Source organism: Euzebyales bacterium (genome assembly GCA_035461305.1).
Taxonomy (GTDB): domain Bacteria; phylum Actinomycetota; class Nitriliruptoria; order Euzebyales; family JAHELV01; genus JAHELV01.
Genome location: DATHVN010000157.1, coordinates 1 through 57,425, shown reverse-complemented (window position 1 = coordinate 57,425; position 57,425 = coordinate 1). Strand labels below are relative to the sequence as shown.

Below are 57,425 nucleotides of genomic sequence, written 5' to 3'. Positions count from 1 at the left end.
GTCGGACAGCAGCACGAAGCCGGCACGGTCGTAGAACGCGTTGGCCACGATCATCTCGGGCCAGGTCTCGAGTGGCACGTCGAAGGCGTAGGGGTGCTTGAACTCGTGGGGCTGACGCCCGTAGACGAGCTCGTCGACGTCGACGCCAAGGTCGCGCAGCATGCGGTAGGCGATGTGGGCATGCCCGACCTCGTCCTGGATGATCGAGACGATCGACATGTAGCTGGACGCGTTCGGGGCGGCGGAGGCCGCGCCCAGGTACGAGGGGGCGCTGATGAGCTCGGTGTCCGCGGAGACGATCAGCGTCCGCTCGAGCGCCTTGAGGTAGTCCTCCGACGCGTGCTCGACGCCCTCGACCAGGCGTCCGGCGGCGATGCGCTCCCGCATCTCGTCGTTGGACAGGCTGCCTCTGCTCATCGGTCGGGCTCCCCACACGGCGACTGAGAACGAGACTAACCGACCGGTCAGTCAGTGTCAACGGGAGGCCCCAGGGCGCGCTCCTCAGGGTTCCGGTCCCGCTCGGCACGGTGGGTCCAGCGGGTCGATATCCTTGGGGACGTGCGAAGAGTGCTGTTGCTCCTGGTCGTCGGGGCGTTCGTGGCCGGCTGCGGGGGGTCGGCGACGGTCGACACGACCGTCGACGGGTCCAGCACCGGCAGCGCAGGCTCCGCCGGCACGGTGCGGTCGGAACCTGTCGGCACGGACGGACCGTCGGCGGGTCCCGCCGCGCCGTTCGGCACCGTGACGCTCGTGGACGGCACGAGCCTCGACGGTGCCGAGTATGCCGGGGACGACCTCGCGCTCTGGTTCTGGGCGCCCTGGTGAACGACGTGCAATCGGGAGGCTCCCGAGGTTGCACAGGTGGTGCAACAGTACGACCACAGGGTCGAGATCATCGGCGTCGCGAGCCGGGACCAGCCCCCGGCCATGCAGGACTTCGTGGCGCGCCACGGCCTGGAGGACATGGTCACCATCGCTGACGTCGACGGCGAGGTCTGGCGGCAGTTCGGTGTGGTCGCCCAGCCCGCATGGTTCTTCATCGACGCCGAGGCGGGCACCGGTGAACGGGTCCTGGGCGCGGTCCCGCGTGCCGATCTCGAGGCGCGGCTCGAAGCTCTCTCCAGATGAGCGCGCCGCTCGCCGCACCGTCAGCGTGCCAGGCGGTCCATGAGGTCCAGCAGGTCCGCAGGCATGTGGTGCACGGTGCTCCAGGCCTCCTCGAGCGGCATGCGCACAAGCTCCATGTGGATCTCGCCGACCATCACCCGGTCCTCGCCGTCGAGCAACGCCGAGACGGCGGCGTCACCCAGCCGGGCGGCGAGGATGCGGTCACGCATCGACGGGGGGCCGCCGCGTTGCACGTGTCCGAGCGTCGTCACGCGGTGGCTCAGCGTGGAGAGCCCCTCGCCGCACCGTTGTGCGACCTCGAAGGCGCCGCCCGCGTCGTCACCCTCGGCGACGACCACGAGGCAGTACTGCTTGCCCATCGCGAACGCCTGATGGATGCGGTCCTGCAGCTCGTCGATGTCGGTCGGGCGCTCGGGCACCAGCACCTCGGTCGCGCCGCCGGCGATCGCCGAGCACAGTGCGATCCACCCGCTGGCCCGGCCCATGACCTCGATGAAGAACGCCCGCTGATGACTGGCCGCGGTGTCGCGGAGGCGGTCGATTGCCTCGAGCGCGGTGTTGACCGCGGTGTCGAAGCCGAGCGTGAAGTCGGACCCCGACAGGTCGTTGTCGATCGTGCCCGGCACGCCGACGACGGCGATCCCGCTCTCGCGCGACAACGCATCCGCGCCGCGGAACGAGCCGTCGCCGCCGATGATGATCAGCCCCTCGATCTGGTGGGCCTCGAGCTGCCGGATGGCTTTGCGCCGTCCCTCGACGGTCAGGAACCGCTCCGACCGTGCCGAGCCGAGCATCGTGCCACCGAGGTGCAGGATGCCGGACACGCTGCGGGCGCTCAGGAACGTCATGCGTCCGTCGATGAGGCCCTCGAACCCCCGGTGGACGCCGTAGACCTCGACGCCGCGGGCGTCCGCTGACCGGACGACTGCACGGATCGCCGCATTCATGCCCGGCGCGTCTCCGCCGCTCGTGAGGACCGCCATCCGCTGCACGTTGCGTCCGTTCTGCTCATGCGTGTGCTCGTGCGACGCCCCGGGAGCGCGTCCTACCGAGTCATCGTTGCGACCCGGCGGTGCGCCCAAACGCCCGCACCAGCAGGGTCGGTCAGAGCTGTTCGATGTGCACGGCGAGGCCGGCCATGTCGACCAGGACCGTCGCGCCGACCGCGGTTGCCGCCTCCTCATCGACGCCCTGGCCACCGAAGATCACAGCCGTCTCGGGGTTGGCCTCCTGGCAGGCGCGCATCAGCTCGTGGTACTCCTCGATCGGGATGGACTGGGTGATGGAGAAGCAGATCAGGTCGGCGGGGACAACCTTCAGGAAGATCGCCAGGTCGCTCGCTGGCACGCCCGAGCCGAGGTGATGGACGGTGAACCCCGCGCCACGCAGGAAGTCGGCCACCATCGCAGAGGCCAGCGCGTGCCGCTCGTCGGGCGGGGTCAGGGTCACCGCGGTCCCGCGTGGGGCACCGCTGCGCCGGAACATGTCGCTGAGCTGCGCCACGATCGAGACGCAGATCTGGCTGGCACGGTGCTCCTCGGCGACCGTGATCTCGCCGTGCTCCCACGCCGTGCCGACGCGGTGCAGTGCCGGTGTGATGAGGCGGACGTAGGCGTTGCCCGCGGTGGCGCCGTCCGAGATCACCTTCTGCACGTCCGCGTGGGCGCTTCGGTCATCGCCCGCCAGCAGGTGCGCGACCAGGCGGTCGACGTGGCGGTCCCAATCGGTCTGGTTGGTGGACACGATGCTCATGGCGACGTCGAGCCGCCGCTCGGTGAGGAAGCGCTCGACGTCGGCCAGACGGACGCGAAGTCGTCCTCCGGTCTTGTACGCGGGCAGCTCACCTTTGCGCACCCACCGGTACGCGGTCATGTAGTGCACGTTGAGCCGCTCAGCGGCCTGATGCAGCGTGAGGAGCTCAGGTACGTGGCGCGCCATCCGCTGGCGGCCTCCCTTCCGCTGACGCCCATTCAACCGTGCGTCCACCAGTCCGTAAAGCCAGCCCATCCCAGCGTCGCGGGTTCGTGCATGGTCCCGATCCAACGATTCAACCCTGGTCGTCGCTAATGTTTGCTAAAGATCTCGGGCTGCGACATACTTCCCGATGTCTGCGCAAGCGGACCCGCCGCAGGTGATGCCAACGAACGACCCCTCCGCCGCATCACCTGCGGCTCTCTCGTTCTCCAGGGCGGTCGAGGCCCTCCCCTACGGCCCGCGTGACGACCGTGGCGCGCGAGCGCGTAGGTCCCGGCTCCCCGCAGATGTGGTGCTCGGGCGGCCGGCGGTCGGTGCCATCTGGGGCGCGGACCGGTCCGAGGCAACCGTCGTCCGCGGCGACGACGGCGAGCGGGAGGACGTCAGCGAGCCGTCGGGCGGCGACAGCGTCGTCGTAGGTCGGGACCTCGTTGACGAGGATGGCGATGTGGTGGTCGTGCCCGCCGCGACTGGGCACGGTGGCCGCGAGCGCACGCACGTCGTGCAGCGTTCCCGTCTTGGCGTGCACCCGACCGGGCCTGTGTGCCGGTCAGGCGGCCGGCCACCGTCCCGGTCCGGCCCGCGACGGGCAGCAGCCGCAGCCACCGACGGCGCAACGGTCCGTCGGCCATGGCCGCGAGCACCTCCACCAGCGCCTTCGCGGACAGGCGGTTGCGGCGGGACAGGCCCGAGCCGTCCGCCAGGCGCAGGCCACGCCAGGCGACGCCGACGTCCGCCAGGGCCGCCCGCGCGGCGTCCGCGCTGCCGCCCCAGGTGGGGTCGCCGATCGCCGCACCGAGCATGCGGAAGATGCCATCCGCCAGGTGGTTGTCGCTAAACCGCAGGGTGTGCGCGAGCAGCTCCGACAGTGGGGGGCTGGCGATGCGGGCGACCTCGACGGCACCCCGCGGCAGCCGCCCGACGGCCGGCGCACCGGTGATGCGGACGCCGCGTCGGTCGAGCAGGCGGTCGAGCTCGTGTGCGGTCCTCCGCGCCGGATCGGCGGCTGTGCGCCGTGCAGCTGCCCGTCGCGACGGAACAACCGCAGGCCCGCATCGACGGTCAGGCCCGACACGCGTGTGGCGTTCAGGCTCGTCAGATAGCTGTTCCGCCAGCCGCCGGCCAGCGGCTCGTCGGCCAGGACCGACGCGTCGGCGAGCACCCGGCCGGTGACCCGCGCCACCCCGCCACGTTCCGTGCGCACGGCCAGGCGGCGCAACGGTGTGGCGGGTCGGGTCATGCTCACCCGGCTACCGTAGGTCAGGATGGACAAGCCGGATCGCCGCCGCCGACGATGACGAGGTCGCCGTCGACGACGCCGGACGCGTCGGGTGCGCGGGTCGCGTAGACGCAGGTCACGAACCTGTGGTCCGCGCCGAGGATGCGCAGCCCGGCAGCCGCGGTCACGAGCTTGGGCGTCGAGGCGGGCAGCATCGGCCTGCGCGCCCGTCACTCCGCCAACATCGCCCCGTCACCGGCGGTGACCGCCAGCGCGACGGAACCCCGGGGGCGGGTCTGGGGGAGCGCTGCAGGCGCGCCAGCAGGTTGTCCAGACCCGGATGCGTGGGTGCCCGGGCCGTGGCGCGGGGACGGGTCACCGGCGGGGGCGGCAGGTCCAGCGGCACCGGACGCGCGCTGGCCACCGCGGCCGGCTGGAGGACCGCACCCAGCAACGCTGCGAGCGCGAGGACGGCCAGCCACCACCGGACGATCACGGCGTGCGGAACCCTGCAACCAGCTCCACCCGGCCGGTGTGGGTGAACTGGTCGACTCCGACCAGCTTCTCCAGGCTCATGCCGTGGTCGGTCAGGGCCCGGGCGTCGCGTGCGAACGTCGCCGGATCGCACGACACGTAGGTCACGCGATGCGGCGCGAGTCCGGCGATCCAGTCGGTCACCACCCGCCCGGCGCCGGTCCGCGGTGGATCGAGCACCACCGCGTCGATCGGGACGTCGACGGCTGGCGGTGCCGCCACGTCGGCGCGGTGGCCGTCGACCGGCAGGCCGGCGGCGTTGATCCGGGCGTCGGCGCAGGCGCCGACGTCCGACTCGATCGCCGTGACGCGGACGCCTTCGGACGCCAACGCGACCGAGAACAGCCCGACGCCCGCGTAGCAGTCCACGACGTGGCTGCCCGCGGCGACGGGCGTGAGCTCGCGGACGAGACCGACCAGCACCTCGGCCGCCGCGGTGCTGGCCTGGAAGAAGCTGGACGCACTCACCACGAACGTGTGGCCGGCCACGTCCTGGCGGACCCGGGCGCGGTCGTCCGGCCGTGCTCTGCGGTCCCGGCGCGGCAGCGTTGCCGGCAGGTGTGACGGCACCCGCGTGTCACGCCCGGTCGTCGTGACCGCCAGCGCGGTGTCCCCGGCGGTGCCAGCCTGCAGCCTGACCTCCGACACCCCGTACCACCCCTGCGCCATCTCGCGCAGCGCGGATCGTGCCGCGGGGACGAGCAGCGGGCAGTCGTCCACGGCGATCGGGTCGTGGCTGCGGGCCCGGCGAAAGCCCAGCCGCCCGTCGTCGGTCACCGCGAACCGGGCGCGGTTGCGGTAGCCGAGGCCGTCCGGGCTGTGGGGGGTGATGACCTCGACGGTCCCATCGGGCGGCTCGAGGCCGCCGATGCGTCGCAGTTGGTCGGCGATCACGGTTCCCAGAAGCTCCGCCTGGCGCGGCACCGCGATGTGCTGCGTGCTGCACCCGCCGCACTTGTCGGGACCGAAGAGCGGGCACGGCGGCGCCACCCGGTCCGGCGACGGGTCGAGCACCTCGACGACCGTCCCCCGCGCCCACCGCCGTCGCTGCTCGGTGATCCGGACGGTGACCCGCTCGCCAGGGACGCCGTAGTCGACGAAGCAGGCCCGTCCGTCGGGAAGTCGCCCGACAGCGGCGCCGCCGTGGGCGAAGCCGTCGAGCACCACCTCGACCGCGGTGTCCGAGCGGGCGTCCGTGCTCACAGCTCCGCCCGCACGGCCCGCAGCAGCGTCCACTCGTCGCCGGCAGTCGCGACCACCTCCAGCCCGACGTGCTCGAGCGCCGTGCGGACCTCGTGGGACCGCTCATTGCCGACCCCGCTGGCGACCAGGGTGCCGTCGGACGCCAGGACCTCGCGCAGCGCCGGCGCCAACCTGGCCAGCGTGGCGCTGTCGAGGTTGGCGACCACGACGTCGAACGTGCGGCCGGCCACCACGCCGACGCTGCCGTGGGCGACCGTCACCCGCGCTCCGTTGCGCGCGGCGTTGCCGGTCGCAGCCTCGACCGCGAGCGGGTCGGTGTCGACCGCGGTGACGGTGGCGCCCGCCAGCGCCGCCGCGATGGCCAGCACCCCGCTGCCGGTCCCGAGGTCGAGCACGGTCCTGCCCTCCAGCGGGATCGCGTCGAGTGCCTCCAGGCAGACGGCGGTCGTCTCGTGATGGCCGGTGCCGAACGCCTGGCCCGGGTCGAGCACGAGCTCGTCCGCCGCACCGGTCGCCAGCCAGGACGGCGTGAGGGTCCACCTCCCTGCCCGCACGGGTGCCAGCCCTGCACGCCAGCACTCTTGCCAGTCACGGGCGGCGAGGTGCTCCCACCGGCCGGCCACTGCCAGGTCCTCGAGGCGCTCGGTGAAGTACACGGCCGCCCGGCCGTCGACCTCCGCCGCGCCGACCATCCCCGCGTCCGACAGCTCGGCCCAGTGTCGTTCGACCTCGTCGAGGTCGGCGTCGAGGTGCAGGACCCAGTGACCGCTCGTCACCTCTGGTCTGCCGGGCGCTCGCTGCGCTCGGCGACCTCGAACGTCCACAGCTCGCCACCGGAGGCGGCCGGCCCGTCGGCACGCTGCTGTGCGTGCCCCCTGCCGAACGCCTGCGACTCGGTCCACGCCGTGAAGGCCTCCTGCGAGTCCCACCGCGTGTAGACGAGGTACCGGTCCTCGCCCTCGACCGGCCGGAGCAGCTCGAACGCCTGGAAGCCCGGCGTGCGGTCGACCTCGCCGGCCCTGCGTGCGAAGCGCTGCTCGAGCACCTCGCGCCGCTCGGCGGGGACGGTCAGTACGTTGATCGCGACGAATGCCATGGTCGGCTCCTGCGTGGGTGGGAGGCCCTGCCGGGCCTGGCCTGTACGATCGTGCCACGTCGGGGTGAGCACGGCCCGCGACGGGTGCGCAGGATGACGCCGCCCCGCGTGGGCGGGGCCTTCCGTGCATGGCTGCTGAAGGGGCTGGGCAGGAAGCGACGCGATGGCTGCCTCCGACACGCTGCTCGCACAGGCGACCCGGTGCCTGGTCGCCTACCGGGTCTCCGACGGCCCGTCGATGACACCGATGGCCTGCTGGTCTGACGGCGGCGGGTTGTGGATGACGACCTCACGCCGGGCGGCCAAGGTCGCCGCGTTGCGTCGCGACCCGCGGTGCGCCCTGTGGATCGAGTCCGGCGACCCGGCCCTGCCTGGCGTCGCGGTCGACGGTACCGGGCGCATCTACGACCTGTCCGATCCGATCGGGCTCGCGCTGCACGCGCCGACGATCTCGGCGGCACTGGCCGCGATGGCGGTCACCCATCGCGCGGCACTCGTCGGCTACGTTTCTGACGTGCCGCAGCTGCCGGGGCGGTGGATGCCGCAGAGCCGCGTGCTCATCCGCGTCCGCGTCGACCGGGCACGCAGCCGGCTGGCTCCCCAGCGTCGCACCGGAGTCGGGCCGCTTCTGCCGTCCGAGCTGCCCGCCGGGGTCCGACGCGCCGTCACCGGTACGCGTCGGGTCACCCTCGCGATGCAGCGTGGTGACGCCCTGACCGTCCAGCCGGCCGTCTGGAACGCCGGCTTCGCCCTCGACCTCGGCGTCGGTGCGGTCCCCGACGAGCAGACGCCAGCGTGCATCGTGGTCGACGCCCACCACGAGCCACGCCCGTCGGCGAAGGTCGGCGTGCTGCTGCGCGGCCACGTCGACGGCGGGCTGATCTTCCACCCGCGGCGCGCCGTGTGGTGGGAGGGCTTCGAGTCGTCCGCGGGGCCCGTCCAGCCCCCCACCAGCGCCAGCGGCATCACCCTGCCTGACTGATCGTCCGTGCTCTAGGCTTGCGGCAGGGTCATCGGTCGGCTGTCGGCCGCTGGTGTCGCGTGGCGTCTCCACGCCGTGATTCCCGCGGTCGCCGCGGGCGGCGTGTACGAGGAGAGGTGATGGTCACACAGATCGCACTCGTCGACGGTGTGGCCGCGCCGTTGGACCAGGCGGCGCTGCCGATCACCGACGCGGGCGTCGCACGGGGTGACGGCGGGTTCGAGACCATCGGCGTGTGGGATGGCCGGCCATTCCGGGTCGCCGACCATCTGCAGCGGCTCGACCGCACGCTCGCCGCGATCGGGCTGCCCCCCGCACCGGTGGACCCCATCCGCGGCGACCTGGCTCAGGTGCTCCAGGACCAGACGGGCGACGGCGCGCTGCGGATCTTCGTGACAGGCAGCGGCACGCGCATCGTGGCGCTCGCCGACCCGCCCGCCCGTGCGACGCTGGACCACCTGGTGTGCCAGCCGGCTCCGTGGATCCGCCCGCTGGGGACGTACGGGCCGGCGGCGGCCAAGACGATGTCCTATGGCCCCAACATGGCGGCCTCCCGGGCGGCACAACGAGCCGGTGGCGACGACGCGCTGCTGATATCACTCGAGGGCCTGGTGCTGGAGGGCCCGACATTCACCGTCATGTGGATGCGCGACGGTGAGCTGGTCGCGCCCGCGCTCGACCTGGGCCTGGTCGACTCGATCAGCCGACGCAGCATCCTCGAGGTGGCGGTCGCGGCCGGTGTGACCTGCCGCACCGGGGACTACACGCGCGACGATGTGCTGGCCGCCGACGAGGTGCTCACCTGCTCAGCGGTCCGCCCCGTGCACGCGCTGACGCGCCTCGACGACCACGACCTGCCACGACAGGCGCCGGTCACGACGCGCCTCGCGGCCGCACTGGACCGCTGGCGTCGCGGCACCACGGCGGCCCCATGACCCGAGACATCACGGCCGACATCGCCGCGAGCGTCGTCCGTGTCGAGGTGGCGGTTGGTGACGTGGTCACGGCCGACCAGGCGCTGGTGGTACTGGAATCGATGAAGATGGAGATCCCCGTGCTGGCGGCCGCCGCGGGACGCGTTGCCGTCGTGGGCGTCGCGGTCGGCGACACCGTCCTCGAAGGAGACCTGCTGGTGACGATCGAGTCGCAGCGGGACGATCAAGGAGCTGTGTGATGACATCCGCCTCACTGCCGCTGGGCCACCGCAGGGTGCTCGCCGACCTCATGCCGGGTGACCTGGTGCGGGACGTCGCACTGGTCGTCGCGGTCGCTGCGCTCACCGCGCTCGCCGCACAGGTACGCATCCCGATCGAGCCGCTCTCCCCGGTGCCGATCACCGGCTCGACGTTCGCCGTCCTGCTCGGTGCCGCAGGGCTGGGACCGCTGCGCGGCAGCCTCGCGCAGGCGCTGTACGTCGCCGTCGGCATCGCGGGCCTGCCCGTGTTCACCGGCTGGGAGTCGGGCTGGGCCTACTTCACCGGCGCGACGGGCGGGTACCTGGTCGGCTTCATCGCCGCCAGTGCGGTCGTCGGGGCACTCGCGCGCCGCGGCCTGGACCGCAGGGTGCCAGGTGCGGCCGTGGCGTTCGCGGTCGGGTCGCTCGTGATCTACCTGTTCGGGGTGCCGTGGCTGATGCATGTCACCGGCATGCCGCTGCGCGAGGCGCTCATCGCCGGCGCCGGTGTGTTCGTCGTGGGCGATCTGATCAAGGCCGCGGCGGCCGCCGCACTGCTGCCCGCCGCATGGCGGTTCGCGCGCGACGACGGGTGACCACCGCACCGTGCTGACCCGGCGTGCGCGATGGACGTCGTTCGCCGTCGCCGAGCCCGCTGAGCGGGCGGCCGCGTTCCTGATCGACGTCGGCGGCTTCTGGGTGGCGTGGGTCGCCGGCATTGATCCTGCTCATCGAGACCGGGGAGCTGGGCGCCACGCCACGGTTGACCGCGCCGCGCGCGCTGGTGTGGACCGGCGTCGTCGTGGTGGGGTGGTGGGGCCTATGACGCGCTCAGCATCAACCGCTGGGGGAGTACGGCCGGACGTCGGATCCTCGCCATCGAGGTGCGCGACACCGCCGGCGGCTTCCCGACCCGCCGGGCGGCGGTGCTGCGGACATGCGTGCGCACCGCCGGCATCGTGCTGTTCGGGATCGGCATGATCACGCTGTGGCGCGACCCCGACCGCGGAGCGCTGCACGACCGCGTGGCGGGGCACCGCGGTGGTGCACAGCGACGAGCTCGAGCACCGCGGTGGAGTCTGCCAGCGTCGCCCTGCTGCTCGACACGTCGGCCCGGCCGCGCACCGGCACGGATCAGCCCGGCACGCGGGCGCGCAGATAGCCGATCGTCCGCCAGGCGCTGGCGACGACCGGCACTGCCAGGAACGCGCCGAGGATGCCGAACAGGGCACCGCCCGCGATCAGCGAGCCCACCACGGCGAGCGGATGGAGCTGGGTCGCGCGGCCCAGGATCAGGGGTTGCAGCAGGTTGCCTTCGAGCTGTTGCACACCCAGGACGACGCCGAGCACGATCAGCGCCGTAACAGGCCCCTGCGTCGCCAACGAGACGATGACGGCGACCGAGCCGCTGACGAACGCACCGACGAGCGGGAACAGTCCGCCGAACAGCACGAGGACGCCGATCGGCAGCGCGAGCGGCACACGCAGGATCAACAGCCCGATCGTGATGCCGATGGCGTCGATCAACGCCACCAGCAGCTGACCGCGGAAGTAGGACCCGATGGTCGTCCACACCTGGACGCCGATCGCTGAGGCGTCGTCGCGCAACGAGTGCGGGAACTGGCGTCGCAGCCAGGCCGCGAGCAGCGGGCCGTCCTTGAGGTAGAAGAACAGTGCGATGACGAAGAGGATCAGACCGGTGAGGAACCGCCCGGCCTGCCCCGCCACCGATGTGACGGCACCCGAGCTGAACATGTCAGCCGACTGGATCCGCTCGCGCGCCTGTTCGATCAGGTCGTTGAGATCGATCGGCGCGAGCCCGAACGGCCCACGCGCGAGGAACATGCGCAGGTCCTCGATGCCCTGGTTGAACTGGGCGCTGAGGTCGTCGATCTGACCCGACACCACCGGCACCAGGACGGTGAACGTGGCGCTGATCACGAGCAGCGTGCCGACGACCAACAGAGCCGCGACCAGCGCGTCGCGCAAGCCGCGGGTCTTCAGCCGGACGGCAAGCGGGTTCAGGACGGCGGCCGGGAACAGCGCGAGCACGAGCGGGGCGGTCACGATAGACAGCTGGCCGATCACGAGCATGACGAGCACTACCACGGCCACGATGCCGACCACCGCCCACGCGTAGGCGCCGAGGCGGATCGTCGGGCGTTGGGTCAGGGGTCGCGGCACGCTGTCGGGCCGTGCCCGGGCCGTGGTCTCGACGTCGTCGGCCGGCAGCGTGCCCTGGTCGACTGCGGCGTCTTGTCGTCGGAACTGCACCGGTTCGTCCCTCTCGGCGTCGGGGCGGCCCGCGCGCTGCGCGTGTCGGCAGGCTTCGGGGGTGGCTGCCGGGTGGCCGCTGCACCGTACCCTTCCGCGGGCCGTCGCGACGCCTACGTACCGCGGCGCCGCGGTGGCTCAGCCGGCCGGCGCTGCCAGGTGGGCGCCGAGCAACCCCACGAGCGGCGCGACATCCATGGCGCTCGCCTGCTCGCGGCAGGAGTGCATCGACAGCGTCGGGTTGCCGACGTCGACCGTCTGGATCCCCAGCCGTGTCGCTGTCAGCGGGCCGATCGTCGAGCCGCACGGCAGGTCCGCGCGGACGACGAAGTGCTGGAGGGTCACGCGGACGTCACGGGCCCGTGCGGTCAGCCAGCCGATCGATCCCGCGTCGGAGGCGTAGGACTGGTTGGCGTTGAGCTTGAGCACCGGGCCACCGCCAAGGCGGGGCCGGTGCTGCGCCTCGTGCCGGTCCGCGTGGTTCGGGTGCACGGCGTGCGCCATGTCCGCCGACACCAGCAGCGACCGCGCCAGCGCTCTCGCACGCGCCTGCGGGTCGTCGCCGTCGACGAGCGTCACGATCCGGGTGACCGTGTCCTCGAGGAAGGACCCCCGCGCGCCCTCGGCGGTGCCGCTGCCGACCTCCTCGTGGTCGTTGGCGACCACGACCTGGGTGGCGTCGGCGTCCTCGGCGATGCACAGGGCGTGCAGCGCCGCGTGGCACGACGCGAGGTTGTCCAGCCGCGGGGCGTGGATCGCCGTGCCGTCGATGCCACCGAGCGCGGGCGGCTGGGTGTCGGCCGTCACCAGATCGTGGCCGACCACCATGGCGGCGTCGACGCCAGCCGCCTCGGCCACGATACTGCGCACTGCCGGCGCGTCGGACGCGCCCAGCACGGGCACCAGGTCACGCTGTGGGTCGAGCTTGAGGCCCGTCTCGCGCAGTTCGCGGAACAGGTGGATCGCCAGGGAGGGGATTCGCAGCACGGGCCGCTCGAGGTGGACCAACCGGGTGGTGAGGGCGCCGCCGTCGAGCACGGCGAGGCGCCCCGCGAGGGTGAGGTCCCGGTCGAGCCAGGTGTGGGCCAGCAGCCCGCCGTACGGCTCGACACCGACCTGGGCGTAACCGTGCCGCCGGACGTCCTCGGTGGGCCGGACCTTCAGCGTCGGGCTGTCGGTGTGGGTGCCGACCAGGCGCAGCCCGGCGTCCGCGCAGGGCTGCCGGCCCACGCGCACGGCGATGATGCTGCCGCCGTCACGGACGACATAGCGGCGGTCGCCGGCTGCCAGCGACCACAGGTCCTCCTCGCGGAGCTGCTGGAACCCGGCCGCCTCGAGGCGGCGGGCCATCTCGGCGACGGCGTGGTACGGCGAGGGGCCCGCCGCGACGAAGCGCAGCAGATCCTGGGCGAGGTCCATGGACGGCGAGGATAGAGCGTCGTGCCGATCCTGCCGGGGACAGTCCACCGCCGGCTGGCCGTCGGCCGGCCGGATCAGTAGAGTCAAGGACCATTCGCGAGATGGCTCGATGGTGGCGCGTCCAGCGGTCGGTCCGTGCACGACGTACGCGTCGCAGTACCGTTGGGTGATCGTGCGCGACGGCGTCTTCAGCGGCGGGCGTAACTTGTCATCACAGGATCAGCAGTCACGAGGGTTCGAAGGGGTGTGGCCGAAGGCCGGCCTCGCCGTGGCGATCGTCGCCGTGGGCATGGGGATCGGGGTGGCGCTCGCCACGTTCGTGCCACGCAACGAGCCCGCGCCCGCCGCCGGTCCGAGCGAGATGGCCGAGGAGTGTGGTGCGGACGCGGAAACCCTCGACGTGGCGGCCGACGAGGCGGTCGTGCGGATCGTGCAGGAGCTCGCGGACCGCTACACCGCCGACCTGCACGCCTCGGGACGTGACTGCATCCGCATCGAGGTCCGGCCGGTCACGGCCTCTGCGGTCGTCGGACGGCTGGTGAACGGCTGGCGGGAGGACACGCACGGGCCGCGCCCCGATGTGTGGATCCCGCAGTCCACGCTGTGGGTCGAGTTGCTCCGCGCGCAGCTCGACGAGAAGAGCACGGAGATGCTGTCGGAGGACCCGACGGTGCTTGCGCGGTCCCCGACGGTCATGGCGATGCCGCTGCCGATGGCCCAGAAGCTCGGCTGGCCCGAACGCCGCCTGTCATGGGATGAGTTCTTCAGGCTCGCCGACGCCGAGGACACCTGGGACGACGCCGGCGAGCCCGGCTGGGGGCAGTTCCGCCTCGAGCTGACCGACCCGCGGTACACGACCACGGGGTTGCAGGCGCTGCTGGCCCTCGACACGGCAACCGGCGACGGCGCAGTGGAGGCCGGAACGCCGCTGAGCCTGTTCCGGGTGCAGCGGGCGCTGGCCAACATTGACACGAGCTCGGTGGAGACGCTCGAGCGCTACGCGCAGGCCGATGCGCCGCTGCGGGCGCTGTCGGCGACCCCGCTCGAGGAGCGGGAGGTCTGGCGGTTCAACGAGACGGGTGCTCCGTCGCCCGGGGCGTCGCCGGGGCCCACCGAGACGTCGCCCGAGGCCGGCGACCGGCCGGAGCTGGTGGCGATGTATCCCGAGGGCAGCAACGACGTCGCCATGGAGTCCGACTACCCGTACGTGCTGCTGGACACGTCGTGGGTGAGCAGCGACGTCCTGCAGTTCGCCGACGAGTTCAAGGACTATCTGCTGAGCGACGCGGGCGTCCAGATGTTCACCGACGCGGGGTTCCGCACGCGCGAGAACCAGCCCGGGAAGGTCCTCCGCAACGAGGAGTGCATGCAGGCCATGGACCAGGTGGGCGCCGAGCCACCGGGCGAGCTGCCGAAGGTCGGGGCGTTCCGCAAGCTCCGCTCGTCGTGGCTGACGGTCCCACGCATCAGCAGGACGCTGTTCCTCCTCGACGTCTCCGGATCGATGCAGGAGCTCGTGCCGTTGACAGGCCAGACCCGGCTCCAGGCGACCGTCGATGCGGCCAAGGAGAGCCTGGACATCATCCCCAACGGCAGCGAGGTCGGTCTGTGGGAGTTCTCGACCGAGCTGGAGGGCGGCAGCGCCGGTGGTGACTACCGCGAGCTCGCCGAGCTCGCGCCGCTGTCGCGGGTGCGCGACGGGCGATCCCACAAGGACGATCTGACCGCGCAGCTCGACGCCATCGACTCCGAGAAGGACACGGCACTCAACGACTCCCTGCTCGCCGCGTACCAGCGCCTGCGCAACAACTACGTCGCTGGCCGCCGCCACCTCATCGTTCTGCTGACCGACGGACGCAACGATGACGCCGACAGCATCAGCCACGAGCGGCTGCTCTCCAGCCTCGCTCGGCTGCACCGTGCGCAGGAGCCGATCCAGGTCGTGTCGATCGCCTATGGCGTGCAGCCCGACCTCGACAAGCTCGCGGAGGTCAGCGAGCTCGTTGGCGGGCGCGTGGTGTCGTCGCCTGAGCTGAAGAACCTCGAGCGCCTGTTCATCGAGGCACTCGCCCGCTAACCTCCCCCGGTGCTCGGCGCCGCCCCTGTCGGAACCCGTCGGTGATGGGGTCGGTCCTCGCGCGTGGTGGGTCGGTCGAAGGGTCCAGGCACACGCCCCGCGTGCGAGGACGACAGCCCGAAGATCCGCTAGTCGAGCTCGGCGAACGCGGCGTCGAGCAGCAGCTCCTCCTCCTGCTTGTGGATCTGTGAGCTGCCGGCCGCGGGGCTCGCGCTCTCGGCGCGGCTGCGGTGGCGCAACGTGCGCTCGCTGCCGAGCAGGCGGTGCAGGCGCGCGTGGACGAACGGCCACGGCCCCATGTTCTCGGGCTCGTCCTGGACCCACAGGACCTCGGTGGCGTCCTCGTAGCGCGCCAGCACCTCGCCGAGCTGCTCGCCCGGCCAGGGGTACAGCTGCTCGACGCGCACAACGGCGGCCGGTGCCTGCATCGAGGCGCGTTTGGCACGCAGCTGGTGGGCGAGCTTGCCCGAGCAGAGCACCACGCGGCGGACGTTCTCGGGCGCGTCGGCGTCGTCGAGGACCTCCTGGAAGCTGCCCTCGAGGAAGTCCTTGGTGGGACTGGTGGCGGGCTTGGCCCGCAGCATGCCCTTGGGCGTGAAGACGATCAGCGGGCGGCGGACGTCTCTGTGCATCTGCCGGCGCAGCAGGTGGAAGAACTGCGCGGCGGTGCTGGGCTGGGTGACCTGGATGTTGTCCTCGGCCGCGCTCAGCAGGAACCGCTCGATCCGCGCAGAGGAGTGCTCGGGCCCCTGACCCTCGTACCCATGGGGAAGCAGCATGACGAGGCCGCTGGCCTGTCCCCACTTGTCCTGCGCGGCGGTGACGAACTGGTCGATGATGACCTGCGCGCCGTTGACGAAGTCGCCGAACTGCGCCTCCCAGACGACCAGCGCGTCCTTGCGCGCGGCCGAGTAGCCGTACTCGAAGCCGAGGGCGGCGAACTCGTTGAGCGGCGAGTCGTAGATCTTGAACATGGCCTGGTCGTCGGACAGGTTGGCCAGCGGCACGTGCTCGGCACCGGTCTCGTGGTCGATGAGGACCGCGTGGCGCTGGCTGAACGTTCCACGTCGCGAGTCCTGGCCCGCCATGCGGACCGGCGTGCCCTCCAGCAGCAGCGAGCCGAAGGCCAGTGCCTCGGCCATCGCCCAGTCGACGGCGTCGCGGTCCAGCCGGTCCCGGCGCTTCTCGAGCTGCCTGCCCAGCTTGGGGTGCACGGTGAAGCCGTCCGGCCACGATGTGATCGCGCCCACGATCTGTTCGAGCCGTTCCCGGCTGACGCCGGTGTCGATGTGCGGAAGGACGCCGTCGACCTCGGCCTCCAGTGAGACCTCACGCAGCGGCGGCGCCGACTCCCGCGTCTCCTCGAGCGCGGTGTCGAGCTGGGCCCGGAAGTCGACGAGCGCCTCCTCGGCCTCGTCGAGCGTCAGGTCGCCCCTGGTCACCAGCTCCTCGGTGTACAGCTTGCGCACGCTGCGACGGTTCTCGATGGCCGCGTACATGATCGGCTGGGTGTAGCCGGGCTCGTCGCCCTCGTTGTGGCCGTGCCGGCGGTAGCAGACCATGTCGACGACGACGTCCTTGCCGTACGCCTGCCGGAAGTCCAACGCCAGACGGATGACCCGCACGCACGCCTCCGGGTCGTCGCCGTTGACGTGGAAGATCGGTGCCTGGACGGTCTTGGCGACGTCGGTCGCGTACTGGCTTGAACGGCTCTGGTGCGGGGCCGTCGTGAAGCCCAGCTGGTTGTTGACGATGATGTGGACGGTGCCGCCGACGCGGTACCCACGGAGCTGGCTCATCGACATCGTCTCGGAGACGACGCCCTGCCCCGCGAAGGCCGCATCGCCGTGGATCAGCACCGGCAGCACCGGGTACCGGTCGTCGCGCCGCTCGAGCTGGTCGAGGTTGGCCCGCACCATCCCCACGACCACCGGGTCCACCGCCTCGAGGTGGCTCGGGTTGCCTGAAAGGAACACGTCGATCTCGCTGCCGTTCGGTGACCTGTGGCGTCCACGGGTGCCCATGTGGTACTTGACGTCGCCCGAGCCCTGCACGCTGTCTGGGTCGATGTGGCCCTCGAACTCGGTGAAGATCTTCTCGTAGCTCTTGCCCAGGATGTTGGCGAGCACGTTGAGGCGGCCGCGGTGGGCCATGCCCATGACCGCGTCGCCGATGCCCGCGTCGGCTGCGGCGGACAGCAACGCGTCGAGCATCGGGATGACCGACTCCGCGCCCTCCAGCGAGAAGCGCTTCTGACCCAGAAACTTGGTTTGCAGAAACTTCTCGAACGCTTCGGCCGCGTTGAGACGGCTCAGGATGTGACGCTGTTCGGCCACGTCGAGCTCGGTGCTCACGCCCTCGACGCGCTCCTGGATCCAGGTCTTCTGGTCCGGCTCCTGGATGTGCATGTACTCGATGCCGGTGGTGCGGCAGTAGGCGTCGCGCAGTAGCCCCAGCAGGTCGCCCAGGCCCATGAGCGGCTCGCCGGTGTGCAGCCCGGTCAGGAACTCGCGGTCCAGGTCCCAGATCGTCAGGCCGTACGTCAGGATGTCCAGCTCGGGGTGAAGGCGCTGGAACGTGTGCATCAGCGGGTTGAGGTTGGCGATCAGGTGCCCGCGCACCCGGTACATGTTGATCAGCTGCTGGACCGCGATCTGCTTGGCGGCGAGGTTGTCGTAGCCGCGGTCGGCCACACGCGGGTTGTCGTCGGTTCGCCACCGCGCCGGCTCGTACGGGATCTTCAGGCTCGTGAAGATCCCGTCGTAGAACTTGTGCTCGCCGAGCAGCAGCTGCTCGATGTAGGACAGGAACAAGCCGGACTCAGCGCCCTGGATGACGCGGTGGTCGTAGGTCGAGGTGATGGTGATGACCTTGCCGACCCCCAGCTCGGCCAGTGTCCGTGGGTCCGTGGCCTTGTACTCGCTGGGATAGCCGATGGCGCCCACGCCCAGGATCATGCTCTGGCCGCGCATCAGCCGGGGGACGCTGCCGACCGTGCCGACCGTCCCTGGGTTGGTCAGGGTGGCCGTCGTGTCGGCGAACAGGTCCATCGACAGCTCGTTGCGGCGGACCTTGCGCACGACTTCCTCGTAGCCGCGGAAGAACCCGCCGAAGTCGAGCGTGCCCACGTCCTTGACGTTGGGCACGAGCAGGGTCCGCGAGCCGTCCTTGCGCTCGACGTCCATCGCCAGGCCCAGGTTGATCGCGTCGGGGCGCCGCACATAGCCCGTGCCGTCGGCGTCCTCGTGGTAGCTGGAGGCCATGACCGGCATGTGCTGCAACGCCTGGACCATCGCCCAGCCGATCAGGTGGGTGAAGCTGACCTTGCCACCCCGTGTGCGGCGCAGCTGGTTGTTGATGATCTTGCGGTTGACCTCGAGCAGCTTGGCGGGCACGACCCGGATCGAGGTCGCGGTCGGCACCGACAGGCTCTCGCCCATGTTGTCGGCGATCGTGGCGGCGACGCCACGCAGCGGGCTGGCGTCCTCAGGGACCCCGTCCTCGTGGGATTCGTCGCCGTCCGTCGTCGCGTGCGGACGGGCGCGGTCGGCCTGCGCGTCGTCGGTCTCCGGCCGTCCGTCCGGTGCAGCCCTGTCACCGTTGGTCGATCGCGCCGTGTCGGCCGTCCGCCGTCCGGTCGTGGTGTCCCAGGCGGGGCGGTAGTCGCTGAAGAACTCCTGCCACGTCGCGCTCACCGACTCGGGTCGCGCCAGGTACTGCTGGTACATCTCGTCGACGAGCCAGAGGTTGGCTCCGAACTGCTGCCTGTCCGCCATTGGGCGCTCCACCGATGTGCGTGCTGACGACCTGCGCGGAGTGTTCCCGATCGCGGCGCGTTCGACCACGATGGGTGCGCGCGCATGCCTGCAGGCCACCTTCGATGGTATCCGGCACCGCGTAGGCGGCACCCGTCGGCCGTGTCGTGCGCGGCGCGCGTCACGTGTGCGCTGCCGGTGCGTGCTCTGGTAGGACGCCTCGCCCGATGACCTACGCCGGCACAGCGCGCAGCGCCGGGTACCGGTCCAGGAGGCGTATCAGCGCTGGCGTGCCGGGGCCACTGCGGCCGCGGACCAGTGGGCCGAGCACCCGATCGTGGACGATCTGCTGTCCCAGCTGGGTCAGGACGGTTGGCAGCGCCCGCCGCAGCTGCACCCGGGCCAGGTGCGCGGGTGACAGCGCGCCCCGTCGGAGCGGGTCCGCGGTGATGCGTGCCGCGGCGACGGCGTCCTGTACGGCGAGGTTGATGCCGACGCCACCGACCGGCGACATCGCGTGCGCGGCGTCGCCGATGCACAGCAGGCCCGGCCGCCACCACCGGCGCAGGCGGTTGAGCTGCACGCGCAGCAGCGCGATGTCGTCCCAGTCGTCGATCGCATCAACACGTCCGCGCACGAAGGGCGCGAGGTCGGCGATGCGCGCGCGGAACCGCGGCAGTCCGCCAGTCCGCACCTCCTCGTAGCCGTCCTTGGGGATCACATACCCGACCTGCCAGTGCATGCCGCGGTCGATCATCACCCGCAGCTGACCGCGGGACAGCCGGCCGAACGCATTGTCAGGATCGCCGTCGGCGCGTGGCAGGCGGAACCACAGCACGTCGATCGGTGCGCCGCGGGCGACGAGCGGCAGGCCTGACGCGTCGCCACCGAGTCGCGGCCGTCACACGCGACCACCAGGTCGGCCACGACCTCCACGTCCCCGCCGTCGGCCGTGCGCGCGCGGACACCGGTGACCCGGCGACCGTCGCCGAGGAGGCCGGTGACCTCGGTGCGCCGGCGGAGCGTGAACGTCGGGAGGCGCTCGGCGTGGCGCGTGACGAAGTCCAGGAAGTCCCACCGTGGTAGGAAGCCGAGCGTGTGGCCGTCGGGGATCCGGCGGAAGTCGGCGTGCTTCTCGAGCACGACGACGTTCACGCCCGCGCGGGCGAGCAGCAGGCCGAGCACGGCGCCTGCCGGCCCGCAGCCGGCGACGCAGCATGTGTTCCGGATCGTGTCCATGTCGGCCCCCAAGAACTTGGGCCAGTAGGCTCCCTGGGCCGTTGGAGCGTAGCGAGCTCGCGAGCCACGTGACTAAGTCAACAGAGGTTGAATTAATGGTCCCAGCGTTACTACTACGATGCCCCGATGGGTGATCAGGACGGCGTGCCTCCTGACGACGACCGCGTCGGCGTCCGGCCGCACCCGCGGCCGTGGCCCGACGATCCCCGCCTGGATCCAGAACTGCTCGCCGAGGGTGACCGCCGCAACGTGGTCGATGCGTACCGCTACTGGCGGACCTCGGCGATCGTCGACGACCTCGACCGCCGCCGCCACCCGTTCCACGTCGCGATCGAGAACTGGACGCAGGACCGCAACATCGGCGCCGTGGTGCGCAATGCCAACGCGTTCCTCGCCGCGGCCGTCCACATCGTCGGTCGTCGTCGGTGGAACCGTCGCGGCGCCATGGTGACCGAGCGCTACCAGCACGTCGTGCATCACGCTGACATCGACGCGCTCGTCGACTGGGCGGGCGAACGGAACCTGCCGCTCGTCGGCGTCGACAACCTGCCGGGTGCCGCGGACCTGCGGACGGCACCGCTGCCGGCCGCGTGCGTGCTGCTCTTCGGTCAGGAGGGGCCGGGGTTGTCGGCGGCTGCGCGGCGCGCGGTCGCCTCGGTGCTGTCGATCCCGCAGTACGGCTCGACACGCTCGATCAACGCCGGCGTGGCGTCGGGGATCGCGATGTACGAGTGGATCCGACGGCACGACCCCACGGTCGCCCCCGCGGTGGGTGCCGGGAAGGATCAGCCGAGCAGCACGTAGCGCCAGATGGCCAGGTAGTGGGCGGTCGAGGCGGCGACGACGAACACGTGGAAGACCTCGTGGAAGCCGAACCAGCCCGGGATCGGGTCGGGGCTGCGCCGGGCGTACACGACCGCCCCGACGGTGTAGAGCACCCCGCCGAGCACGATCAGCCCGTTGCCCTGCCATGGCAGCACCGACATGATCCTGATCATCGGTACCACTAGCAGCCAACCGGCGGCCACCGCGCCGAGGGTGCCCAGCCAGCGGGGAGCCTCCAGCGGTGACAGCGCGAACGCCGCACCGATCAGCGCGACCAGCCACGCCGCGATCAGGCTGCCGGTGCGCCAGGCGCCACTGAGCGTGTGGAACGCGATCGGCGTGAACGTCCCGGCGATCATGATCTGGATCATCGCGCCGTCGCAGCGGGACAGGATCCTGCGCGCGCGGGCGCTCCACGACGGCACGTGGTACAGCGAGCTCACCGAGTACAGGCCCACGAGGCTGGCAGCGAAGATCATGACCGTCATGCGACCGGAGGTGTCGAGGTGGGTCGCCGAGCGCCACAGCACCACGGCACCCGTCAAAGCGACCGGCACGGCGACGGCATGGAGCCACCCCCGCAGCCGCGGTCGCTGCAGTGCATGTGTCGACACACCCAACCCCCGGGCTTCGTGCTCTTCGTCGGACCGGCGCGCACCGGCCGACGCCATACGAGTGTGGCAGCAGGCGCTCGATTGTTCAAGCTCTGCTACATCGGCCCACGCGACCGATCGGTCAGCGGTCGCGCCGCCGCCCCCGCGCGCCCGACCGCGATGTCCGCTGGTGCGCTCGTGACCGGTCTGCGCCGCGGCCGGAGAACGACCGTAGGCTTGCCTCGTGGCCGACGAGCGTGACGCAGGGATCGACCGGCGGGCCACCGTGCGGCGCGTGGCCAGGCTCTTCTCGCCCTACCGCGGTCAGGTGGCCCTGGTTGCCGCGCTCATCGTCGTCACCGGTGGCATGGAGCTGGTCAACCCCTGGTTGACCAAGCTGGTGTTCGACGACGCGTTGTTCGTCGAGGGCGGACCCCACCTGCGTCTCCTCCTCCTGCTGGTCGGGACGATGGCGACCGTCACGTTGACGTCGGCCGCCCTCGGCGTCTGGCAGACGTTGATCGCCAACCGGTTGGGCAACCGGGTGATGCAGGACCTGCGCGACGACCTGTTCGCGCACCTGCAGCGGATGGACCTCGCGTTCTTCACCGCCACACGCACCGGCCAGATCCAGTCGCGGCTCGGCAACGACGTCGGCGGGGTGCAGACCGTCGTCACCGACACCGCGTCGACCATCCTGTCCAACGTCGTGGTCGTGGTCGGCGCGCTCGTGGCGATGTTCCTGCTGTCGTGGCAGCTGACGCTCGTGTCGCTGGTCCTGCTGCCGCTGTTCGTCTTCCTCCAGCTGCGGGTCGGACGCACGCGCAGAGCGGTCGCGTCGGACACCCAGTCGTCCCTGGCCGAGATGACGACGATCACCGAGGAGTCGCTGTCGGTCTCGGGGATGCTGCTGGCGAAGATCTTCAACCGCCAGGCCACAGAGATCTCCCGCTACCGCGCGGAGAACGCCAGGCAGGCACAGCTGCAGGTCACCCAGACGATGACCGGCCAGTGGTTCTTCGCGGTCGTCAGGTCGTTCTTCCAGCTGCTGCCCGCGATCATCTACCTGGTCACGGGGCTGGTGCTGGCCGGGGTCGCGCTGTCGGGGACCGCGGGGACGCTGACGCCCGGCACGGTGGTCGCCTTCACGACCCTGCAGAGCCGCGTGCTGTTCCCGCTGATCCGCCTGCTGCAGGTCTCGGTCGAGGTGCAGACGTCGTTCGCCCTGTTCGCCAGGATCTTCGAGTACCTCGACCTCGAGCCGCAGATCGTCGACCGCGAGACGGCACGGGACCTCGACATCGAGCAGGTCCGTGGCGACGTCCGCCTGGAGAGGGTGTGGTTCCGCTACCCGCCACCGCGGGTGACCGGTGACGGTGTGTCGGAGATGATCGCGGCGCCCGACGGTTCCGACGGGCAGCGGTGGGTGCTGCGGGACCTCAACCTACGCATCCGTCCCGGGCAGCTCGCGGCGCTGGTCGGACCGTCCGGCTCGGGCAAGACGACCACCTCGTACCTGCTGCCGCGGCTGTACGACGTGACGCGTGGACGCCTGCTGATCGACGGCATCGACGTGCGCGACGTCACGCTGTCGTCGCTGGCGGGGTTGATCGGCATGGTCACCCAGGACACCTACCTGTTCCACGCGTCGGTGCGCGAGAACCTGCGCTACGCGAGCCCCGACGCATCCGACGACGAGCTGGTCGCCGCGGCGCGGGCCGCCAACATCCACGACACGATCATGCGGTTCGAGGACGGCTACGACACGGTCGTCGGTGAGCGTGGCTACCGGATGTCGGGCGGCGAGAAGCAGCGCCTGTCGATCGCACGGGTGATCCTGGCCGACCCCCGGATCCTGATCCTGGACGAGGCGACATCGGCGCTCGATACGACGAGCGAGCGGCTCGTCCAGCAGGCGCTCGAGCCGCTGATGGCCGAGCGGACGACGTTGGCCATCGCCCACCGCCTGTCGACGATCCTGGCCGCCGACGTCATCTTCGTGCTGGTCGACGGCCTGCTCGTCGAGCAGGGCACCCACGTCGAGCTGCTCGCCCGGGGCGGCCGCTACGCGCAGCTGTACGAGGAGCAGTTCGGCGGCGGCGAGGTCGAGGCGCGCTGTGCCGACGGCATTGTGCTCCCGTCCGGGCGTGTGCTGGCCGACGCCGACCGGTGATCGCCCAACCCTCGCCCAGTGCAGCGAGCTGCAGCAACCCGTCGAGTTGGTCGAAGGTCGGGTGCTCAGCCAGCTCGGGCAGGCCCGAACGTGCGAAAGCGCCCGGTGGCCCTGTGGCGGCGGGATGGTCGCCCGAGGCCGCGCCGGACGACAGGCGGGCGAGCGCCTGCAGCGGGGCCAGATGCACCGCCGTCGGCTCTCGCAGCTCCAGGGCCGCCTCGAGCACCAGCGTGAACCGCTCCAGGTCGGCCATGCGCGACCGCACGGCGTCGAGATGTGCGGCCAGCGCCGCGCGGCTAGTTCGACAGGTTCGCCTCGTCGGCTGGGATCTCCGATGCCATGACACCGGGCGTGATCTCGGCCTGGGGCGAATCCGACACGGCCTCGAGCGGCCAGGAGAGCATGAAGCCGGTGATCACGGCCGCCGTGGTGACCGCGACCTTCGGATGGCGGCGGACGAAACCCGCGACCGTCAGCTCGCGGACGTCGGACGCGACCTGCTGTGCTGTGGGTGCCTGCTCCAGCGGCGGCAGGTCCATCGCCTGGTACGCGTCGAGGTAGGCGGCCACGGTGGCGGCGCTCGGGCGCTTGGCCGGGTCCCTGGCGGTCATGGCCGACAGCAGCTGTGGCCAGGGTGAGGGGAGGTCCTGCGGGATCGTCGGCTGGCGGCGCACGCGGGCGACAGCCGCGGCCAGCGGAGAGCCGTCGAACTCCTTGTGGCCCGTCAGGGCCTCGAGCAGCACGAGCCCGAGTGCGTGCACGTCGGCTGCCGGGCAGATCGGCCCGCCCAACAGCTGTTCGACCGCCGTGTACCCCGACGTCGTCCCCAGGCAGCCGTTCCGGTCGGTGTCCTGTCGTGGCGGGGTGCAGATGCCGAAGTCCGTCAGCCGGGCGCGCCCCTCGTCGAGGTCGAGCAGGATGTTGGTCGGTGTGACGTCCTGATGCACCAGGTTGTGCTCGTGGGCATGGGCGAGCGCCTCGGCGACGTCGCGCCCGAGGATGCGTGCCTGCTCGAGCGTTAGCGGTCCGTACCCCAGGCGCTCACGCAGGGTAGGGCCGTCGACCAGCTCGACGACCAGGTAGGGGCGCTCGTCCTCGACTCCGGCGTCGTACAGGCGCACGATCCCCGGGTGGTCCAGGCTCGACAGGGCGCCCAGCTCGCGGGTCATGGCCGCGTCCATCGAGTGGCCCGGCGCGAAGCGCTTGATGGCCACGTCGCGCTGCAGCACGGTGTCCCGTGCCTGCCAGACATCGGCACTGCCGCCAGCGCCGATGTTGGTCAACAACGCGTATCTGCCCGCGATGGTCTCAGGCATGCGCGATCTCCCCGATGCGGTTCGACGTTCGAAACATCGTTGCCCGAGCCGTCAGCCCTGGGTGCATGCCCGTGGCGCGGCTCCGTCAGGTCTGCGGTTTCGCGCGGTCAAGCGACGCCGGTCATCGTAGAACAACTCCTTGGCTGTGCAGGTAGGTGCAGCACCAATCGTTTTCCGTTGCTCGGCGTGTGTGGCAAGCGTCGTGCTCGAACTGCAGCGGTCTTCCTGTCCGGCGAGGCCGGTCGTGCACAGTGTCGTGGACCGGGCCTCTTCCGAGTAGCACGGACTGCCGAGGCGGGGAAGCGCCAGCGGCGAACATTGTGCCCGCAAATTGGCGATCGCGCACGCGAAATTCCGGATGACCAGCTACGACAGCAGTCCGAGGACGTCGATGACACCGCCCTCGGCATCGAAGTCCTCGACCATCGCGGCGCGCAGATCCGCGTCGGCGCAGATGTCCGCGGCGGTGCGCGCGAGACCGATGGCGCCGTCGAGCGTCGCCTCGTCCGCCCGGTCCGACGCTGCCCATTCGGCGAACTCCGGCGTGTGGATGGTCACCTCCGGTGGCGCGACGGCCAGCAGGGGGTGGATCGCCGGGACCCTGACACTGATGTTGCCCATGTCCGTCGATGCGGTCAACGAGGTCGGGGCGACGCCCCGTGGCAGCACCTGACGGCCTCGATCGGCGACGTTGACGGCGTATCGCGCGGCAAGCGGACGGTTGTTCCGAACCGGCAGGTAGGGAGGGCATGGATCCCACGAGAGCTCAGCCGTGGTGCCGGTCGCGGTGGCGGCCGACTCGAGGATGGCCTGCACCCGTTCGGTCAGCGTCGCCAGCGTCTCCGGTTCGGCCGAGCGGATGTAGAAGTGGGCCGTCGCCCGGTCCGGGACGACGTTGGGTGCCTGGCCGCCGTCGGTGATGATGCCGTGCACGCGGTCGCTGGGCAGCATGTGCTGGCGGAGCTGGGCGACGCCCGTGTAGGCGAGCACGGCGGCGTCGAGGGCGTTGACGCCCAGGAAGGGCGTCATCGCGGCATGGGCGGTCAGGCCGTGGTAGGTCACGGCGACCTGGCGGACGCCGAGCCACGGGTGGTCGGCGACGTCCATCCCGAACGGGTGCACTGCGAGCGCCGCGGTCACGTTATCGAAACCGCCGGCACGGGCGATCAACTCCTTGCCACCCCCGCCCTCCTCGGCCGGGGTGCCGATCAGCTCGACGGTGCACTCGAGCTCGTCGGCGACCTGGTGCAACGCGAGGAACGCACCGACGGCGGTCGCGCAGATCACGTTGTGCCCGCACGCGTGCCCGATGTCGGGCAGCGCGTCGTACTCGGCGATCAGGGCGACGGTCGGCGCACCGACGCCCGTCGTCGCGTGGACCGCGGTGTCCAGGCCCCAGCCGCCCACCTCGGCCTCGACGCCGTGCACGGCCAGCGTGTCGGCGATCACTCGGACGGCGCCGTGCTCGGCGAACCCGAGTTCGGGGTGGTCGTGGACGTCGTGCGAGAGCTCGAGCAGCGTGTCGCGCATCCCGTCGACCAGCGCGCCGATGCGGTCGTGCAACGCGGTCGCGCCGTCGAAGTCCGAGGTCGGCGCCGGCGGGTCCGCCCGCCTGATGCGGCCGGCGATCTGTTCCAGGTAGCCGGGATAGGGGCGTTCGGGCTGCTGCATGGGGGCAGCGTAGCGGGTCACGCGGAAGCGAGGACGGCGAGGCCAGCCAGCACCGAGACCACCACGACGCAGCGCGCAGGGAACTGCACGGCGCGGGCGGTCCGCGGGTCGTGGCGGGCGATCGCCTGGCGGTGCAGGACGGCGGTGGCCGCGGCGTGCAGCGCCACGAAGGCCATCAGGTCCACCGGCTGAAGCCACCGGCCCCCCGCGAGCAGGCCGTACGCCGCCGCGAGCGGTGCGACGACGCCGAACAGCCACGGACGTATGAGGCCGACGCGCAGCAGCACGCCGGCCGTCGCCGTCGCCGTCAGGAACACCGGGACGGCCAGCGTGGACGCGGTCGCGGCGATGGTGAGCCCGACCACGACGGCGGTCAGCCACAGCGCGGGGCGTGGAAGGACGACGTGCGCGGCGTTGACGACCGGGTTGCGCCACGCGAGGTGGCCATCGGCGCGCCGGCCGAGCGGAGCCGCGCGACCGATCAGGGTGGCCAGGGCCTCGAGCCCGTCACCGCGGGCGGGCCAGGACGGCCCACGGAGACGGCACAGCGCGGCCTGCAGGGCCAGGTGGCCGGCGCCCACGGCGGCGAGCATCCGTCCGTCGTCGACGGCCAGCGCGACGACCGACAGCACGGCGAGCACGGCGACGGCGGGCCAGCCGGGGGCCGCGGGGCCGGCCGAGGAGCCCCGTGACGGGCCGCACGCCAGGCGCACCGGGTTGACGATGCGGGCCAGCGGCCCGGCGACCAGCGCCGCGGCGGTGAGCACCGCAACACCCGTCGAGCCCTGGACCGGTCCGTCGTGCACGGCCAGTCCGACCAGGCCGGCGAGGGCGCCGGCGAGGGCGACCAGGCGGGTGGCGCGGCGGGTCCCGGGGCGGTCGAGCGTGGCCGTCATCGCCGCCGGCAGGTCACGGTGCCAGCGGGTGGCTGGCAGGTCGGGGCGGGTCGCAGCGCGCGCCGACAGCAGCCCGGCGGTGATCACCACGACGGCGGCGCCCGCCGTGAGGACGACGGGCAGCGGCAGGGCATCCTTGGGCAGCAGGTCCGTGGTCATCGCCTGGGTCGGGGCTGGGGAGCGGTGCAGCCGTGCGTCCCGCGCGCCGCGACGCAGGCCGGACCGTCGGGTCGTTCCGAGGCGGTTGCCGGGACGGTCCGGCGGTCGTCGCGGAGGCGAACGGGAATCGAACCCGCCAACCGGCTTGGCGCCGGTTCATCGGTTTTGAAGACCGTGGGACCCACCAGGAATCCTGACGCCTCCGCCCGCAACCCTACCGGTGCCCACACGCGTTCCGCGTGGCAGCCGGTGCCGGGATGCCGTGGTGGGTTGCCACGGTCGTGGGTGTGTGGCGGCTGGTGCCGGGATGCCGTGGCGGGTTGCCACGCCGATGGGAGTCAGGTGCGCGCGACCGTCGCCCGGGCTCCCGCGGGGAGCACGTGTCCGGCGAGCTGCGCGACACGCTGGTCGATCGCAGCCCGCTCGGTGGCGGTCAGCCCCCGGAACGGCGAGATCACGAGCCGGGTCGCGTCGCCGTCGGCCTCGGTGGTCCAGGTGCCCGCGACCATCCCGTCGACCAGGACAACGGCCGAGATCCATCCGGCGGTGCGCGACACCTCGTCGAGCCGACCGTCGGGGACGATGGCGACGCGATGGCTGATCGGGGCCAGCACGTATGGGTCGAACCCGCCGAGCAGCGCCACGCCCTCTGCCGGGGCGTGCTCCGCCAACGCGGTGGCGCCCTCGGGCGTCATCCAGCCCCGGTGGCCGTCGACGCGGACGACCGCCAGCTCCTCGGCGTGGCGTGCGAGCAGCTGCCGCCCGAACGGCTCGCGCTCGCCGAACCATCGCGCGATGTCGCCGGGGGTCGCCGGACCGTAGGCATCGAGGAACCGCCGCAGCACGAGCCGCATGGCCTCCTCCGGCTTCGGTGCGGGGCCCGTGTCGCCGAGCCACTCGTCGGGACGCACGAAGGTGATGTTGCGGTCCCGGTCGGGACCGAAGCACAGCAGCCCGCGGTTCGCCGCAGGCTTGAGCACTGCGCCCCAGCCGGACGTCAGCTGCTCCGCGAGATGGGCCCGGCCGGTCGCGTCGGCGAGCCCGTCGGCCAGCTCCTCGCGCGTCAGCCGCCGTCCTGCGAGCACCTCGGGAATGGCCCTGGTGACCGCATCGAGCTCGGCGGCCGTGACGCCGTGGTACTTCTCCCATGACGGCGTGATCCGCCACCGCCGGGTGGTCAACGCTGCGATCCACAGGCCGTACTCGGCGGCGGGCAGCCAGTGCAGTGTCCCGCGCATCGCCCACGTGCGGACCAGCGTGCGCTCGGTCCACAGTGCGGCGTCGACGTCGTCGTCGGTCGCTGGTGAGCGCACCCCGACGGCGAAGTGCGCCGACGACGTGACCTGGGCCTGCACGCCGCACAGCCGGGACGCGACCCCTACCGCGTCGGCGGCCAGTGCGGTGACGTGCTGGCGCGCCAGCCGCCACCCGCAGACCTGCGGCCAGGAGCTCGTCAGGTCGGGGTCTCGGGTCGTCAGCTGGTCCCTCGTGCGTGCCATCGCACGCACGCTACCCGCCTGTGGCCATGTGTGGCTGTCGGGCCACGCAGGTGGGTGCGGGTCCCACACCGCGCGGTGTCCGACTGCTTGGCGCGAAGGCGTGGACGGCCCGTCACCCGGTGCGTGGCGGGCCGTCGTGACGCTGTCGTCCTCAGCGTCCCCGATGCTGCCGGACGACGCCGGCGTCACCACCACCGCGCCGCACCGCCTCGGCGACGGCGAGGAAGCGGCCGGGGCCGAGCAGCTCGATCGCCGTTGCCGCGCCGAGCTCCTGGGTCGGCGGGTCCTCGAACACGTGGCCGAGCGCTTCGAGCTCCGCGCCGTACGCCTCGACGAACGCCGGCTCGGGCCTCACCTGCGGTGTGTTGCGCTGCGTCGCCCGGGGCTCCTCCACCGCCTCGGGCAGCGGCATGTCACGTCCCAGCCGGTTGGCCAGGATCCGGGCGACGGTCGTGATGGTCGTCGATCCACCGGGCGTGCCGACGGCCAGCACCGGGTCACCGTCGTCGAGCACGATGGTCGGGCTCATGCTCGACCGTGGCCGTTTGCCGGGCGCGGGCAGGTTCGGGCTCGGACCGGTGAAGTTGAAGTCGGTCAGCTCGTTGTTGAGCAGGAACCCGCGGTCGGGCACGGTGATCGCGCTACCGCCCGTCTGCTCGATGGTCAACGTGTAGCTGACCACGTTGCCCCAGCGGTCGGCCGTCACGAGGTGTGTCGTGGACTCGCCCTCGGCCGCGTCCACGGCGTTCGGATCGGGCAGGCAGTTGGTGCCGCCGTCCTCGTCGCACGGATCTCCCGGTGCCACTGGCTTCACGCTGGCGCTGGTCGGGTCGATCTGCGCGAAGCGTTCGGAGGCGAACTCCTCCGACAGCAGGCCGTCCTCCGGCACATAGACGTACCCGGTCGTCGCCGATGTAGGCGTTGCGGTCGGCGAAGGCGTGCGCCGTCGCCTCGAGGAACAGGTGGTAGAAGCCGGACGGGTCCGACCACGTGCCGTCCTCCATGATGTTCAGCGTCTCGCCGACCGTGATGCCGCCGCTCGACGGTGACGGCATGCCGAACACCCGGTAGCCGAGGAAGTCGACCTCGGTCGGCGCGAGGTACTGCACCTCGTAGCTGGCCAGATCCCAGATGTCCATGTAGCCCGGCTGCCACTCCTCGAGGGTCTCGTTGGCGGTCGGCGGGTTCTGGACGGCGTCGACGACCTCCTCGCCCAGGTCGCCGCCGTAGAGCCACTCCGGTCCGCGCCGCGAGAGCTCGCGGTAGGTCCGGGCCAGATCTCGGTTGCGCACCCGGCTGCCGACCTGAGGCACCTCGCCGTCGACGAGGTAGGTCTCGGCCGTCGGCGTGATCTGCCGGAACCGCTCGAGGTTGCCGGCGGTCTGTTCGGCGTAGGTCTCGTCGACCACGAAGCCATTCTGTGCTGCCCTGATGCCGGGCCGCAGCGCCTGCTTCAGCGAGATCGTCCCGTAGTGGTCGAGTGCCGCCACCCACGTGGCGAGCGTGCCGGGAACGCCCACTGAGAGACCGCTGTTGACGGCGTCGAAGAAATCACTGGCGTACGGCGCGAACACGTCGACGTCGAACCGATGTCGTCGGGACCCTCCTCGCGACCGTCGATGACGACGATCTCGTCCGTTTCGGCGAGGCGGATCAGCATGAAGCCGCCACCGCCGATGCCGGCAGAGTACGGCTCGGTCACGCCCAGCGTCGCTGCGGCGGCGACCGCCGCATCCACGGCGTTGCCTCCGTTGCGCAACACCTCCAGGCCCGCCTCGGTCGCGACGGGGTCGACGGTCGAGACCGCACCGCCGCGGCCGGTGGCGACGGGATCCTTGTGCGGCGCGCGGTCCCTCCCGCCCGGCGCCGCCGCGGCGACGGGCACGAGGGCCGCGAGCATCGCGACCACGAGACAACAGACGAACAAGGATCTCCGCAGACGAAGAAGGATCTCCGCATCGGTGCGCCCCCTTGGCACGGCTCCCTCCGGCGCGCTGATCGCGGCCGGTCCTGCACGGCAGCAGACTCGACGACGGCGCGTGGCGGTGCAAGCAGGTGGGGCGCACTACCCCCGCTGGTCGGCCGGTCGGCGAGCTCGACGACGTCGACCGCCAGGCGCCCGGCCTCGAGCTGGTCCAGCTCGTCGGTCGGCGCCGACGAGCCGGCGACCAGCAGCTCGATGGCGTCGGTCGGGCAGACCGGCGCCAGCGACACGGAGCCGACCTTCGTGCCGTCGGCGATGACGATGGTCCGTCGCGCCGCCTGCACGACCTGGCGCTTCACCCCGGCCTCCGGGAGGTTGATGTTCGTGATGCCCTCCGTGGCCGTGGTCCCGGTGCACCCGATGAAGGCCGCGTCGACGTGCAGCTGCGCCAGCAGCACGGGCGCCGGCGGGTCGACCAGCGAGTGCTGGAGGGGCCGGAGCGTGACGCCGATGACGATGACCGTGAAGCGGGGATCGCGGCCTCGAGCTCCAGCGCGGTGGGCAGGGCTTGGTCAGCAGCACGGTGTCCTCGAGATCACAGCGCACGTGCCAGCGCGGTGGCGGTGGTGCGACGTCGATGAAGACCGACTCGCCGGGCAGCACGAGGGCGGCCGCCACCGCGCCGGTCGCGTCCTTCTCCCTGGCATGCTCGCCGAGCGACTCCAGGTACGAGACCTCATGGCGTGGCTGCGGGACGACGACGGCGCCCCCGCGACGGATGTGGCCCTCCGCGTCGAGCGATTCGAGGTCGGCGCCGATGGTGACCTCGGACACGCCGAACTGGCGCGACAGGTCGGCGACGCGCACGAACGGCTTGGAGCGCACCAGCGCGACGATCGTCCTGCGGCGCTGCTCGGCGGGGCAGGAGACACGACGTGGCCGAGTCAGCGGATGCCCGCATGTCGATCCGTCATCGATCGACGGACGCCGACGCCGCGCGGGGACGGCTCCCCCCGGACCAGCATCGTGCGTCGAACGCACCCAGCGTGGCCGCGCAGTGGAGGACCGAGAGGCGCCCCATCGTCACCGTCGCAACGTGTGCGAGGCTTGTGGAACCACAACGGAACGGAAGGTCACCGTAACCCTGTCAGTCGGTGCCTCGACGGGCGCATGGACCGCCGTCGGTGATCAGGAAGGACTGCGATGCACCGTGTGCGGGTGCGACTGGGCGACGTCGCTGTGCAGGCGACTGCCGCGTCGGAGCCGGAGCCGGTCGCTGGTGGTCGTGTGTTGCGTGGCAACAGGGTCGTGGTCGGGTTCCCGGCGCCCCCGCGGCGCTTCTACCGGCACGGGTGGATGTCGTGGAGCCAGACGCGGTGGCTGGCAGTCGACGAGCCGGTCGCGCCGGTGCCGGTGCGTGATCTGTGGGTCTTTGAGGACGACCCCGTCCATGCTGCCGCGGCCCGGCAGGGCGGTGCTGTCGTCGGTGCGGTCGAGGATGTCGGCGGGGTGCTGCTGGTGGGCGCGTTGGGCATCAGCGGGCGCGTCGAGCTGGGCGATCACGGACTGACGGCGTGGTCGGACACGACTGACAGGTGGTTCGTGGCATACGGCACGGAAGAGGTGGTGTTCGCCGCCTACGCGCGCCTGCTCGGCGGGGTCGTCGGGACACGCGATCTGCCCGACCAGCGGGTGTGGTGCTCGTGGTACTCGTTCTACGGCGACATCACCGAGCCGGCGTTGCACAAGGTGGTCGACGACCTCGAGGGGCTGCCGTTCGACGTGGTGCAGGTCGACGACGGCTGGCAGCGTCAGATCGGCGACTGGGAGGCCAACGACGCGTTCCCGTCGGGGATGCGCGCGCTGGCGGACCGTATCCGCGCCGCGGGGTTCCGTCCCGGCCTGTGGGTGGCGCCGTTCCTGGCGCACGAACGGTCCCAGCTGCTCCGGGACCATCCGGACTGGCTGCTGCGCGACGACGCGGGGGCGCTGGTGTCGGCGGGCTGGAACTGGGGTGGCCGTGTCCACGCGCTCGACGTCACCCACCCCGACGCCCTGGCCCGCGTGGCCGAGGTGCTGCGGACCGTGGTGGGCTGGGGCTTCGACTACCTCAAGCTGGATTTCGTCTACGCGGGTGCGTTACCTGGTGTCCGGCACGCCGACGTGGAGCGGCACGTCGCCTACCGACAGGCGATCCGGGCGCTCCGCGGTGTGGTGGGTGACGAGGTGGTGCTGCTGGCGTGCGGTGCGCCGGTGGTGCCGTCGCTCGGGGTGTTCGACGCCCTCCGCGTGGGTCCGGACGTCGCGGAGGTGTGGGAGAATACGGAGGCCACCCGGTACCTGCACCGGCTCGCCGCGCCGCAGGCCCGCTACGCGGTCGCGACCTCGGTGCATCGGTTGTGGCTGCGGCCGCTGATCGGCACCGACCCGGATGTCGCATACTTCCGCACCCGCTACTGCCTGCTGAGCGAGGAGCAGAAGGCGCTGATCGCAGACCTCACGCGCGTGTGCCGGTTCCGCGCGACCTCGGACGTCCCCGCGACGCTGGACCGGCACGAACGTGACGCGCTGGCCGCCTACCTCACCGAGGACGTCGAGGTCACACGGCTGGGCCGGTACCGTTACGACATCGGCGGGCGGGAGGTTGACTTCGGGCTGGTCGCCGCAGAGCCGCCCGTCATGCTGCCCACGACGGGGTGACGCCGGTGGAGTCATTCGATGGTCCGCACCGCCGGTACGACCCGCTGACCGACGCGTGGGTGCTGGTGTCGCCGGACCGGACCACGCGGCCCTGGCGGGGCGCGACCGACGGCGGCCCACCCGAGCGCCGGCCGGCGTACGATTCCTACTGCTACCTGTGCCCGGGCAACGAACGGGCGGGTGGCAGGCGCAACCCCGGCTACGACGGCACGTTCGTGTTCGACAACGACTTCCCGTCGCTGCGACCCGACACGTCCGACGACGTGTGGTCGGCGTCGCCGCTGCTGCACGCCGAGGGCCAGCCGGGGGTGTGCCGGGTGCTGTGCTTCCACCCGCGGCACGATCTGACGCTGGCGCGGATGCGTACCACGCAGATCCGCGCGGTCGTAGACGTGTGGGTCGACCAGACCGACGAGCTGTCGCGGCGGTACGCGTGGGTGCAGCTGTTCGAGAACAGTGGTGAGCAGATGGGCGCGTCGAACCCGCACCCCCACGGCCAGCTGTGGGCGCTGACACGGCTGCCGCAGCGGGCCGCCGTCGAGAACCGCCAGCAACGTCACTGGCATGCGGAGCTGGGTGCACCGCTGCTCGTGCACTATGGCGAACGCGAAGCGGCCGACGGCCAGCGGATCGTGGTCGACAACGACCACTGGATGGCGGTGGTGCCGTTCTGGGCGGTATGGCCGTTCGAGATCCTGCTGCTGCCGCGCCGGCACGTGCGCCGGCTCCCCGAGCTGTCCGACGTCGAGCGCGACGCCCTCGCCGACGTCCTGCGCCGCCTGCTGGTCCGCTACGACAACCTGTTCCAGGTACCGTTCCCGTACTCGATGGGCTGGCACGGCGCGCCCGGCGCGGGCGGCGACGACGGCCATTGGCAGCTGCACGCGCACTTCTACCCGCCGCTGCTGCGCTCGGCGACGGTGCGCAAGTTCATGGTCGGCTTCGAGATGCTCGGCGAGGCGCAGCGCGACCTCACCGCGGAACAGGCCGCGGCCCGTCTGCGTGACCTGCCCGCTGAGCACCACGTCGCCGGTGATCCGTCGTGAGCGGCCACCCCGCCCGTGAGCGCGCCCTGCGGCGCTTCCGCGCGCGCTTCGGTCGTGCGCCCGCGGTGCTGGTCCGCTCGCCCGGGCGCGTGAACCTCATCGGAGAGCACACCGACTACAACGACGGCTACGTGCTGCCGCTCGCCATCGACCACGCGCTGTGGCTGGCGGCCGTACCCCACGACGGACCGGTCACCCTGGTCTCCGACGACGCCGAAGCCGAGGTCGTCGTGGACCCGGCCGATGTCGGCGGGCGACTCGACGGCTGGGGGGCCTACGTCCAGGGTGTGGCCTGGGCGATGGGTCAGGCCGGCGTCGGGGTCGAGCCCGTCCTCGGCGCGGTCGCTTCGGACGTGCCGGCCGGCGCAGGGCTGTCGTCGTCGGCGGCGCTCGAGATGGCGGTCTGCCGTGCGCTGACCGGCGACCGGGCGTGGGACCCGATCAGCGCGGCCAGGCTCGGCCAGCGTGCCGAGAACGACTGGGTGGGCGTCGACTCCGGCATCCTCGACCAGCTGTCGTCGGCGGCCGCACGCGCCGGACATGCGCTGCTGATCGACTGCCGGTCGCTCGACATCACCCATGTGCCGCTCCCCGGCGGCATCGTCGTGGTCGTCATGGACACGACGACGCGGCGTGAGCTGACCGGATCGGCCTACAACACTCGACGTGCGGAGTGCGACGCGGCCGCCGCCACGCTGGGCGTCGACGCGCTGCGGGACGCCGACCGGGACGCCGTCGAGGCGCTCGACGATCCGGTGCTGCGTCGCCGTGCCCGGCACGTCGTGACCGAGCACGCCCGGACGGCCGCCGCGGCCGACGCCCTGCGCGCGGGCGACACCGTAGCGCTCGGCAGGCTGCTGGCCGACGCGCATGCCAGCATGCGCGACGACTTCGAGGCCTCGGGCCCCGCACTGGACGCCATCGTCGCGTGCGCAGGCGAGGCACCGGGGTGCATCGGGGCGAGGATGACCGGAGGAGGCTTCGCAGGCTGTGGGGTGGCCCTGGTCGCGGCCGGCCGGGTCGACGACTTCACCGCCGCGGTGACCGAAGGCTTCGCCCGTGCGACGGGCATGACGCCACAGCTGCACGTCACGGGCGCCGCCGCGGGCACGGAGCTTGCACGCCTGGGATGATCACCGCGTCCTCGGGGCCGATCGGGACCTGCGTGCCGCGCGATGGGTCGTGCGGCAGGCAGCGGTCGCCCGAGCCGGCGGACCCGGAGGTCCTGCTGGCCCCGCGGCCGCCGCCCCGTGCCGTCGCGCTGCAGCGATGCTGCGTGCGCTGCACCACGGGGGCGCGCCGACGTCCGCCCGGCCGGAACACCATGAGCAGCATCCCGTTCGTCCGGCGACGCTCGTCGACGATCCGTACCCGACGTACGACGGATTGTGGCGTGGGCCACTGAACTGCACCTTCTGCTTCACGTTTGCGCCTGCCTGGTGCGACAAACCCGGCATGCAGCTCGTTGCCAGGCACGCCGACGTCGCCCGCCTGCTGCGCGACCGCCGCCTCGGTCGCGTCTGCACGCCGTACGAGCCGCGTGAGCGCCACGACCCTGGAACCCGCTCAACATCCACTCCCTGCTCGAGCCGGGCACGCGGGCCGGCCTGCGGCTGGCCAGCGCGAACCGCGATCCCGAGGCGTTCGCCGATCCCGATACGCTCGACCTCGACCGCAGCCCGAACCCCACGTGGGGTTCGGTACCGGCATCAGTGCTGCCTCGGGCGCCGCCGCTGGTCCGCCTCGAAAACACGGTCGCGCTCGGCGCCTGCTGGCCAGGGCTCCGGGTCTCGCAGTCGTGTCGCCGCCGAGCGCCGTCGCAGCTTCCAGTTCCGCCGCTACCGGCGGGTGCTGACCGGCGGTGACGGGCCTGGATAGGGCGTGTCGCATCGGTGTCAAACCGACTACCCTTGGGATTCGCAGCAACCGTGCGAGTCACCGGGGGCGCGCCAAGGAGCCTCGATGAATTACTGGGATAGTGTCGGCCGCTGGATCAACACGCTGCTCGTGTTCATCGTCGGGGTCCTGGCGTTCGACGCGCTGTTCCGGCTGCTCGAAGCCAACGAGGACAACATCATCGTCGCCTTCGTCCGGGGTCTCTCGGTCGTGTTCCTCGTGCCCTTCCAGGGCATGTTCGGTGAGCAGGACTTCGTGCTCACCACCCTCATCGGCGTGCTCGGCTACGCGCTGCTCGCCGGCATCGCCCTCGGGGTGCTGCGCAGCCTGCAGGCGTCACGGGTGCAGCCGGCGCCGCCGGTGCGGTCCGACACGGTGGCCCCACCGCTGGCCGCCGAGCAGCCGACAGCCGCGCCGCCGTCGACGGACGGCACGAACGACGCGGCGCCGTCCTCGGCACGGCGGAGCCCGAACAGCCCCGAGGCGCCCCGGACGCCGGCCACCGAGCACCCGGAACGGCCCGCGGTCCGCCAACGGCCCGACCGGACTCGGGCCAGCGGCCGGTCCCGGGCGCCGCGGACGCGCTCCGGCTCCGACGGCGCCGAGCGGACGCGCCCCGGCTCCGACGGCGCCGAGCGGACGCGCCCCGACTCCGACGGCGCCGAGCGCACGCGCCCCGGCTCCGACGGTCGCGAGCGCATCCCTCGGGGACGCTCGCGCGACCCCGCCGCGGCCAAGCGTGGCAGCGTCCCCCCCTCCGAGGCGGACACCGGCACCTAGGGTTCGCGCTCCGGCGGCAACGTCCGCCGCTAGCCTGGCGGCATGTCCGAGTTGCTGCACTGGGTCCGCGAACCACCGACCTTGCGCCGCGCTGTCCTCATCGTCGCGCTCGACGGCTTCGTCGATGCAGGAAGCGCCGCGTCCAACGCGTCGGCCTTCCTCCGACACCGCTGGCGGGCGGAGCCGATCGCCCGCCTCGACGGCGACGCCCTGATCGACTACCGCGCCCGGCGCCCTACAGCGGTGGTCGACTCCGGGGTCGTGCGGCGCATCGACTGGCCGGAGATCGAGCTGCTGGCCGCGACGCTCGACGACGGCGACCGCGACGTCCTGCTGCTGCTCGGCCCCGAGCCGGACATGCGCTGGCAGGCGTTCGCCCGGCAGGTCGCCGACGTGTGCCGCCAGCTCGGCGTCGAGCAGGTCGTCCAGCTGGGCGCCTACCCGGCCGCGACGCCGCATACCCGGCCGGTCGCGGTCAGCCGTGCGCGCAACCGCGTGAACCAGGTGCTGGAGTTCGACGCGGTCGACGTCACCGGCTACACCGGTCCGATCAACGCCAGCACGGTGCTCCAGGCCGAGTTGGCCGGTCACGACATCCCGGCCGTCGGCCTGTGGGCGGAGGTTCCGCACTACATCGCCACCAACCCGCACCCACCGGCCGCGCTGGCGCTGGCCGAGCGCATCGCCGGCGCCCTCAGCGTCGACATCGACACCACCGAGCTGCGGGCGGCGGTGACGCTGCACCTCGAGCAGGTCGCCGAGGCCGTCGCCGAGCACGACGACGCGGCCTCGATGGTCACGGCACTCGAGCAGATGGTCGACGCCGGCGAGGACGACGAGGAGCTGCCGACCGGCGACGATCTCGCGGCGGAGATCGAGCACTTCCTTGAGGCCCGCCGCGATGAGTGAGGTCGCCGAGCTGCTCGCGCAGCTGCCGGCGGAGCTCGACCGATCCCCGCACGGCCGTGGCCTGACAGCCGGGCTGGGCCTCACCCTGCTGGAGGTCGGCCCGACCAAGGCGCGTGCGCGCGCCCAGGTCGGCCCCCGCCACCACCAGGAGGCGGGGATCCTCCACGGCGGCTGGCACGCGTCGGTCGTCGAGACGGTCGGCAGCCTGGGTGCCACATGAAGGCCGCAGAGCAGGCCCAGTCGGTCGTCGGCGTCTCGAACTACACCGAGTTCTGCCGGCCGTTCCGTCAGGGCGAACTCGACATCGAGGCGCTCCCCGTCCACCAGGGGCGCACCCAGCAGGTCTGGGAGGTCCGCATCACCCGCGACGACGGCAAGCTCGTCGCACGCGGCCAGCTGCGCCTGGCCCACATCGACCGCTGAACCCTACACCGGTAGGTCATCCGAGTCCCATGAGCACCACCATCGTCCCAGCCGTCACCGAGACCACGTTCGAGTCCGACGTCCTCGACGCGAGCGTCACCCAGCCCGTCGTCGTCGACTTCTGGGCGCCATGGTGCGGACCGTGCCGCCAGCTGTCGCCGCTGCTCGAGCAGATGGCCGACCGCTTCGCCGGCGACGTCCGTGTCGTCAAGCTGAACGTCGACGAGGCCCCCCGGCTCGCCCAGCAGTTCCGCGTCCAGGGCATTCCCTCGGTCAAGGCGTTCCGCGATCGCCGGGTCGTCAACGAGTTCATCGGCCTGCAGCCGGAGCCCGTCATCGAGCAGTTCTTCGCCACGTTGGTGCCGACCGCCGCCGACCGCCTGGTCACGCGTGCGGCCGCCGAGCCCCAGCGGGCCGCCGAGCTGCTGGATGAGGCGCTGGAAGCCGATCCCGGCCACACCGGCGCGCTGATCGCGTCCGCCCGGCTGGCGATCGACGAGGGCCGGACCGACGACGCACGTGGCCTGCTCGAACGGGCGTCCCAGCACGACGAGGCCCAGCGGCTGCTGGCCGAGCTGCGCCTGACTGGCGGGGGCGACGGTCAGGCGCTCTCGGCGCTCGCCTCGGAGGCGGACACCTCGCCCGGGGCGCGGCTGGAGTACGGCAGGGCCCTCGTGGCCGCAGGGCTGCATGACGATGCCGCCGACGTCCTGCTCGTTGCGGTCGCCGATCCCGAGACGCGGGACGCGGCGCGGACGTTGCTCCTCGACCTGTTCCGGGTACTTGGCGACCAACACGAGATCACCCGCCGCGCACGACCGCGGCTCGCGAGCGCCCTGTTCGCTTGAGCGCGCACGTCGTGAGCGACCCGCGGACGCAAAGGATGCACCGTTGACAGAGGTACCCCAGCGCCCAGCCCAGCCGGCGGCACCGTCCCAAGGATCCGCCGGGCCGACCGCGCAGACCGCCGACACCGGCCACGAGGTCGAGGTGGTCGAGGAGGAGCCCGAGCAGCAGGACGCGATCACCGAGCCGGGGAAGCTGCTGCGGATCGCCCTCATGCTGCGCGAGATGCAGGAGGAGGTCCGACGCGCCGACCCCGACGAGGCCGGACGTCAGCGCCTGCGCCAGATCCATGAGACATCGCTCCGGCAGATGCGGTCGGTGCTGACCGGCGGACTGCAGGAGGAGCTCGATGCGCTCACCCTGCCGTTCGACACCGACACCCCGACCGAGTCGGAGATCCGGATCGCACAGGCCCAGCTCATCGGCTGGCTCGAGGGACTGTTCCAGGGCATCCAGGCCGCGATCGCCAGCCAGCAGATGAGCGCCCGCCAGCAGCTCGAGCGGATGCGGCGTGGCCTGCCGCCCGGCATGCAGGCCGGTGCGATGGGTCCGGCTGGGCAGCACGACGCGCAGCGCGACGACCGGCAGCCGGGCGGGACCGGCCAGTACCTGTAGCGCATCGGCGCTTTGGTCGCGTGCCGTGCCGCGGATATCGTTGCCGCGGACGTGCCGTCGTGGTCCCCACGGGGTCGCGCCGAGCATGGGATCCACCGTGGCCTCTCGAACGCGGTGTGGTGAGGAGAACCGATGGGTCGAGCACGAGAACTGTGGGAGCAGCTCAGCGCTGCGATGGAGAAGGATGACGACACCGCCGTCGCCGAGCTGTACGCGGTCGAGTCGATCTTCCTCGAGCCCAACAACCCACCACACGAGGGCCGGACGCTCATCCGCTCCTACCTGAACTCGTGGATGCAGGCCCGCGAGGACCTCGACATCAACGTCGAGCGCATGCTCGAATCCGAGGATGGCTCGACGCTCGCCGTCGAGTGGACCATGAGCTACACCGCAGCCGGCCGGCGCTGGTCGAACCTGCCGCGCAGCAGCTGGGTCGAGGTCGACGCGGGCGGCATCCGCTATCACCGCGACTACTACTAGACCCGGGCGCCTGCCCGTCTGACTGACCGGACGGACGCGATCCACCACGGGTCGCGTCCGTCCTGCTCTGTGCGGGCGTGGTTGTCCACAGGCCCGCACCCACTGACCCGGCGTCGTCCGCCCATCGGCCGTACCGTGCCGCTCCGTCAGGAACGACAGCGGCAGGAGCCAGCGATGATAGACGACCTCCCGGTGGTGGTGGCACTGCCGGCGCCGCTGGACGCGGTGGTCACCGCGTGGGTCGAGCGTGACCTCGGCTGGCAGGTCGTCGACCCCGCCGGGCCCCTGCGGCCGATCCTCGCATTGGCCGACGCACCGTGTGGCGGGCTGCCGTGGATCGCGGTCACCGAAGGGCCACCCGATGACGGTGTCGTCACCGCGCAGCTGACTGCGGGGGCCGAGGACGTCGTCGGCTGGCCAGAGGGCCGGGAGCGCATCCCGGTCGTCGCGACGCGCGTGGATCTCACCCGTCGTATCGGGCCGCGCGGGCCCCGGGTGTCCGTCGCGGGCGTGGCGGGCGGGGTCGGCACGTCGACGATCGCACTCGCGGTCGGCGGTGTCCTCGCGTGGGGTGGCGCCTCGGTGCTCGTGGTCGGCGGCGGCGCGCTGCTGGAGTTGACCGGCTCCTCAGGTCGGGCGCACTCGGTGGGTACGCACGTCGCGGTGGCGGGCGCCGCCGGGCTGTCGGTGTCGGCGGGCCGCGGCGACGCAGCTGGCGCAGGGTGGGCCGGCGACGTGGTCGTCGTCGACGACGGTACCCGGGTGACGTCGTCGACCACAGTGCTGGTCACCCGTCCCGATGCCGGGCTGCGCCGCGCGCGTGAGCACGACCTACCGGTGATCGTCAACGGTCGGTCGCCGTTGGGGCCGTCGGACGCCCGGCGCGCGTTGGAACGGGCGCCGCTGGTCCAGCTGCCGTGGTCGGTGCGGGTGGCCCGCGCCGGCCTCGACGGTCGGGTTCCCTCGGGCCTGCCGGGCCGCTGGCTCGACGAGCTCGGCACGGGGCTGCGCCGCCTGGAGCGTTGGTCATGACGGCGGTCGACCTCGAACGCGTCCGGCGGCGCGTCGCACAGGACCCTGTGCTGGCCGGTGCCGGGACGCAACGCGGCCCGGCGCTGCGGGCCGCCATCGCCAGGGCGATCCGTGCCGAGCAGATCCTCGTCGACGACCGGGGGCTGGCGGCCGTGGTCCGCGAGATGACCGACCTGTTCACCGGCCTCGGACCGGCGGAGCGGCTGCTCCGTGACGCGGCGGTCACCGATGTGATGATCAACGGGCCGGGCGAGGTGTGGGTCGAGCGCGACGGGCGGCTCGAGCGCACGTCCGTCACCTATCCCGACGCCGAGTCGCTGCGTGCCGCGGTCCTGCGCGTCGTCGGTCCGCAGGGCCTGCGCTTCGACCGCGCGCACCCGACGGTCGACACGCGCCTGCCCGACGGCAGCCGGCTGCACGCCGTGGGCGAACCGCTGGCCGCCGAGGGGCCGTTGGTGACAGTGCGCAAGTTCGCGACCATAGAGCACTCGTGGGAGGACCTCGAGGCGGCCGGTGCCGTTCCCGCGACCGCGCGCCGGCTGTTGCAGGTCGCGGTCACCGACCGCCGTGCCATCGTGTGTTGCGGTCGCACCGGCACAGGCAAGACCACGCTGCTGGGCCTCCTGCTGGGTGAGGTCAACTCGTCCGAGCGGATCGTGGTTGTCGAGGACGCACCGGAGCTGCGACCACGCTGCCCGCACGTCGTCCGGCTGGAGACCCGGCCGGCGGGTCCCGACGGCGGGACACCGGTCGAGTTCCGCGATCTGGTCCGCCAGGCGCTGCGGATGCGTCCTGACCGGATCGTGGTCGGCGAGGTGCGCGGCACGGAGGTCGTGGACGTCCTCGCGGCCCTCGCGACCGGTCACGAGGGGTGCATGACCACGGTGCACGCGCGCGCGGCCGACGAGGCGCTGGTGCGGCTCGAGGGCATGGCTCTGCTCGCCGGGCTCCCCGTGCCGGCGATCCGCGCGCAGCTCGCCGTGAGCCTGGACCTTGTGGTCGTGCTGGGACGTGCGACCGACGGCCGGCGGGGCCTACGCCAGATCGCCCAGGTCGACGGTACTGGTGCCGACGGCAGGCTGCGCTGGCACGACCTGTGGCGCAGGGATGCGGCATGACGGCCGTCTCCACGATCGACCTGCTGCGGGTCCGGGCAGCGCTGAGCGTCGGCGTCCCACCGGCGCAGGCGCTGGCGACGGTCACCGACGCGGGCCTGGCCGACACGGTGCAGCAGGTGCGGTTCGGACGCTCGTTGCCGGAGCTCGCGTGTGCCGTTCCCCGCGATGCCGGGCCGCTGGGGCCGGGACCACTGCTGCGGGCGCTCGCGCTGGCCGAGCGCTGCGGACACGGAGCGGTGTCGGCGGTGGACGTGGCGCTGGCGACCCGCCAGGATGCGCTCGCAGACGACGAGCGCATCAGGGCACGCTCGGCGCAGGCGGTGGGAACGGCACGGCTGCTGACCGTGCTACCGGTGGGGGCCTGGGCGCTGCTGGTGCTCGTCGATCCCGCAGCGCTCGGCTTCTACGCCGGGCCCATCGGCTGGGCGTGCGCAGCGGCATCGGTCACACTCGCCGCGGGCGCACATACCTGGTCGCGCCGTCTCGTACGTCGTGCGGCGGAGGCGGCGCGGCTGGCCGATCCGCTGGCGACCAGGTCGGGTGTGTTCGACCGGGCCAGGGCGCTCGCGGTCGCCGTGCCCGTGCTGGTCGCTGTGACGGTGCTGGTCCACCCGCTGCCGGCCCTGGTCGTGTCCGGCGCCGTCGGTGCGATCGCCGGCCGCCCGCGGACCGAGGACCGATCGCCGCCCTACAGCGCGCTCGAGCTGGTCGCGCTGCTGCGCATGCTCATCTCCGCGGACCTCGGCCTGCAGGCCTCGCTGGAGCACCTCGCCGCTGTCACACCGCCGCCACTCGACGACGATCTGCAGGCTATCGGACGTCGGCTGCGGGCCGGCACGGACATCGAACGGGCCTTCGCCGGCGCTGGCCTCGACGAGCTCGGCGCCGTGCTGGCCGCCACCGAGCGCTGGGGGGTCGCGCCGGCCGCGCCCCTGACACTGCTCGGCGACGCGATCCGTGCCCGACAGCGTGCCGCCGCCGAGACCGCGGCCGAGCGCGTCCAGCTCGCCCTCGTCTTCCCCACCACCCTGCTGACGCTGCCCGCGTTCGTCATCGCGGTCGTCCCGCCCCTGGTGTGGACGGCATTGGCGACGTGAGCGTCGGCCCGACACGAAAGGAACGAGCATGACCGAGCAGTTGGCCACGATCACCCGGCGCCTGGATGTCGGCGTGCGGCTCGCCGCGACCGACGTGGGAGCCCGCGTCGTCGAGGCCGCTGAGCGTCACGTCGCACCGTTGCGCGACCACGCCGAACGTGGCGCGCAGGCCGCGGAGTACGCGATGCTCGGCGGCGTCAGCGCCGCGGCGTGCTCCGGACTGGTGGCCATCCTGAAGAACCGAGAGACCCTGCGGGCGCTGGTCGATGCCGTGATCGGCACGCTCAGCAAGGTCATCGAGGGATGGTTCTGACGACCATGCCCGGGGGTGCGGTCGGCGCCGGCCGTGCCCCCGCCCCACCCACCACCGGGGAGGTGGGCGGCCAGGCGCTCGCGAGAGGCGAGACGGGCAGCCAGGCGCTGGAGTTCGCGATGATCGTGCCGCTGCTGGGTGTGCTGCTGGGCCTGCTGGCCCAGACAGGGCTGCTGCTGGCCGACGTGCTGGTGGCCCACGGCATTGCGCGGGAGGCAGGCCGGACGGCGGCGGTGGACGGCGACGAGCATGCGCGCGATGTCGTCGAGGACCTGGCGGGCGACCGCGACGTGCGGCTGGAGTTCGAGGACCACGACGGTCTCGTCGAGGCCCGCGTCGAGCTCGCGACCCGGGCGTTCGCGTCGGTCGGCGTGCAGCTGTGGCTGCCCGCCCGCGCGGCCTTCCGGCGCGAGGCACCGGTGGGGTTGTTCGGCGATGACGGCTGACGACCCGCCTCGCCCGGAACGCACCCGGGCACGCTCGAGGACGCCGGCGACCGTAGCCGCACCCGGGTGCAGGCTCGGCGCCGGCCCCGTGCCGCGGGAATGACCTCCGGCGGCGAGCGGGGGTCGGTGGCGCTGCTGGCCGTGGTCGGTGGCGGACTAGCCCTGCTGCTGACCCTGGCGCCGCTGACCGTGGTGGCCGACCTGCTCGTCACCCGTGGGCGGGCGCAGACCGCCGCGGACGCTGCGGCGCTGGCCGCGATGGGCGACGCGGGCGGCGACGGGCGGGACGCCGCGGGCGTGCTTGCGCGCGCCAACGGCGGTGCGGTCCTCGCGTGCTGCGGTGACGACCCCGCACGGCGTCACGTGACGGTGGGCGTCCCGCCTGACTCGACCCTGCTCAGTGCGGTGGTCCCCGAGGTCGAGGCGGAGGCGGCCGCGGCGTTGATGGGCGGCGGCGTCGCCGATGGGCCGCCGTCCGGTCCGATGGGTCCCGGAGGTCGGATGTGGCCGGTGGCCGCGCCGGTGACCAGCGGGTTCGGCGCACGGGTCCATCCGCTCACCGGAACCTCGCGGTTGCACGCGGGCATCGACCTCGGCGCGCCCGCGGGAACGCCGATCCGGGCGGCCGCGGCCGGCACGGTGGTCGCCGCCGGGGTGATGGGCGGCTACGGCAACGCGGTCGACATCCGGCACGCCGCCGGCACCACCACCCGCTACGCCCACCAGTCGCGGCTGCTCGTCCGCGCCGGACAGCAGGTCGCCGCGGGACAGGTCATCGGCCTGGTCGGGTCGACCGGCGCCTCGACCGGCCCGCACCTGCACTTCGAGGTCCGCACCCCAGCCGGCCCCATCGACCCCCGCACCTGGCTTCCGGGATGAGCACGCCGCCGTCATCGGGTGCGCGTGTCTCGGCGGTGGGCGGTCGTGCGCCAGCGGTGGGGTGGCGGTGTTGTCGGGTGCGGGTGCGGTCGGGCGTACGGGTTGCGCACCCGATCTCGTCTGACCGCCCTCGGCGGATGGTCAGGCAGCGTCATGGTCGGCCAGCGCGGCGTCGAGCAGGGCGATCGCGCCGGCCTTGTCGAGTGGCTCGTTGCCGTTGCCGCACTTGGGCGACTGCACGCACGAGGGGCAGCCGTCGTCACACGGGCAGGCGCGGATCGCGTCCCGTGTGGCCGCCCACCACAGCGCGTCGATGTCGAACGCGCGCGCCGTGATGCCCGCGCCGCCGGGGATGCCGTCGTAGACGAAGATCGTCGGGTTCGCGGTGTCGGGGTGCCACGGCGTCGACACGCCACCGATGTCCCAGCGGTCACACATGGCGAACAGCGGGAGCAGGCCGATCGCGGCGTGCTCCGCGGCGTGCAGCGCACCCGGCCACCGCTGCGTGCTCAGGGCAGCGACGTCGAGGACGGGCTGTGGCGTGGTGAGCCACACCGCAGCCGTCTGCAGGCGTTGGCGCGGTAGGTCGAGCTCGACCACGCCGAGCGACTCGCCCGAGAAGACGTGGCGGCGCTCGTAGGCAAGCACCTGCGTGGTGACCTCCACACGTCCGAACGACAGCACGCACCTCCCCCAGGGCCGTCGCCGCAGCTCGGAGAGGACCAGCAGATCGGTATCGCTGCGCGGTCGGGTGTAGGTCGTCCCGTCGTCGCGCTCGACGGCGGCGACGCCGGTGTCCAGGTCCAGGTCGGTCACCCGCCAGCTGCGCCCCTGGTGCAGGTAGCTGGCACCCGGGTGGACGGTCGCGGGGGCACGCGCCGCGTCGACGTCGCCGATGACCACGCCGGTCGATCCCTCGACGATCGTGACGGGTGCGCCCATGGTCGAGCGGATGTGGACGCTGGCCGCGGGCGAGCCCCGCCCCGCCCAGTAGACCCGGTCGTTGCGGCGCCGCAGCCGTCCGTCCGCGATCCCAGCCTCGATCAAGGGCGTGGAATCCGCGGGCGGGAACCACTCCTCGTCGGCGTCCAGGGGCAGCTCCCACGCCGCGCACTCGAGGTGCGGCGCCAGGATGTGGGGGTTCGACACGTCGCTGCGCGCATGCTCCAGGGGGCGGCCGAGCAGGCGCACAGGGTGGGCGAGCAGGTAGTGGTCCAGCGGGTTGTCGTCGCCGATGAACACGACCAGCGCTTCGTTGCCGCGACGGCCCGCCCGACCGGCCTGCTGCCAGAACGACGCGGCGGTGCCCGGCCACCCCGCGACGATCACCGCGTCGAGCCTGCCGATGTCGACGCCGAGCTCCAGCGCGTCGGTGGCAGCGACCGCGCGGATGGTGCCGTCGATCAGGCCGCGCTCGACGGTCCGTCGCTCGTCGGCGAGCAGTCCGGCCCGGTACGCCCGGACCTCAAGGTCCGGGGCGTTGCGCCGGGCGTGGATGGCGAGCAGCTCGACGCCGGCGCGGGACCGCGCGAAGGCGAGCGTGGACCGGTCCGTCGTCGCGATCGCCGCCAGCAGGTCGGACGCTTCGGCGAGCGTCGACCGGCGGGTGCGCAGCTGATCGTCGATCAGCGGCGGCTCCCACAGGCCGATGACCATCCGTGGACGCCCGGCTCCGTCCGTCGCTACCTCCTCGACCGGCGCACCGACCAATGAGGTGGCGTGCTCGGCCGGGTTCCCGATCGTCGCGCTCGCGAGCGCGAAGGTCGGCTCCGCGCTGTAGTGCGAGCAGATCCGGCGCAGCCGCCGCAGGATCGCAGCGACGTGCGACCCGAACACGCCGCGCGCGACGTGGCACTCGTCCACGATGACCAGCGCCAGGCGGTGGAGGAAGTCGCCCCACCGGCGGTGGTTGGGCAGGATGCCGACGTGCAGCATGTCGGGGTTGGTCAGGACAACGTTGGCCGTCCTGCGGATGGCGTCGCGCTCGGCGCGCGGCAGGTCTCCGTCGTACGCGGCGGCACGCACCTGCGGCAGGCGGAAGTCGCGCAGCGCGCGAACCTGGTCTCTGGCGAGGGCCTTGGTCGGTGACAGGTACAGCGCCGTCGTGCGGTCGTCGTCGAGCACGGCCTGCAGCAGTGGGAGTTGGTAGCACAGGCTCTTGCCGCTGGCGGTGCCAGTGGCGACCACGGTGTGGCTTCCGGCGCGGATCCGCCTGACGGCCTCGGCCTGGTGGTCGTACAACGACGTGATGCCCGCGAGGCCAAGGCGCTGGACGATAAGCGGGGAGAGCCAGTCGGGCAGGCCCGTCGTTCGCGGTGGACGTGCGGGCAGCACCTCGACCGCGGTCAGTCGCGACCGGTCGAGGGCGTCGGGGTGTGCCTCGGCAGCGTCCTCGGCGAGCATCCGGAGCAGGGCGTCGCTGTCCACGTCGCCAGGCTAGGGTCTGTCCCCCGGTGCCGGCCGGCATTCGGCCGCATCTGCATCCCGGCTCGCGTCGTTGCGGCTCGCGCCGACACAAGCCCGGTGTGCGTCGCTCACCGCGCCTTTGCGAGCCGGGCGCAGCTGCCCTGGTCACCGTGCCGTAGGCTCCATGGGCCGTCGGGAGTCGAGCAGCGATACGACCAGGCACACGACCGGTCCGGGAGACAGCCCCTGAAACCGTCGTCACGCGGCCCGCGGACCGAACGCTGCGCACGGATCGACGTCGGTGTGCGACGGAGCCGCTCCTCTGGTCGCGCGAACCGGGCCCACGAAGTCACTGTCCGGCGGAGCCGGTCCTCCAGCCGTTCGCGGAACCAGGCCCCGGGAGTCACTGTCCGGCGGAGCCGGTCCACCAGCCGTTCGCGGAACAAGGTCCCGCGAAGTTTGTTGGCCTCGCGCTGCGGATAGACCACCAGATCAGAAGGCGCGGTGGTCCCCGTGCCGACCATACGATCCGCCGCCGGCCCATCGAGTCGAGCACATGCGGAAGACCAAGGGGTACGACGTGGAGTTGACGCTGGAACACCGCACCGAGGGCGACACGACCGTCCTCGACGTCGCGGGCGAATGTGACGTCTACACGGCGCCGAAGCTACGCGAGAAGCTGGTCGAGCTCGTCAGCGACGGCCACTACAACATCGTCGTCGACATGACGAAGGTCGAGTTCCTCGACTCCACGGGCCTGGGCGTCCTGGTGGGCGGGCTCAAGCGCGTGCGGTCCCACAACGGCTCGCTGGAGCTCGTCTGCAACCAGGAGCGCATCCTCAAGATCTTCCGCATCACCGGACTGACCAAGGTGTTCCCGATCCACGACACTCTCGAGGAGGCGCTGTCGTAGCAGCCGACAGCCGCTCGTCGATGCCTGCAATCGAGCTCCGCATCCCGCGGGACCCGGCCTACGTCGGTCTCGCACGGCTCGTGGTGGCCCAGGCCGCCCGCCTGGCGGGCGTCGCACAGGACCGGGTCGAGGATGTCAAGATCGCTGTCGCCGAGGCGCTGGCCAACGCGACGGGCAGCAACGACTTCGGTGACAGCTCCGCACCGATCGAGTTGCGCTTCGGCAGGACGTCCGCCGGGTTCGAGGTGGTCGTGCTGGGTCTGGACCACCCGACGGATGCCGTCAACGACACCGACCACCCGGGCGTGGACCTGCTCGACCCCGGACTCAGCTTCACCCTGATCGAGGGGCTGACCGACGAGTTCAGCCACGAGCCCGACGGGGACCTCATGCGGCTGCGCTTCGTCGTCGGCACGGGCTGACCGCCCGGACCGTGTGAGCGGTCGCGGGCCGCCCGCCGACTTGGCATCATCGACGCCACAGGCTGCTTCTCCAGACTGGCGGGACGCGTGGATCCACGGACACAGGAGACCATCGAGGCGTACGGCCGCGCGGCCGAGCGCTATCACGAGCTGTGGAAGGAGCGACGGCCGCTCGATGCGGTGCGGACCTTCGGCACGCTGGCGGGACGCAACGCCCGCGTGATCGATGTCGCCTGCGGCCCCGCGCTGGACGTGCGGGTGCTGCGCGACCAGGGCCTGGCCGTGTTCGCGGGCGACCGCAGCGAGGAGCTGATGAAGATCGGCCACATGCTGTTCCCGAAGCGCCCGCTGGCGCGCTGGGACTTTCGCCGCCTGCCGTTCGCCGACGGCGTGTTCGAGGGGGTGTGGGCAGCCGCGGCGCTGCAACACCTGCCGCGACGCGAGATGCGCGCGGCGTTCGGCGAGCTGCGGAGGGTCCACGGGCGCGGGCCGATCTTCGTGTCCTTCCGCGAGGGCCGCGGCGACCTGGACCTGGTCGACGAGCCCGAGGTCGGCCCGGTCCACGTGACGAGCGTGACCGGTGAGGAGCTCAAGATGCTGTTGCTCGACCAGGGCTACCAGCAGGTCGAGATCCAGATGCGGCCCGATCCGCTGGGACGGTCGGACGTGTCCTGGGTGTACGGCTGGGGGCGCTGCTAGGGTCCGGAGACAGACCCTCAGCGCGCGTCGGGTTGCTGGCGGGCGGTCAGGCCGTTGCGGTCAGCGCGGCGAGAGCGGCCTCGGGCCGGTGACTGGTCCGCGACCGCGGGCCCGGTCGGCACAACCGCATCGCGTGCCCGACGCGACGGTGTGAGCCGCACACGAACAGGACCGCGGCGCGGCGGGCGAAGCGCAGCGGGTCGCTGATCTGCCCCCAGTGCTCGGACAGCTCGGCGAAGATCGCGTCGACGCAGGCCACGGCGGTGGTGTGGTCACCGCCGTGGCGCAGCGCCAGGTCGAAGACCGCCGGCGCGTGCTCGCGATAGAAGGTGTCGAACGCGTCGCTGAGCTGCTCGGTGACCATCGATCCTCCGCACCTGTCGGACGTTGGCTGCCGGCCCCGTCGGGTGCCGGCAGCGATCATCCTGCACGACGGATCCTTGGCCACACATTGGCCGATGCGACACGACGGGACCATCCCTGTGGGTGGATCCCGTCGTACCTGGACGACCGCACAACGTGGGGCCGTCCGGGTCACACGAAGGCGGTTGCGAAGATCAGCGAGACGATCGTCATGACCTTGATGAGGATGTTCATCGCCGGGCCCGACGTATCCTTGAACGGGTCACCGACGGTGTCACCAACGACCGCGGCCTTGTGCGGCTCGCCGCCCTTGCCGCCGTGGTGGCCGGCCTCGATGTACTTCTTGGCGTTGTCCCAGGCGCCGCCCGCGTTGGCCATGAAGATCGCCAGCGCGAAGCCGGTGACCAGCGCGCCGGCCAGGAACCCACCGAGCGCGTCGGTCGAGATGAAGCCGATGACGAGCGGCACGACGACCGCCAGCCCACCGGGGACGATCATCTCCTTGAGCGCGGCCTCGGTCGAGATCGACACGCAGCGCTCGTAGTCGGGCTTGACGTCGGTGCGGGTGCCGATGACCGCCTCGGGGCCGGCGGACAGCGACTCGCGCAGGCCTGGGACCTCGTCGAACTGGCGGCGGACCTCCTCGATCATCTTGTTGGCGGCGCGGCCGACGGCCTGCATGGTCAGCGCGGCGAACAGGAACGGCAGCATCGCGCCGATGAACAGCCCGGCGAACACGTCGACGGTGCCGATGTCGAGTGAGATGGTCCCGCCCGCGCTGAGGATCGCCTGCTCGAACGCCTTGAACAGCGCGAGCGCGGTGACGGCCGCCGAGCCGATCGCGAACCCCTTCGCGACAGCTGCGGTGGTGTTGCCCAGCGAGTCGAGCTCGTCGGTGACCTCGCGGACCTCGGGTGGCAGCTCGGCCATCTCGGCGATGCCGCCGGCGTTGTCGGCGATCGGGCCGTACGCGTCGACCGAGACGACGACGCCCGTGGTGGCGAGCATGCCGATCGCGGCGAGCGCGATGCCGTAGATGCCCGTGTTCTCGACGTTGGGCAGGGCCTGCTCGCCGGCGAAGAAGGACACCCCGACGGCGATCACGATCAGGACGACGGCACCAGCCACGGACTGCATGCCGGAGGCGATGCCTCCGACGATGTTCGTCGCCGCGCCGGTCTCGCTGGCCATGGCGATGTTCTTGACGGGACCGTAGTGGTCCGACGTGTAGTACTCGCTGACGAAGCCGATCGCCGTGCCCACCAGCAGGCCCGCGGTGACGGCGACAGGGAAGCCCCACCAGTTGTCGACGCCCTCGACGCCGTTGAAGAACAGGAACCCGAACACGAACGACAGCACGACGGTGAGCCCGAGCGCCACGTTCGAGCCACGGTGCAGCGCGCTGGCCAGCTGCCGCCCTGTGGCGCCCGGTGCCGCCTTGACGAGGAAGGCGCCGAGGATCGAGGCGATCATGCCGAACGCGCCGATGGCCAGCGGGAACAGCAGGGCGCGTGACTGGAACGCGCCGGTGTCGGCGAACGCGAACGCTGCGAGCGCGATCGGCGCGATGATCGACCCGGCGTAGCTCTCGAACAGGTCGGCGCCCATGCCGGCGACGTCGCCCACGTTGTCGCCGACGTTGTCGGCGATCGTCGCGGGATTCCGGGGGTCGTCCTCGGGGATCCCGGCCTCGACCTTGCCGACCAGGTCCGCGCCCATGTCGGCGGCCTTGGTGTAGATGCCACCGCCGATGCGCGCGAACAGCGCGATCGAGCTGGCGCCCAGGCCGAACGCGGTGAGCACCTGGAACGGCTGATCGACCTCGAGGACCTGTACGAAGACTATGTAGCTCAGCCCCAGGCCCAGCAGCGCGAGGCCGGCGACCGAGAAGCCCATGACCGCGCCGCCGCGGAAGGCGAGCGGCAGGGCGGCCTGGGCACCGGACCGCGCGGCCTGCGTGGTCCGCGCGTTGGCCAGCGTCGCGACGGTCATGCCGATGAAGCCCGCCAGACCGGACAACACGGCGCCGAACAGGTACGCGAGCGCGCCCCACGGACGGCCGTAGTCGAGGAACACGAAGATCAGGAGCATCATTACGGCCACGAACACCGCGATCCAGCGGTACTCGCGTCGTAGGAAGGCGCGCGCACCCTCCTGGATCGCCTTCATCAGCTCGACCATCCGGTCGTTGCCGGGGTCGGCCGCCTTCACGACGGTGTAGAAGTACGCGGCGAGTGCCAGACCGCAGAGAGCGGTCAGGACACTCACCACAGGCGTGGCAGTCATCGGGCCTGGTTCTCCTCGCTCGGGACCCGGCGCTCGGTCCGTCGGGTGGCCACGTCGCGCGGCGCGCCGTGATGGGTGTGCGCGGCGCACGACAGTGCGTCCAGAGATGCGTCCGGCGGAGCCGCTGGCGTGGTCCCGGGCCCCGCGCTGATGTCCTGGCGAGCCGGCCCACGACATGCGTCGTGGAGCCTGGCGCTGCGGACTAGCGCCGAGTATAGGGAGCGGCCCTGGGGGCGCAATCCACACGCATCGGCGCTGAGCACCGTCACGGCCGACCGGCTCGATGGTGTGGTCGCAGCCTACTCGACGGTCACCGCGCGCAGCACGTCGACGTGGCTGGCCCGTCGCGCGGGCAGGACCGAGGCGACGACGCCGGCGCCGAGCATCACGACGACTGCGATGCCGATCTGCGTGGTCGGTAGCGTGAACGCGGTGAGGCCCTCGTCGCGCAGCACACGGACCCCGAGCCAGCCGAACATGGTGCCGAGGCCGAGACCGACGGCGGTGCCCAGCATGGTGATGATCACCGACTCCCAGCGCACCATCGACCGCGCCTGCCGACCCGTCATGCCGAGCGCCTGCAGCAGCCCGAGCTCGTCGGAACGCTCGACGACCGACAGCCCGAGCGCGTTGACGACGCCCACGAAGGCGATGATGACCGACAGCAGGACGAGGCCGATCACCAGGCCGAGGAGGCGATCGGTCTGGTCGCGTACCTGGGCCCGCAGCTCGGCGGTGTCGGCGACGCGCACATCCGGCTGCTCGGCGACCACCCCCTCCAGCCCCATGCGAACCGCGGGCCGGTCGGCAGCCTCGGCCAGCCCGACGAATGCGACCAGGTCCTGCTGCTCGGCGACCGCCTCACCGGCGGTCGACACGTCGACCAGCGCCTGGGCGATCCGGGTCGTGCCAGGCAGGTGGACGTCCTCGGTGAGCGCCACGACCTGCCTGGGTGTCGACCGCGCCGAGCTCCCGATGTGGACCGCGATCTGCGCTCCCAGCGGCACGCCGAGCTTCTTCGACACGGCGACGCCGCCGTCGGCGAGGTCCGCGAGGTCGCCCTCCAGCACCTCGACGTCGTACACCTCTGGGAGCGTCTGCGGGTCGATGGCGAACATCGTGCGCGTCTCGCCGTTGACGTCACCGCGCATCACCTTTGCGGCGCTCACCAGGGCGACGCCGTCGACCGCCGCCGCGTCGTTGGTGACGGCGCTCGGGAACCCGATCTGGTCGACCGCCTGCAGCTGGTAGTCCGCACGGAACTGCTCCACGATCACGCGGTCGAGTGACGAACGGAACGATGACACGAGGATGAGCACGAACGTCACGAGCCCCAGACCGACCAGCAGGGCCGTCGCCGTGGCGGCCGTGCGTCCCGGGTTGCGGACCGCGTTGGCGCGGGCGAGCGTGCCCGGCAGCCGGCGGATCGCGCGGACCGGCAGGCCGATCATCGCCGTCAGCGGTCCGGTGGCCAGCGGCGCGAGCAGCACGATCGCCAGCGTGAGCGCCGCTGCGCCCACGGCCAGTCCGATCATCCCACCACGGTCCAGCCCGGTCCCGACCAGCGTCGACGCCGCGATGCCACCGACGAGGGAGCCCGCGATCAGACGCGGCGTCGAGACGGTGGTGCGGGCGCCGGTCCCCGCGGCGCGCAGTGCGTCGACGGGAGGACGGCGGGCGGCCCGCACCGCCGGTCCGAGGGCGGCGATGACCGTCACGATCACGCCGACCGCGAACCCGATCGCTGCCGTCCGCGGTTCGAAGACCAGGTGCGTCGACGGCAGTGGCAGCTCGACCAGGCGCAGCAGTTCACGGAGCCCGACCGCCGTGACAACGCCGATCGCGACGCCCGCCCCTGATCCGACCACGCCGACGATGAACGCCTCGCCGAGGACGGCGCGCAGCACCTGCCTGTTGTCGGCGCCGATGGCCTGCACCAGGGCCAGCTCCCTTGTGCGCTGCGTCACGGTGATGCCGAAGGTGTTGAAGATGATGATGGCGCCGACCAGGAGCGCGGCTCCCGCGAACACCAGCAGGCCGCGCGTCAGGAAGCCGAGGAACTCACCGACCTGCGCGACCGAGTCGGTCACGAGCTCGTCGACCGTCAGCACCTCGAGTCTCGTGCCGAGCTCGGCCGTGAGCGTGTCACGCAGCTCGGAGGTGCTCGTCCCGTCCGCTGCCCGGACGGCGATGTAGGTCGCGCCGTCAGACCCGTACAGCCGCTCGGCCATGGCATCGCTGAACACGACGGTGGTCGAGCCGGCGAGGTCCTGCACCGCGCCGGGCGGCTCGATGATGCCGACGACCCGGAACGACTGCTCCGGGCCGTTGAGCAGCAGGCCGGTCTCGTCGCCGATCGAGCGCCCCAGCTCCTCCGCGCTGATCGCGTCGATGGCGACCTCGTCGTCGGCCGTCGGCAGGGCACCGGAGCGCACGGTGATCGCGTCGGGCATCGTCGGCGCGTCGATGCCCTGCAGCAGCGAGCCGAAGCCGCCCAGCGGTGTCCCGTCGTCGCGCGCCAGCTTGGCGAGGCCGCGGTACCGGGCCTCCGCCGCGGCGACGCCGTCGACGGCCGCGACCCGCTCGGCCACGTCCGGTGGCACACCACCGAGGCCGGCTGCGCCCGACCGACCGTCGTCAGCGGCCGAGACAATGAGATCGGCGCCCTCGATCGTCGAGCCGAACAGGCTCTCGAACGCGTCGCGGACCGTGTCCGTGAAGACGAAGGTGCCCGTGACGAACGCGACGCCGAAGACGACCGACACCGCGGTCGCGATGGTACGCAGCAGGTGCCCACGCACGTTGGCCCAGGCGATCCGCCACACGGGTCAGCGCTCGGGTCGATCCGTGTCACCGGAGCCAGCGCGACGTGGGCGCCGGTTGCGCCGTCCGGTTCCACCCAGTCGGTCGAGTTGGTCCTGGAGCGACTGCAGCGCCTCCATCGGGTCCCGCCACTCGTCCGACCGCCGGGTGTTGCGCAGCGACGCCAGCGGTGGAGGCACTGGGGCGTCGGTGCGACGCGTGGAGGTCGCGGCCGTCCGCTCGGGTCGGGCGCGCGTCACGGGGGCCCCGCGCTCATGCCGCGCTGCTTGGGCGGCGGCGGGGTCGGGCGCGGGCTGCGGTGCGGGCGCGGTGGAGACCTCCGTCACCCGCACAGCGGGGGCACCGTCGTCTGCGTCCTCGGAGATCGGTGCGGGGTCCGCGGCCACATGGGGGCGTCGGCCCGCATCCGGGGCGTCGCTGATCGCCGGCTCCACATGCGGTGCGGCCGCCACGTCAGCAGCACTGCGCTCGTTCCCGACGGGCGGTGTGGACGGCTGTGCGTCCGCGATGCGCTCGGTGACGTCATGCGCCAAGTCGTCATGCGGCTCGATCGGCGGCGCATCCACGCCGCGAGCGTCGTCGCGCGTGGGGACGTGGTCCTCGTCGTCCTGGGTCTCGACCCCGTCGACCGTCGCGTCGCCGTAAGGCGCGTCGATCGCGGACCGGCCGTGGTCGTCGGTCCACCGCCTCGCCCGCTCACCTTGGATCGGATCGGGCACGAGGTCGGACGGCGCGGCGTTGTCGGCCGGTGGGGACCAGGGGGTGTCGCCGGGCCGGAGGGCATCGCTCGGGATCTCACCGGCATCGCCACGGGACGGCTCGAGGTACTGCGCATCGGGAGCAGCGTGCCCGTTGCCGTTGATCTGCCAACTGCGGTCGAAGACGGGTGTCCACACCTCACTGATGTCCGGTGCCGCGGGGTCTTCCCAGGCATTGGCCCACGGATCCCGAGCCTGCCCGGTGACAGCCGGTGGTGCGTCGTCGGCGTGCCGGCCGTTGCGGTACGAGCCGTTGGTCGCCGCACCGGCTGCTTCGCCCATGTGATCGTCGTGGCGCCAGTTGGCGAAGCGGGCGTCGTTGCTGGCGTCAGTCTGCAATACCGGGCGTTCCACCTCGTCGGGCATCGGTGCCGGACCTCTGAGGTGCTCGTCCGTCGTCAGGTGTTCGTCCGTGTCGTGGCGCGCTGAGGCATCGAAGAGGTCCGCGTCCCGGCGCTCGTCATCGAGGGACTCGTCACCGGCCGTCTCCTTGGCCCGGGGCCGCCACCGGTCCGTCGACCAGATGTCCGCGCCGTCGTGCTGCCAGCTGGGCGTGCGGCGGCTGGTGGCCCGCTCGCTGTGGTACTCCTCGGCGAGGTGCTCGTCGGGCGGCGCCCAGGGGTCGCCGGTCACCCGCCAGCGCGACGTGTCGGTCGGCTGCGGGAGCTCATGCTGCGGGGCCGGCTCGTCGGCGGGCCGGGACCAGGGTGTTATCTCCGACCTCGTCACCGTGTCCTCGCGCGACGGGTCCGCTGCCGTGTCGCCGCCACGTTCCCCTGGTGTGCCGGTGTCGGGTGCGGTGTACAGGTGCGCGCGTTCCGGCGGGAGCCAGCCGTCGCCATCGGCAGCCGGGTGCTGGAACGGCGCGCTGGCGTGGTGGGCCTCGTCCCGGTGGCGATGGTCGTGACGTACCGCGCCGACGTCCCGCTGCCACAGCTGGACATCGGTGTGGTGGAGGTCCGGGGCGGCGTGCCCGCGAGTGTGCGGTCCAGGATCGGCGCGCCGGCCGCCGTCGGTGTCGGCGGTCGGCTGGTGTTGGAGGTGG

52 protein-coding genes, 1 tRNA gene and 2 pseudogenes (1 of these 55 running past the window's edge) are annotated in these 57,425 nt (G+C 72.1%); 28 read left to right on the top strand and 27 right to left on the bottom strand.

All coding sequences use genetic code 11. The features are described from left to right. Positions 1-417 carry the start of a Phenylacetic acid catabolic protein gene (locus VK923_14655; protein HSJ45914.1) on the bottom strand. The gene continues 522 nt to the left of window position 1, outside the view, so only the first 417 of its 939 coding nucleotides appear in the window; its start codon is at positions 415-417; its stop codon lies beyond the left edge, outside the window. A 150-nt stretch (positions 418-567) separates the two neighbouring features. On the opposite strand from VK923_14655, the gene VK923_14650 reads away from it, so the two are divergent. Both VK923_14650 and VK923_14645 read left to right on the top strand, forming a co-directional pair. Then, entirely contained in the window at positions 568-825 is a 258-nt protein-coding gene (locus VK923_14650; GenBank protein ID HSJ45913.1) for a hypothetical protein, read from the top strand. Positions 826-840: 15 nt separating this feature from the next. Continuing rightward, positions 841-1,128 (top strand): annotated as a pseudogene (locus VK923_14645) (redoxin domain-containing protein). 20 nt (positions 1,129-1,148) lie between these two features. On the opposite strand, the gene pfkA reads toward VK923_14645, so the two are convergent. The 7 genes from pfkA to VK923_14610 all read right to left on the bottom strand — a co-directional run bounded on the left by pfkA (position 1,149) and on the right by VK923_14610 (position 7,154). Beyond that, complete coding sequence (gene pfkA / locus VK923_14640; protein HSJ45912.1) at positions 1,149-2,111, bottom strand: 6-phosphofructokinase; 963 nt, start codon at positions 2,109-2,111, stop codon at positions 1,149-1,151. 121 nt (positions 2,112-2,232) lie between these two features. After that, entirely contained in the window at positions 2,233-3,066 is an 834-nt protein-coding gene (locus VK923_14635; GenBank protein ID HSJ45911.1) for a helix-turn-helix domain-containing protein, read from the bottom strand. A gap of 223 nt (positions 3,067-3,289) precedes the next feature. Further along, positions 3,290-3,631, bottom strand: a complete 342-nt coding sequence (locus tag VK923_14630; GenBank protein HSJ45910.1) for a hypothetical protein — start codon at positions 3,629-3,631, stop codon at positions 3,290-3,292. 731 nt (positions 3,632-4,362) lie between these two features. Then, positions 4,363-4,536 carry a D-alanyl-D-alanine carboxypeptidase gene (locus VK923_14625; protein HSJ45909.1) on the bottom strand — a complete coding sequence of 58 codons (174 nt, stop codon included), beginning with the start codon at positions 4,534-4,536 and terminating at the stop codon, positions 4,363-4,365. A gap of 277 nt (positions 4,537-4,813) precedes the next feature. Continuing rightward, complete coding sequence (locus tag VK923_14620; GenBank protein HSJ45908.1) at positions 4,814-6,058, bottom strand: class I SAM-dependent RNA methyltransferase; 1,245 nt, start codon at positions 6,056-6,058, stop codon at positions 4,814-4,816. Beyond that, positions 6,055-6,834, bottom strand: a complete 780-nt coding sequence (locus tag VK923_14615; protein ID HSJ45907.1) for a 50S ribosomal protein L11 methyltransferase — start codon at positions 6,832-6,834, stop codon at positions 6,055-6,057. The genes VK923_14620 and VK923_14615 overlap by 4 nt, the downstream gene beginning before the upstream one ends. Further along, the gene (locus VK923_14610; GenBank protein ID HSJ45906.1) at positions 6,831-7,154 is read right to left on the bottom strand and encodes an antibiotic biosynthesis monooxygenase; all 324 of its coding nucleotides are present in this window, start codon (positions 7,152-7,154) and stop codon (positions 6,831-6,833) included. Before VK923_14610 ends, VK923_14615 begins: the two co-directional genes overlap by 4 nt. Before the next feature lie 163 nt (positions 7,155-7,317). Here VK923_14610 and VK923_14605 point away from each other — a divergent pair, with 163 nt between their 5' ends. From VK923_14605 to VK923_14590, 4 genes are all read left to right on the top strand, one after another. After that, positions 7,318-8,136: a pyridoxamine 5'-phosphate oxidase family protein gene (locus VK923_14605; GenBank protein HSJ45905.1), complete on the top strand. Its 819-nt coding sequence runs from the start codon at positions 7,318-7,320 to the stop codon at positions 8,134-8,136. Positions 8,137-8,255: 119 nt separating this feature from the next. Further along, on the top strand, positions 8,256-9,071 hold the full coding sequence (locus VK923_14600; protein ID HSJ45904.1) for an aminotransferase class IV: 816 nt from the start codon (positions 8,256-8,258) through the stop codon (positions 9,069-9,071). Further along, entirely contained in the window at positions 9,068-9,310 is a 243-nt protein-coding gene (locus VK923_14595; protein HSJ45903.1) for an acetyl-CoA carboxylase biotin carboxyl carrier protein subunit, read from the top strand. The genes VK923_14600 and VK923_14595 overlap by 4 nt, the downstream gene beginning before the upstream one ends. Then, on the top strand, positions 9,310-9,906 hold the full coding sequence (locus VK923_14590) for a biotin transporter BioY (GenBank protein ID HSJ45902.1): 597 nt from the start codon (positions 9,310-9,312) through the stop codon (positions 9,904-9,906). Before VK923_14595 ends, VK923_14590 begins: the two co-directional genes overlap by 1 nt. A 538-nt stretch (positions 9,907-10,444) precedes the next feature. On the opposite strand, the gene VK923_14585 is transcribed toward VK923_14590, so the two are convergent. Together VK923_14585 and VK923_14580 are read right to left on the bottom strand one after the other, a co-directional pair. Beyond that, on the bottom strand, positions 10,445-11,584 hold the full coding sequence (locus VK923_14585) for an AI-2E family transporter (GenBank protein HSJ45901.1): 1,140 nt from the start codon (positions 11,582-11,584) through the stop codon (positions 10,445-10,447). 138 nt (positions 11,585-11,722) lie between these two features. Next, positions 11,723-13,003 (bottom strand): M18 family aminopeptidase, encoded by a 1,281-nt coding sequence (locus VK923_14580; protein ID HSJ45900.1) that lies wholly within the window; start codon positions 13,001-13,003, stop codon positions 11,723-11,725. 244 nt (positions 13,004-13,247) lie between these two features. Between VK923_14580 and VK923_14575 the strand changes: the two genes are divergently transcribed. Continuing rightward, positions 13,248-15,080, top strand: coding sequence for a substrate-binding and VWA domain-containing protein (locus VK923_14575; protein HSJ45899.1), 1,833 nt, complete (start codon positions 13,248-13,250; stop codon positions 15,078-15,080). 128 nt (positions 15,081-15,208) lie between these two features. On the opposite strand, the gene VK923_14570 is transcribed toward VK923_14575, so the two are convergent. From VK923_14570 to VK923_14560, 3 genes are all read right to left on the bottom strand, one after another. Further along, on the bottom strand, positions 15,209-18,856 hold the full coding sequence (locus VK923_14570) for a multifunctional oxoglutarate decarboxylase/oxoglutarate dehydrogenase thiamine pyrophosphate-binding subunit/dihydrolipoyllysine-residue succinyltransferase subunit (GenBank protein ID HSJ45898.1): 3,648 nt from the start codon (positions 18,854-18,856) through the stop codon (positions 15,209-15,211). A gap of 211 nt (positions 18,857-19,067) precedes the next feature. Next, entirely contained in the window at positions 19,068-19,592 is a 525-nt protein-coding gene (locus VK923_14565; GenBank protein ID HSJ45897.1) for an FAD-dependent monooxygenase, read from the bottom strand. After that, entirely contained in the window at positions 19,592-20,074 is a 483-nt protein-coding gene (locus VK923_14560) for an FAD-dependent monooxygenase (GenBank protein HSJ45896.1), read from the bottom strand. Before VK923_14560 ends, VK923_14565 begins: the two co-directional genes overlap by 1 nt. A gap of 126 nt (positions 20,075-20,200) precedes the next feature. On the opposite strand from VK923_14560, the gene VK923_14555 reads away from it, so the two are divergent. After that, the gene (locus VK923_14555) at positions 20,201-20,878 is read left to right on the top strand and encodes a TrmH family RNA methyltransferase (protein ID HSJ45895.1); all 678 of its coding nucleotides are present in this window, start codon (positions 20,201-20,203) and stop codon (positions 20,876-20,878) included. On the opposite strand, the gene VK923_14550 is transcribed toward VK923_14555, so the two are convergent. Next, a complete protein-coding gene (locus VK923_14550; protein HSJ45894.1) occupies positions 20,860-21,513 on the bottom strand; it encodes a hemolysin III family protein in 654 nt (217 codons plus the stop codon). The two genes, VK923_14555 and VK923_14550, sit on opposite strands and share 19 nt — an antisense overlap. A 223-nt stretch (positions 21,514-21,736) precedes the next feature. Between VK923_14550 and VK923_14545 the strand changes: the two genes are divergently transcribed. Further along, a complete protein-coding gene (locus VK923_14545) occupies positions 21,737-23,665 on the top strand; it encodes an ABC transporter ATP-binding protein (GenBank protein HSJ45893.1) in 1,929 nt (642 codons plus the stop codon). Positions 23,666-23,961: 296 nt separating this feature from the next. On the opposite strand, the gene VK923_14540 is transcribed toward VK923_14545, so the two are convergent. The 8 genes and pseudogenes from VK923_14540 to VK923_14505 form a co-directional block, all read right to left on the bottom strand. After that, positions 23,962-24,981 (bottom strand): serine/threonine-protein kinase, encoded by a 1,020-nt coding sequence (locus tag VK923_14540; GenBank protein ID HSJ45892.1) that lies wholly within the window; start codon positions 24,979-24,981, stop codon positions 23,962-23,964. Between the two features lie 366 nt (positions 24,982-25,347). Then, a complete protein-coding gene (locus VK923_14535) occupies positions 25,348-26,652 on the bottom strand; it encodes a M20 family metallopeptidase (protein ID HSJ45891.1) in 1,305 nt (434 codons plus the stop codon). A 17-nt stretch (positions 26,653-26,669) separates the two neighbouring features. Next, the gene (locus VK923_14530) at positions 26,670-27,707 is read right to left on the bottom strand and encodes a hypothetical protein (GenBank protein ID HSJ45890.1); all 1,038 of its coding nucleotides are present in this window, start codon (positions 27,705-27,707) and stop codon (positions 26,670-26,672) included. A 111-nt stretch (positions 27,708-27,818) separates the two neighbouring features. Then, a tRNA-Sec gene (locus VK923_14525) sits at positions 27,819-27,911 on the bottom strand. A 134-nt stretch (positions 27,912-28,045) separates the two neighbouring features. Continuing rightward, positions 28,046-29,206 (bottom strand): winged helix DNA-binding domain-containing protein, encoded by a 1,161-nt coding sequence (locus VK923_14520; GenBank protein HSJ45889.1) that lies wholly within the window; start codon positions 29,204-29,206, stop codon positions 28,046-28,048. A 151-nt stretch (positions 29,207-29,357) separates the two neighbouring features. Further along, entirely contained in the window at positions 29,358-30,095 is a 738-nt protein-coding gene (locus tag VK923_14515; GenBank protein ID HSJ45888.1) for a gamma-glutamyltransferase, read from the bottom strand. Positions 30,096-30,165: 70 nt separating this feature from the next. Further along, positions 30,166-30,726: pseudogene (locus VK923_14510) on the bottom strand (gamma-glutamyltransferase). After that, a complete protein-coding gene (locus VK923_14505) occupies positions 30,660-31,106 on the bottom strand; it encodes a gamma-glutamyltransferase (GenBank protein HSJ45887.1) in 447 nt (148 codons plus the stop codon). Before VK923_14505 ends, VK923_14510 begins: the two are co-directional and overlap by 67 nt. Positions 31,107-32,333: 1,227 nt before the next feature. On the opposite strand from VK923_14505, the gene VK923_14500 reads away from it, so the two are divergent. From VK923_14500 to VK923_14425, 16 genes are all read left to right on the top strand, one after another. After that, on the top strand, positions 32,334-33,830 hold the full coding sequence (locus tag VK923_14500; GenBank protein HSJ45886.1) for a glycoside hydrolase family 36 protein: 1,497 nt from the start codon (positions 32,334-32,336) through the stop codon (positions 33,828-33,830). Between the two features lie 5 nt (positions 33,831-33,835). After that, positions 33,836-34,876, top strand: a complete 1,041-nt coding sequence (locus VK923_14495; GenBank protein ID HSJ45885.1) for a UDP-glucose--hexose-1-phosphate uridylyltransferase — start codon at positions 33,836-33,838, stop codon at positions 34,874-34,876. Further along, positions 34,873-36,009 (top strand): galactokinase, encoded by a 1,137-nt coding sequence (galK, locus tag VK923_14490; GenBank protein ID HSJ45884.1) that lies wholly within the window; start codon positions 34,873-34,875, stop codon positions 36,007-36,009. The genes VK923_14495 and galK overlap by 4 nt, the downstream gene beginning before the upstream one ends. 829 nt (positions 36,010-36,838) lie before the next feature. Continuing rightward, the gene (locus tag VK923_14485) at positions 36,839-37,552 is read left to right on the top strand and encodes a hypothetical protein (GenBank protein HSJ45883.1); all 714 of its coding nucleotides are present in this window, start codon (positions 36,839-36,841) and stop codon (positions 37,550-37,552) included. A 42-nt stretch (positions 37,553-37,594) separates the two neighbouring features. Continuing rightward, positions 37,595-38,461, top strand: coding sequence for a PAC2 family protein (locus VK923_14480; protein ID HSJ45882.1), 867 nt, complete (start codon positions 37,595-37,597; stop codon positions 38,459-38,461). Continuing rightward, positions 38,454-38,681 carry a hypothetical protein gene (locus VK923_14475; GenBank protein ID HSJ45881.1) on the top strand — a complete coding sequence of 76 codons (228 nt, stop codon included), beginning with the start codon at positions 38,454-38,456 and terminating at the stop codon, positions 38,679-38,681. Before VK923_14480 ends, VK923_14475 begins: the two co-directional genes overlap by 8 nt. Next, positions 38,678-38,884 (top strand): PaaI family thioesterase, encoded by a 207-nt coding sequence (locus VK923_14470; protein ID HSJ45880.1) that lies wholly within the window; start codon positions 38,678-38,680, stop codon positions 38,882-38,884. The genes VK923_14475 and VK923_14470 overlap by 4 nt, the downstream gene beginning before the upstream one ends. 29 nt (positions 38,885-38,913) lie before the next feature. After that, positions 38,914-39,732 carry a tetratricopeptide repeat protein gene (locus VK923_14465; protein HSJ45879.1) on the top strand — a complete coding sequence of 273 codons (819 nt, stop codon included), beginning with the start codon at positions 38,914-38,916 and terminating at the stop codon, positions 39,730-39,732. A 43-nt stretch (positions 39,733-39,775) separates the two neighbouring features. Beyond that, positions 39,776-40,345 carry a proteasome activator gene (locus VK923_14460; GenBank protein HSJ45878.1) on the top strand — a complete coding sequence of 190 codons (570 nt, stop codon included), beginning with the start codon at positions 39,776-39,778 and terminating at the stop codon, positions 40,343-40,345. 132 nt (positions 40,346-40,477) lie between these two features. After that, positions 40,478-40,825: a nuclear transport factor 2 family protein gene (locus VK923_14455; GenBank protein ID HSJ45877.1), complete on the top strand. Its 348-nt coding sequence runs from the start codon at positions 40,478-40,480 to the stop codon at positions 40,823-40,825. Positions 40,826-40,999: 174 nt separating this feature from the next. Then, entirely contained in the window at positions 41,000-41,857 is an 858-nt protein-coding gene (locus VK923_14450) for a hypothetical protein (GenBank protein ID HSJ45876.1), read from the top strand. After that, a complete protein-coding gene (locus VK923_14445) occupies positions 41,854-42,975 on the top strand; it encodes an ATPase, T2SS/T4P/T4SS family (protein HSJ45875.1) in 1,122 nt (373 codons plus the stop codon). Before VK923_14450 ends, VK923_14445 begins: the two co-directional genes overlap by 4 nt. Next, positions 42,972-44,072 (top strand): type II secretion system F family protein, encoded by a 1,101-nt coding sequence (locus VK923_14440; protein ID HSJ45874.1) that lies wholly within the window; start codon positions 42,972-42,974, stop codon positions 44,070-44,072. The genes VK923_14445 and VK923_14440 overlap by 4 nt, the downstream gene beginning before the upstream one ends. Positions 44,073-44,100: 28 nt before the next feature. Beyond that, positions 44,101-44,385, top strand: coding sequence for a hypothetical protein (locus VK923_14435; GenBank protein HSJ45873.1), 285 nt, complete (start codon positions 44,101-44,103; stop codon positions 44,383-44,385). Further along, a complete protein-coding gene (locus VK923_14430; GenBank protein ID HSJ45872.1) occupies positions 44,376-44,831 on the top strand; it encodes a TadE/TadG family type IV pilus assembly protein in 456 nt (151 codons plus the stop codon). Before VK923_14435 ends, VK923_14430 begins: the two co-directional genes overlap by 10 nt. 99 nt (positions 44,832-44,930) lie before the next feature. Next, a complete protein-coding gene (locus VK923_14425) occupies positions 44,931-45,710 on the top strand; it encodes a M23 family metallopeptidase (GenBank protein HSJ45871.1) in 780 nt (259 codons plus the stop codon). 141 nt (positions 45,711-45,851) lie between these two features. Here VK923_14425 and VK923_14420 read toward each other — a convergent pair whose 3' ends face one another. Next, complete coding sequence (locus VK923_14420) at positions 45,852-48,137, bottom strand: DEAD/DEAH box helicase (protein HSJ45870.1); 2,286 nt, start codon at positions 48,135-48,137, stop codon at positions 45,852-45,854. Between the two features lie 535 nt (positions 48,138-48,672). Here VK923_14420 and VK923_14415 point away from each other — a divergent pair. The 3 genes from VK923_14415 (at position 48,673) to VK923_14405 (ending at position 50,150) form a co-directional block, all read left to right on the top strand. Further along, on the top strand, positions 48,673-49,029 hold the full coding sequence (locus tag VK923_14415; protein ID HSJ45869.1) for an STAS domain-containing protein: 357 nt from the start codon (positions 48,673-48,675) through the stop codon (positions 49,027-49,029). 20 nt (positions 49,030-49,049) lie between these two features. After that, on the top strand, positions 49,050-49,451 hold the full coding sequence (locus VK923_14410; protein ID HSJ45868.1) for an ATP-binding protein: 402 nt from the start codon (positions 49,050-49,052) through the stop codon (positions 49,449-49,451). A gap of 87 nt (positions 49,452-49,538) precedes the next feature. After that, positions 49,539-50,150, top strand: coding sequence for a class I SAM-dependent methyltransferase (locus VK923_14405; GenBank protein ID HSJ45867.1), 612 nt, complete (start codon positions 49,539-49,541; stop codon positions 50,148-50,150). 46 nt (positions 50,151-50,196) lie between these two features. On the opposite strand, the gene VK923_14400 is transcribed toward VK923_14405, so the two are convergent. From VK923_14400 to VK923_14385, 4 genes are all read right to left on the bottom strand, one after another. Continuing rightward, positions 50,197-50,514: a hypothetical protein gene (locus VK923_14400; GenBank protein HSJ45866.1), complete on the bottom strand. Its 318-nt coding sequence runs from the start codon at positions 50,512-50,514 to the stop codon at positions 50,197-50,199. 170 nt (positions 50,515-50,684) lie between these two features. Then, positions 50,685-52,799, bottom strand: coding sequence for a sodium-translocating pyrophosphatase (locus VK923_14395; protein ID HSJ45865.1), 2,115 nt, complete (start codon positions 52,797-52,799; stop codon positions 50,685-50,687). Positions 52,800-53,098: 299 nt separating this feature from the next. Continuing rightward, a complete protein-coding gene (locus VK923_14390; protein ID HSJ45864.1) occupies positions 53,099-55,624 on the bottom strand; it encodes an FtsX-like permease family protein in 2,526 nt (841 codons plus the stop codon). A 3-nt stretch (positions 55,625-55,627) separates the two neighbouring features. Further along, positions 55,628-57,425, bottom strand: a 1,798-nt coding sequence (locus VK923_14385) for a hypothetical protein (protein HSJ45863.1), incomplete at its 5' end; no start/stop codon positions are given.

Excerpts from the sequence above, each read along its gene's own strand:
- VK923_14555 (HSJ45895.1), top strand. The coding sequence starts at position 20,201 with ATGGGTGATCAGGACGGCGTGCCTCCTGACGACGACCGCGTCGGCGTC.
- VK923_14565 (HSJ45897.1), bottom strand. The coding sequence starts at position 19,592 with ATGATCGACCGCGGCATGCACTGGCAGGTCGGGTATGTGATCCCCAAG.
- VK923_14465 (HSJ45879.1), top strand. The coding sequence starts at position 38,914 with ATGAGCACCACCATCGTCCCAGCCGTCACCGAGACCACGTTCGAGTCC.
- VK923_14595 (HSJ45903.1), top strand. The coding sequence starts at position 9,068 with ATGACCCGAGACATCACGGCCGACATCGCCGCGAGCGTCGTCCGTGTC.
- VK923_14415 (HSJ45869.1), top strand. The coding sequence starts at position 48,673 with ATGCGGAAGACCAAGGGGTACGACGTGGAGTTGACGCTGGAACACCGC.
- VK923_14470 (HSJ45880.1), top strand. The coding sequence starts at position 38,678 with ATGAAGGCCGCAGAGCAGGCCCAGTCGGTCGTCGGCGTCTCGAACTAC.
- VK923_14610 (HSJ45906.1), bottom strand. The coding sequence starts at position 7,154 with ATGGCATTCGTCGCGATCAACGTACTGACCGTCCCCGCCGAGCGGCGC.
- VK923_14635 (HSJ45911.1), bottom strand. The coding sequence starts at position 3,066 with ATGGCGCGCCACGTACCTGAGCTCCTCACGCTGCATCAGGCCGCTGAG.
- VK923_14600 (HSJ45904.1), top strand. The coding sequence starts at position 8,256 with ATGGTCACACAGATCGCACTCGTCGACGGTGTGGCCGCGCCGTTGGAC.
- VK923_14535 (HSJ45891.1), bottom strand. The coding sequence starts at position 26,652 with ATGCAGCAGCCCGAACGCCCCTATCCCGGCTACCTGGAACAGATCGCC.
- VK923_14430 (HSJ45872.1), top strand. The coding sequence starts at position 44,376 with ATGGTTCTGACGACCATGCCCGGGGGTGCGGTCGGCGCCGGCCGTGCC.
- VK923_14625 (HSJ45909.1), bottom strand. The coding sequence starts at position 4,536 with ATGCTGCCCGCCTCGACGCCCAAGCTCGTGACCGCGGCTGCCGGGCTG.
- VK923_14395 (HSJ45865.1), bottom strand. The coding sequence starts at position 52,799 with ATGACTGCCACGCCTGTGGTGAGTGTCCTGACCGCTCTCTGCGGTCTG.
- VK923_14520 (HSJ45889.1), bottom strand. The coding sequence starts at position 29,206 with ATGGCACGCACGAGGGACCAGCTGACGACCCGAGACCCCGACCTGACG.
- VK923_14455 (HSJ45877.1), top strand. The coding sequence starts at position 40,478 with ATGGGTCGAGCACGAGAACTGTGGGAGCAGCTCAGCGCTGCGATGGAG.
- VK923_14540 (HSJ45892.1), bottom strand. The coding sequence starts at position 24,981 with ATGCCTGAGACCATCGCGGGCAGATACGCGTTGTTGACCAACATCGGC.
- VK923_14435 (HSJ45873.1), top strand. The coding sequence starts at position 44,101 with ATGACCGAGCAGTTGGCCACGATCACCCGGCGCCTGGATGTCGGCGTG.
- VK923_14450 (HSJ45876.1), top strand. The coding sequence starts at position 41,000 with ATGATAGACGACCTCCCGGTGGTGGTGGCACTGCCGGCGCCGCTGGAC.
- VK923_14485 (HSJ45883.1), top strand. The coding sequence starts at position 36,839 with ATGAATTACTGGGATAGTGTCGGCCGCTGGATCAACACGCTGCTCGTG.
- VK923_14400 (HSJ45866.1), bottom strand. The coding sequence starts at position 50,514 with ATGGTCACCGAGCAGCTCAGCGACGCGTTCGACACCTTCTATCGCGAG.
- VK923_14570 (HSJ45898.1), bottom strand. The coding sequence starts at position 18,856 with ATGGCGGACAGGCAGCAGTTCGGAGCCAACCTCTGGCTCGTCGACGAG.
- VK923_14440 (HSJ45874.1), top strand. The coding sequence starts at position 42,972 with ATGACGGCCGTCTCCACGATCGACCTGCTGCGGGTCCGGGCAGCGCTG.
- VK923_14500 (HSJ45886.1), top strand. The coding sequence starts at position 32,334 with ATGCACCGTGTGCGGGTGCGACTGGGCGACGTCGCTGTGCAGGCGACT.
- VK923_14605 (HSJ45905.1), top strand. The coding sequence starts at position 7,318 with ATGGCTGCCTCCGACACGCTGCTCGCACAGGCGACCCGGTGCCTGGTC.
- VK923_14410 (HSJ45868.1), top strand. The coding sequence starts at position 49,050 with ATGCCTGCAATCGAGCTCCGCATCCCGCGGGACCCGGCCTACGTCGGT.
- VK923_14590 (HSJ45902.1), top strand. The coding sequence starts at position 9,310 with ATGACATCCGCCTCACTGCCGCTGGGCCACCGCAGGGTGCTCGCCGAC.
- VK923_14560 (HSJ45896.1), bottom strand. The coding sequence starts at position 20,074 with ATGGACACGATCCGGAACACATGCTGCGTCGCCGGCTGCGGGCCGGCA.
- VK923_14580 (HSJ45900.1), bottom strand. The coding sequence starts at position 13,003 with ATGGACCTCGCCCAGGATCTGCTGCGCTTCGTCGCGGCGGGCCCCTCG.
- VK923_14530 (HSJ45890.1), bottom strand. The coding sequence starts at position 27,707 with ATGACCACGGACCTGCTGCCCAAGGATGCCCTGCCGCTGCCCGTCGTC.
- VK923_14425 (HSJ45871.1), top strand. The coding sequence starts at position 44,931 with ATGACCTCCGGCGGCGAGCGGGGGTCGGTGGCGCTGCTGGCCGTGGTC.
- pfkA (HSJ45912.1), bottom strand. The coding sequence starts at position 2,111 with ATGGCGGTCCTCACGAGCGGCGGAGACGCGCCGGGCATGAATGCGGCG.
- VK923_14475 (HSJ45881.1), top strand. The coding sequence starts at position 38,454 with ATGAGTGAGGTCGCCGAGCTGCTCGCGCAGCTGCCGGCGGAGCTCGAC.
- VK923_14480 (HSJ45882.1), top strand. The coding sequence starts at position 37,595 with ATGTCCGAGTTGCTGCACTGGGTCCGCGAACCACCGACCTTGCGCCGC.
- VK923_14445 (HSJ45875.1), top strand. The coding sequence starts at position 41,854 with ATGACGGCGGTCGACCTCGAACGCGTCCGGCGGCGCGTCGCACAGGAC.
- VK923_14505 (HSJ45887.1), bottom strand. The coding sequence starts at position 31,106 with ATGCTCGCGGCCCTCGTGCCCGTCGCCGCGGCGGCGCCGGGCGGGAGG.